This is a genomic window from Microbacterium sp. CCNWLW134 (assembly GCF_037083565.1).
Classification (GTDB): Bacteria; Actinomycetota; Actinomycetes; order Actinomycetales; family Microbacteriaceae; genus Microbacterium.
In genome coordinates this window covers 281,374-339,044 of sequence record NZ_JBAOJU010000001.1, presented here as the reverse complement: position 1 = coordinate 339,044, position 57,671 = coordinate 281,374, and the positions used below count along the sequence as shown (strand labels likewise).

Below are 57,671 nucleotides of genomic sequence, written 5' to 3'. Positions count from 1 at the left end.
CCCTCGTCGTCATCGCGGCCCGCTTCGTGGTGCTGGGAGGCTGACATGCGCATCGTCCACGTGGATCTGGCCACCTCCCCCTCACCGCTCGACGGCATCGGCGCGGTGGTGACGACCCTCGCCCGCGCACAGCGGAAGGCTGGTCATTCGGTCGCGGTGCTCGACGCCGCCTGGCGAGGTGGCGCACCTCTCCCGATCGCGGCGGTCCGCGTCATCCGCATGCTGGCACGCCTGCGGCCCGACATCGTGCACTTCCACTCGGTGTATCGTCCGCTGAACGCCGTCGGGGCGATGACGTGCCGACTGACCCGCACGCCGTTCGTCCTGTCGCCCCACTCGGGGCTCGCACCCGCCGGGCGGGCACGCGACCGGTGGCGCAAGGCGGTGTGGATCCGGCTGTTCGAACGCCCGGCGCTGCGGGCGGCGGCACGGGTGGTGTGCCTGTCGGCGGTGGAGGAGCAGGACGTCCGGGCGATCGCGCCGCGCGCGCGGACGACGATCGTGCGCAACCCGCTGCCGGATGCCCCCGACCATCCGCCCCGGCACACCGGTAGCCGCGCCCTGACGCCGATTGCCGTGACGCTTGCGCGGTTCGACGTGTACCAGAAGGGCCTCGACCGCGTCGCCGCGCTCGCACACGCCCTTCCCGAGATGCGCTTCGAGGTGCACGGCGAGCTCGACCACAACGACCCCGACGAGGCGCGACGGCTGATCGCCGACGCTCCCCGGAACCTCCGCTTCCTCCCGCCGGTGTTCGGCAACGACAAACGACGTCTCCTCGCCCGTGCCGACCTCTACGTGCAGCTCTCCCGGTGGGAGGGGCAGTCCATCGCGCTGCTCGAGGCGATGACGGCCGGCGTCCCCTGCGTCGTGTCGGAGCCGGTCGCCCGGACGCTGGGACCGGTCGGTCACGACCTGGTCGTCGCCGTCCCCGACGATCCCGCCGCCCAGGCGCGCGCGGTGCGCGGGCTCATGGCCGAGCGTGAGCGCCGCATCCGGCTGTCGCGCCAGAGCGCAGCCTGGGCGCGGGAGGCGACCGACCCCATGGCGATCCGCGAACGACTGGACGCCGTCTATGCCGCCGCTCGTCGAGCGCGCGGTGCACGACCCGCGACCGAGGAGGCGACATGACCTCGACCACGCGCGCAGATCTGCGCGCAGATCTGCACCCGAAGCGGCGGCGCGTCCGCCGTGCCGTGACGACCGTGGCGATCACCGCCGTCACCCTCGCCGGTCTCGCCCTGACCGCCACCCTTCCCTCCGCCACCGCCGCGCTCGGAGACCTCCCCCCGGGCTTCGTCGACGAGTCGGTGGTGACGGGGCTGCCGTATCCGTCCGCGATCGCCTTCACACCGCAGGACGACATGTTCATCGCCCTGAAGGGCGGCGTCGTGAGGGTGAAGGGGCCGGACGGCCTCGACCCCGAGCCGTTCGTCGACATCTCCGAGAAGGTGCATGACAACGACGACCGGGGCCTGCTCGGATTGGCGGTCCATCCCGATTTCCCGGCTGAGCCGTACGTCTACCTCCTCTACACCTACGACCCGCCGGGGGTTCTGCTCGATCAGGGGTGGCCGATCCCGGGGCGGGTGAGTCGTCTGGAGCGGTTCACCGCCGACCCGGCGTTCGACTACCGCCGCGCACTCCCCGATTCGGGCGTCGTGCTGCTCGGCACCGCCAGCACCCGGGAGAACATCGGCAATGAGGATGACGGTCGCGACACGTCACGGGTGTCGTGCATGACCGGCGGCACACTCGAGGGCGAGCCGATCCGCGACTGCCTGGGGTCGGATGAGAACTCCCACACGATCGGCACGGTCGCCTTCGCGCCCGACGGGTCGCTGTTCGTCACCAACGGCGACGGAGCGAACTACAACGGCCCCGATCCGCGCGCGATCCTCGCGCAGGACCTCGACTCGCTCTCGGGCAAGGTTCTGCGCATCGATCCCGTCACCGGCGAGGGGCTCCCCGACAATCCCTACTTCCGCGCCGACGATCCCGGGGCGAATCGCTCGAAGGTGTGGTCGTCGGGACTTCGAAACCCCTTCCGCATGGCGATCCACCCTCAGACCGGTGCCGCCTGGGTCGGGGATGTCGGCTGGGGCACCTGGGAGGAGATCAACACCGGAAAGGGGGCGAACTTCGGCTGGCCCTGCTACGAGGGCGGACTGGCCGCCGGGTCGGAGGGCATGTCGACGGTGAGCCGCCGACAGGACACCTATGCCGCCAACACCGGCACCGCGTCGGCCTGCGCGGCCCTCTACGACCGGGGTCTCGAGGCGGTGACCGCGCCGGTGTACACCTACGACCACTCCGCGGGCGGCGCCGCAGCCAACGCCGGAGCGTTCTACGAGGGTGAGGCGTATCCGGAGGCGTATCACGGGGCCCTGTTCATCGCCGATTACAACCGCCGGTGGATCCGTGCGGTGCACTTCGACGCGCAGGGCGCGGCGACCAACGTCTCGCAGTTCGGTGTCGACACCGGGGCCGGCTCCGGTCCGGTGCAGGTCGTCGCAGGGCCTGACACGAACATCTACTGGGTGAAGTACGCCAGTGCGGGCGGCGAGATCCGTCGCATCCGTTATCTCGACGCGGATGCCCCGCCGGTGGCGATCGCGACCGCCTCCGCCACATCGGGGGTCGCACCGCTGGAGGTGGCTTTCTCGTCGCGGTCGTCGTACGACGCCGGCGGCGCGCCGCTGCGGGTCGCGTGGGATTTCGGAGACGGCTCCCCCGTGTCCACCGACGTCGAGCCGACGCACGTCTTCACCGAGCCCGGCGCCTTCGACGTGCGGTTGACCGTCACGCAGGACCGGCCGGGAGGGCTGTCGTCGACCACGACCACGCGCGTGACCGCCGGGAACGATCCGCCGCTGGCGGAGGTGGACCCGCTCCTTCCGTCGCCGTACGCGATCGGCGACGAGCTGGTGTTCCGGGGGCGCGCGTCCACACCTGACGGCCCGATGCCCACCACCGGGCACCGGTGGGAGGTGCGGCAGTGGCACAACCAGCACAGCCACTTCGGAACCCCCTCGTGGACCGTCGACCCCGCCGATTCCACGGCGACCACCGGTGTCGTCACGGTCGACGAGCACGGCGACGACACCTTCTACGAGGTGTGCCTGACCGCCACCTCACCCTCGGGACTCACGGACGTCCGCTGCGAGACGGCCGTCCCCGATCGCCTGGCCTACACCGTCGAGACCGAACCGGCGGGGCTGGGGGTCGTCTACGAAGACGAGGGCCTGCGCATCGAGGGGCCCGCCGTCATCCGCCCGATCCGCGGGTCGACCCAGACGCTCACCGCTCCCCCGGTGCAGGCGCGCCGCACCTTCGCCGGCTGGTCGGACGGCGTCGCAGAGGCCTCCCGGACCTTCGTCGCGGGCGAGGGGGCCTCGACCTTCCGGGCGGTGTACGAGAATCTTCCGCCGGCCGTGGCCATCGAGCTTCCCGGCGTCGCCTCGGGTCCGGCACCGGTGACCGTCGAAGCGGTGGCGCGCGGGAGCGACCCCGAGGGCGACACCCTCACCTACGAGTGGTTCTTCGACGGCGTCCCGATCGGCACCGATGCGACGCTCGTGACCACCGTCACCCAGCCGGGCTCTCACACCCTCCGCGTGGTTGCCACCGACTCGCTCGGCGCGACGGGCGACGCCGAGACGACGCTCGTCATCGACGAACCTGCCGGCGGCGGTGACGAGATGTGGCTGTCGCAGCTGCCCCTGCGCGACGTCTCCAACGGCTGGGGACCGGTGGAGATCGACATGACGAACGGAGAGGATGCCGCCGGAGACGGCGCACCCATCGTGCTCGCTGGCATCGGGTACTCCTCCGGTCTCGGTGTGCACGCGGCCTCGTCGGTCACCGTCGATGTCCCGGAGGGATGCACGAGGTTCGTCAGCGCGATCGGCGTCGACGACACCGTCGGGACGAACGGGTCGGTGACCTTCGAGGTGCGCGGCGCGCAGGGCGCGCTCGTCACCTCCGACGTCCTCACCGGCGGCGGTGCGGGAACGGTGGACGTGGATGTCTCCGCCGAGGCCTTCCTCACCCTCGTCGTCACCGACGCCGGCGACAACCCCTGGTGGGACCACGCCGTCTGGGCGGGGGCGCGGTTCGTCTGCGGCGACACCGCACCGACTCCGACCCCGACCCCGACCCCGACGGCCTCCGAGACCGGGACTCCGACACCCAACCCGACTCCTCCGCCGGATCCGGCAGAGGTGTGGGTGTCGGAGCTCCCGCTCACCGACGCCGCCAACGGATGGGGGCCGATCGAGCTCGACACCACCAATGGCGAGGACGCTGCGGGAGACGGGGTGCCGATCGTGCTCGACGGCATCGAGCACGAGCGCGGCCTCGGTGTCCACGCCGCCTCGACCGTGACGCTCGCGGTGCCCGAGGGCTGTGCCCGCTTCCGGTCCGCCATCGGCGTCGACGACACCGTCGGGCTGAACGGCTCGGTCGTGTTCGAGGTGCTCGCCGACGGAGAGGCCCTGTACTCCTCCTCGGTGCTGACCGGTCGCGGCGGAGCCGCACAGGTCGATCTCGACGTCGCCGACGCGGCATCCCTCACTCTGCGCGCGGGCGACGCCGGTGACAACACGTGGTGGGACCACGCGGTCTGGGCGAGCGCCCGGTTCGCCTGCGGGGGGTCGGGCGGCGGCCCCACACCGACCCCGACGCCCACGGCCACCCCGACACCCACGCCCACGCCGACACCCACGCCCACGCCGACACCCACGCCCACGCCGACACCCACGCCCACCCCGACCGGGGGCGACGTCTGGGTCTCCGAGCTGCCGCTGCGCGACGAGAGCAACGGGTGGGGTCCGATCGAACGTGACACCACCAACGGCGAGGACGGCGCCGGCGACGGCGCCCCGATCGCCCTCGGCGGAACGGCGTACGAGCGGGGGCTCGGAGTGCACGCCGCCTCGGCGGTGACGGTCGACGTGCCGGCCGGATGCACTCGGCTGGTCAGCGCGATCGGCGTCGACGACACCGTCGGCGCGAACGGTTCGGTCGTCTTCACCGTCCGAGACGGCGGAGGCACGGTGCTGTTCACCTCCGACACGCTCGTCGGCGGCGGAGCGCCGGGGGCCGTGGACGTGGATGTCTCCGGTGCCGGCTCCCTCGTGCTGGAGGTCTCGGACGCCGGCGACAACCCGTGGTGGGACCACGCCGTCTGGGCCGGAGCGCAGCTGCGCTGCGGCGGCGGGTCGGGAACGCCGACGCCGACGCCGACGCCCACCCCGACGCCCACCCCGACGCCCACACCGACCGAGACGCCGACGCCGACTCCGACACCCACACCGACGCCGACGGAAACGCCCACTCCGACACCCACGCCCACCCCGACGCCCACCCCCACACCGACGCCGACCGGGCCGTTCACCACAGCGGCATCCGTCCCGACCGGACCCTTCACCCACTCGGTGAGCGCGGCTGATCTGAACGGCGACGGCATCCTCGATCTCGCCGCCGCGGTGGCCGGAGCGAACGCGGTCGCGGTCGCCTTCGGCAACGGAGACGGATCCTTCGGCGGGATGACCTCCTACCCGACGGGAGCGGGGACCTTCCCGAAGTACGTGGCCGTGTCCGATCTCGACGGCGACGGCATCGACGACCTCGTCACAGCGAATCAGGATTCGCCCGCGGGTGAGGATGTCACGGTCTTCCGCGGCACCGGAGGCGGCGGCTTCTCGGTGGTCGGCGCCTTCGAGGCGTGCGATCGCACCCATGAGGTCGAGATCGCGGATGCGACGGGCGACGGGATCCGCGACGTGGTCGCCGCCTGCTGGGGCGGCGATGTGATGGCGGTGCTTCCGGGCGATGGAACGGGCGCCCTCGGCGCTCCGGCATTCTTCCCGGCCGGCAACGCCGGGCACTCGCTCTCGGCGGCCGACTTCGACGGCGACGGTGACACGGATGTGGCGGTCGCCGCCTACGGCTCCAACCGTGTGATGGTGCTCCTCGGCGACGGGGCCGGCGGCTTCGCGCCGCCGGTGGAGTACTGGTCGGGCCTCGGGCCGCACAACCTGCAGCGGGGCGACGTCACCGGCGACGGTGTCGACGATCTCGTCGTGACCGCCGAACTCTCCGACGCGATCGGGGTGCTCCGCGGCCGCGGCGACGGCACCTTCGCCGAGACCGAGTTCCATGCCGTCGGGCCACGCCCGAAGGCCTCTGTCCTCGCCGACATGAACGGCGACGGCATCGTCGACATCGTCTCGGCCAACACCCACGACAACTACCCGAACGGCTCGACTCCCACGAGTGTGACGCTGTTGCGCGGCACCGGCGGCGGCGCCTTCGCCGCCGGGGAATCCATCCCCGTCTCGCTCACGCCGTTTGCGGTGGCCGCCGGCGACCTCAACGGCGACGGCCGTCGCGACCTGCTGACCGCGAACTGGCACTCCGGAGACGTGGCGGTGCTCCTCGGCGTTCCCTGAGTCGCCGCCCGGGTACGCGGGCGGGGCTATAGTTGCGGCACGGTCGTGCGGCGGGTTCGGCGTCGCGGGCCGTGTCGAGGGGTCGGATGAGGGAACTGAAGATCGCCATCAGACAGCTCGAGCGCGCACACCACCGCTCGCTCCGCTTCGCGCGCCGCGTCGAGGCGCGCGATCCCGAACTCGCCGCGCGCGCCCGCCGGGAAGCGGAAGACCTCGCGCGCGTGCTGTCGGAGTATCGCCTCCTCGTCACGCTCGAAGGCGCGCCGTCAGCCGAGAGGGCGTCGACCTGGTCGTCCCCCGCTTCCGCCGACCCCGCGGACGCCGTGCCGGGAGCCGCCGAGCCCGACCGCGACTCCTCGCGGTGACCGCAGATCAGAGCTTGCGCAGCAGCACGCTCTCCACGGCGTGCGACGCCGCCTTTCGCAGCACGAGTGTCGCGCGGTGCCGGGTGGGCAGCACATTCGCCTCGAGGTTCGGCAGGTTGATGTCGTTCCAGTAGCCGAGCGCGGTGGTCACGGCTTCCTCGTCGCTCAGCTCGGCGAAGACGCGGAAGAACGAGTTCGGATCGCTGAACGCCGCGTGGCGGAGGGCGAGGAAGCGCTGCACGAACCATGACTCGATGTCTTCGGTCTCGGCGTCGACGTAGATCGAGAAGTCGAACAGGTCGCTGACGGCGACGTCATTCGGCGCCGGCGGGGGCTGCAGCACGTTCAGCCCTTCGACGATCACGACGTCGGGGCGGCGTACGGTCACGTGCGCGTCGGGGACGATGTCGTACTTCACGTGCGAGTAGAACGGCGCGCGCGCCTCGACCGCCCCGCTCTTGACGTCGGTGAGGAACTCCACGAGTGCGCGTCGGTCGTAGGACTCCGGGAAGCCTTTGCGCGCCATCAGCCCGCGGCGCTCCAGCTCGGCGTTGGGGTGGAGGAAGCCGTCGGTGGTGACGAGCTCCACGCGTGGCGTGCCGGGCCACCGGCTCACCAGTTCCCGCAGCAGGCGTGCGATCGTCGACTTGCCCACCGCGACCGATCCGGCGACGCCGATGACGAACGGGGTCGTGGTGTCGGCCTCGCCGAGGAACGCGCTCGTCTCGGCGCCGAGGCGCTTGGTGGCCTGGGCGTAGAGCGACAGCAGCCGTGATAGCGGCAGGTACACCTCGGCGACCTCGGCGATGTCGAGCCGGTCGCCGAGCCCGCGCAGCTGCACGACCTCGGTCTCGGTGAGGGGCTGCGGGATCCCCGCAGCCATCCGCGCCCAGTCGTCGCGGGCGATCTCCCGGTACAGCGAGAGTGCCAGGTCGGTGGTCGCTTCGTCGACAGACATGGCGCTCATCGTAACCACCGGCCGCCCCGATCCCCGGGCGCCGCGGGGTCGGCGGCGTCACAACTTGCGCCGCGCCGCCCGTCCCGAACTCCTGCAGAACCGGCCCAGCACCGCCGAAAACGGCCCGCCCGGACGCCCCGCGCCCCGGATTGCAGGAGTTCGGCACCGCGACCGCACCACACCCGCCCGGCACCCGCCGCCCGCTAGCCTGAACCCGTGCGCCTCGGAGTCCTCGACATCGGCTCGAACACCGTCCACCTGCTGGTCGCCGACGTCCAGCCTGGGGGCCGGCCGCTCGGCACGACCAGCCGGCGCACGGTGCTGCGCCTCATGCGCTACCTCGCCCCCGACGGCTCCATCACCGAGGAGGGCGTCACGGCGCTCGTCGACGCCGTGGCCGAGGCACGTCGGGTCGCCGCCGACGAGAACGTCGAAGAGCTCCTGGCCACCGCCACCTCCGCCGTCCGCGAGGCGGCGAACGGTCCCGAGGTCATCGCGCGCCTGGAGTCCGCGCTCGGCGCGCCGCTGCAGGTGCTCGGCGGCGAGGCCGAGGCCCGGTACACCTTCCTCGCCGTCCGGCGTTGGTTCGGCTGGTCGGCCGGTCAGATCCTGCTGTTCGACATCGGCGGCGGTTCGCTCGAGATCGCGGCCGGGTCCGACGAACTGCCCGAAGCCGCGGCATCCGTCCCGCTGGGTGCCGGACGGATGACGGTGCAGTTCATGCCCGACGACCCGCCCGGCGAGGACGCCGTCGAGCGTCTGCGCGCCCACGCGAAGGCCACCCTCGAGCCGGTGATCGGTCGCTTCCGCTCCCTCGACAAGCCCGATCACGTGGTGGGGTCGTCGAAGGCGATCCGCTCGCTGGCGAAGCTCGCCGGCTACCCCGCCCCCGGCTGGACAGGAAGCGAACGGATGCTGCTCCCCCGCGCCTCGCTGGCGTCGTGGATCCCGCGGCTCGCCCGCATCCCCGCAGCCGCGCGGCAGGAGCTTCCCGGCATCACCGCCGACCGCACGTTCCAGATCGTCGCGGCCGCGGTCGTGCTCGACACCGCGATGGCGATGCTGAAGATCGATGAGCTCGAGATCTCGCCCTGGGCCCTGCGCGAGGGCGTGCTGCTGCGCTACATCGAGTCGCTGTCGTGGAGCACGGCCCCTGCCGGCGGCCCCCACTAGACCGCACCGCGAGCGTGCACCAGACTTCTCGCATGCCGGCGCCCGCGCCCATCCGTACGCCCGATCAGCGACTCCGCGTCTTCGTCAGTTCGACCTTGAAGGAACTCGAAGCGGAACGTCGTGCGGCGCGCGCTGCGATCGAGCGTCTGCACCTCGCACCAGTGATGTTCGAGCTGGGCGCGCGCCCGCATCCGCCACGTTCGCTGTACCGCTCGTACCTGCAGCAGTCTGACATCTTCATCGGCATCTACGGTGAGCGCTATGGCTGGGTGGCGCCCGACGAGGAGATCTCGGGGCTCGAAGACGAATACCGGCTCTCGGGACACCTGCCCCTGTTGATCTACATCCGCGAGCCGAGCCCCGAGCGCGAACCGCGGCTGGCGACGCTGCTGAGAGACATCCGAAACGACGACCGGACGTCGTACAAGAGCTTCTCGTCCGCCGCTGAGCTGGAAGAACTCGTCGTCGCCGACCTCGCCACGCTCCTCGCCGACCGTTTCGTGGCGACCGGCACCGGCACCGGCGACTCGAACGACGACCGAGCCGGCCTCGCGGCCTCCCGCATCCCGGCCCCCTACACCGCTCTCGTCGGACGGGTCGACGAGGTGAGCGCCATCCACCGCCTGCTCGACGACCCGTCGATCCGGCTGGTCACCCTGGTCGGCCCGGGCGGTATCGGAAAGTCCCGGCTCGCCATCGAGGTGGCCGGTCGACGCGCGGCCGAGGGGCGGGATGTGGGATTCGCGTCCCTGGAGTCGCTGACCAACACCTCCGCCGTTCTCTCCGCCGTCGCACGCGGGATCGGTGTCCGCGATACCGGGGAGGTCGCGCTCGAGGAAGCGGTTCTCGCGGCCGTCGTCGATCGCGACTACCTGCTCGTCGTGGACAACATGGAGCATCTCCTCGGGGCCACCGATGTCCTGCTGCGCCTCCTCACCCGCGCGCCGCGGCTGACGATTCTGGTGACCAGTCGTACACCGCTCCGGCTGCGCGCCGAGCGGACGTTCGAGGTACGCCCGCTGTCGATCCCCGACGCGTCGACGTCGATGCCGGACCGCGCCGGCGGCGCGGGCGACGACGACGCCGTGCGCCTCTTCGTCGAGCGCGCCGCGGCTGTCCGGCCCGGGTTCCGCCTCACACCGGAGAACTACGCAGACATCCTCGCGATCTGTCGCGCCGTGGACGGTGTGCCCCTGGCCATCGAGCTGGCCGCGGCGCGTGTCCGCGCCTACACCCCGCGAGAGCTCCTCAGCCGTCTCGACTCGGCACTGTCGGTGCTGGTGGGCGGCGCGCGAGATCTGCCGGCCCGGCAGCGCGCCATCCGCAGCACCATCGAGTGGAGCGTTCGTCTGCTCGAGCAGCCGGCGCAGGATGCACTCACGCTCCTCTCGGTCTTCTCGGGGGCGTTCTCGAGAGCAGCCGCGGAGGCGGTGCTCGGAGCACCGGACGCCGAGGAATCGCTGGACGCCCTGCTGGATGCGAGCCTGGTGCAGGTCCGCGAGAATCACGGCGTTCGCGTATTCACCCTTCTCGTCCTCGTGCGGGCGTACGCCGTCGACACCGGTGATCCCGCAGCTCTCTCGGCGGCCCGCGAGAGGTGGCTCGACCACTACCGCACCTTTGCGACAGCGTCGGAGACGGGAGCGCGAGGCGCGAATGAGCTCGATTGGCTGCGAGCTCTCGACGCCGAGAGCGAGAACATCGCCGCGGTGATGCGGTGGCTCCTCGATCATCGGCGCCTCGACGACGCGGCGGCCATGGCCTGGTCGCTCTACCTGCCGCTGTGGCTCAACGGGCTCCTGGGAGTGGTCCAGGGATGGATGTCGGAGTTACTGGCGACCGCTGCGAGCGAGAGCCGCCCTCTCACACCCCGGACGGAGGCCATCGCCCTGTACTACGCCAACGCGATCTCGTTCTGGCGGAACCCCGATACCGACGTGGCGCCGGGGCTGGAGCGCAGCGCTCGGCTGTTCGACGAGATCGGCGAGACCTCGGGCGCGTCCCTTGCCCGCGTCTCTCTCGGGCTCGCCCTCCTCGCTCGTCCGTCGGGCCCGGATGTCGACGGCGCCGGCGCCGCACTGGCCGCAGCCATCGACGGGTACAGGCGGGCCGATGATGCGTGGGGCCTCGCCATGGCGCTGGTCACGAGAGGTCGACTCGATCTGGCGATGGGGAACATCCCGGCCGCGCGCGTGAACTTCGACGAGGCACCGGCGATAGCGGCGCGCCAGCGCGAGAGCCTGGCCCTGGTGATCTCGCGGCATCACCGCGGATGGGGACGGCTCCTGGAGGGAGAGGTCGACGCGGCGGAGTCGGACTTCCTCGAGGGGCTGAAAGTCTCCACGGAGATGAACCACGACGAAGGCGTCGCCTATGGACTGGAGGGACTTCTCGGGGTCGCGGCCGCGCGAGGACAGGCTCGGCGCGCGGGACGTCTCATGGGTGCGGCGCAGACGCTTCGCCGCCGCACCGGCATCGTCAACCTCGCGGGGTTCGCGCTCTTCGACCCCGCCGTCGCGGCGCTGCGGGCCGGGGGCGGCGGTGACGAGTTCGACACGGGAGTGGTCGAGGGCGAGCGTATGCGCGTGTCCGAGGTGCTCGATGCCGGGTGATGATCGGGTGCTGCCCGTCACCCGGATCGTCGCCGTCGTCATCCTCCCCTTCCTCGTCGTCGCCGCCGTCCTCCTCTACGCCCTCCCGGCCCGCACCGGCGAGCTCTTCGCCTGGCAGATCGATCCGCCGATGTCGGCGTATCTCCTTGCGAGCGCATACGTCGGCGGCATCTGGTTCTTCGCGGGCGTCGCGGTGGAGCGCCGCTGGCATCGGGTGCGCCACGGATTCCCCGCGGTGGCGGTGTTCGCCGGCACCCTCCTCGCCGCCACGCTGCTGCATCTGGACCGGTTCTCCGACAACGTCTCGTTCTTCGCCTGGCTCGTGCTGTATGCCACGACACCCTTCGTCATCGCCGCCCTGGCGATACTGCAGTGGCGACGGGACTCCGGCCGGCCCGACCACCCGGATGTGCTCATCCCCCGCCCCGCGAGGTTCGCCCTGGCCGCCGTCGGTGCCGCCGCCTTCATTTTCGGGGCGGCGCTGTTCATCGCGCCCGACGTCGCGGTGGCCGGGTGGGCGTGGGACCTCACGCCGCTGACCGCGCGGGTCACCGGGGCGGTGATGAGTCTCACCGGCGTGGTGAATGCCGCGCTCCTCTGGGACTCGCGGTGGAGTGCCTTTCGCATCCTCTTCCACGCCCAGCTGGTGAGCCTTACCGCCATCGCCGTGTCGCTCGCCGTCCGGTCAGGCGACTTGGCGTTCGAGCGCCCCGTCACCGTGGTCTTCCTTGCGCTCGTCGCTGGCGCGCTCATCGGTTACGGCGCCCTCACCGCGTGGTGCGAAGCGCGGCTGCGGCGTAACCGGGGGCAGACAGCCGCTCCCTGACGTCGTGGAACCGACGTGTCAGGAGCCGCAGTTGGCCAGGTCGGTCTCGGCCAGCGGATCCCCCTCGGGGATCACGTACGTCACCCACAGCACGACGGGGATGTCGCCCTCGTTGACGCCCTGGTGCACGTACTCGGCGCCCTCGATGATCGCCTCGCCGGCCTCGTAGACGCGCACGCCGTCGGGGTGTGTGGGGGCGTAGTGGGTGAGCGCGCCCTCCTTCACCACCGCGATCAGCTGGCCGGCGTGACAGTGCTCGCCCGTGCCGGCGCCCGGCTGCAGCGTGATTTCGCGGAACGTCACCTCCACACCTTCCGTGCCGGGTGCGACGGCGACCTCCACCGGTTCGTCGATCTCCCCGGCGGCGACGTCGACCGCCGAAACGGCGGGGACGACGGATGCCTCGGGGGTCGCCTCCACCGACAGGGTCGGCGCGTCGACCGTGACCGAGGTGGTGGTCGCTTCGGCGGCGCAACCTCCCAGCAGGAGGGTCAGGGCGGCGACGGTCGTCGCGAGAACGGCGTGGCGGAGGGAGGCGTGTCGGGTCACGTTTCGAACGTAGCGCCCCGCGCGCTCGCATCGTAGGGTGGGCCGGACGAAGGCGGACGGCGTGGGCGTGGGGCCCGGCGGCAACGGAAAGGATCGGGTCATGACTGACGCTGCGATGGTCAACGTGCGGCGCGGCCGCTTCGGGCGGAAAACGGGTCTCCTGGCGACGCTCGTCGGCGTGACGGGCCTGATCTTCGCCTCCGTGCTGCCCGCAGGCTCTGCCACGGCCGCCACCGCGACCGACACCGTCGACTGCGACTTCAGTTCGGGCACGTGCCTGGTCACCGGCGCGCCCGGCGAGGAACAGGTCGTCGCCGTCCCGAAGGGAACGAGCCGCATGACCGTCGTCCTCGTGGGCGGACGAGGTGCGGCAAGCTCCGACGGCATCCCCGGCGGACAGGGCGGCATGACGGTCGTGACCTTTCCCGTCAGCGAGGGCGACCTGCTGGGGATCGAGCTCGGCGGCGGCGGTAGCGGAGCGACTCCCGGCGTCGGCTTCAGCGACGGCGGACGCGGCGGCGGCGGGGACGCGGTGGTCGACGGCACGCCGACGGGCGGCGCGGGCGGGGGATCATCGGCGCTGTACGACGCCGGGTCATCCGTCCTCATCGCCGTCGCGGGCGGCGGAGGCGGTGGCGGCGGCTCGAGCGTCGGCTTGGCCGACGCGGGCGGCGCCGGCGGCGCAGGGGGTAGCCCAGCGAAGGACGGGTACACCGCCGCCGCCAGCGATGGCCCCGACGGCGCCCCCGGTGGCGGCGCGGGAGAGTCCGACACCAACGACGGCAAGGAGCGCAGCGCCCTCGGGCCGCTCCCGACGTCGGGCGGCGGAGGCGGCGGCTACTCCGCCGACGAACGCGGCGGAGGCGGCTCGGGAAGCGTCGGAGTCCCCGACGGCGACGAAGAGTATCCCGCGGCCGGTGGGGGCGCGGGTGGCACCTCGTACGCGAGCTCGGTGGCGACGACAGCCGCCTTCACCTCGTCAGGGCCGTGGAACGACAGCGGGAACGGCGTGGCGATCGTCATCCCGAACGGCGAAGCGACGGTCTTCGGATGCCACGGCTCGACCCAGGACCTCGACATCCCCGAGGGCGCGACGGGCGCCTTCGCGATCGCCGGCGGCGCAAGCGGCGAATCGACGGAGGACGAGGGTCAGGGCGGGAGCGGGGGCGTGGTGACCGGGCGATTCGACGCCTCCGCCGGCACCCAGCTGCAGATCGTGACCGGATGCGGCGGCGAGAACGGCGGGTACGGCTGGGCCTCAGGCGGTCGGGGCGGCGAGCGCGGTGCACTGTCCGACGATGGCGGAACCGGTGGCGGGTCGACAGCTGTTCTCATCACGGGCGAGGGCGAGCCCCGCGTCGGCGCCGGCGGTGGCGGCGGCGCGGGAGGCCCGATCTTCGACGCCATCTGCACGTGCCCGGGGGGCGCGGGCGGCAACGCCATCGACACCCTCGTGCCGGGCGGTATCGGGGACGCCGGCGCCGGCGGCGACGGTGGCGGCGATCTCGGTGGCAAGGGCGGGCCCGGCGGCTTCGCCGACGGGGCCGGCGGTGACAGCGGCGAGAACCACAGGGACGGCGCGGCGGGCGGTGGCGGCGGTGGTGGCATCCTGAACGGCGGAAGCTTCGGCCGCGCCGGCGGGTTCTCCTCGGCCGGAGGTGGCGGCGGCGCGGGCTCGTCGAACGTCGACAGCGCGACGACCCTCGTGTCGGCGGGGAACCTCGATCCCCGGTACGACACCGACGGGCTCGCGATCGTCATCCCCGTCTTCGGGATCGCCGATGACCTCGAGGAGTCCCCGACTCCGGTCCAGCCGGGCAGTCCGGGAGACGGCTCTGCGTCATCCGGGGACTCGGACGGCACAGCCCGGCTCGCCGACAGTGGCGGCGGAGGTGCCGCGCTCCTCGGCATCGGCGCTGCCGCGACGCTGGTCGCTGCGGGCATCGGCCTTCGGGTGCGACGGCGCGCCGCCGTGTCATCCTGATCTGATTCGGAGTCGCGCTCGTCCTGGCTGACCGCAGCGCGCCCCGACCGCCCGCGCGAGCCACCGCGATCGCATCGAGCCACCGCGACGGGCACGGCGGCTCGACGCAGATGCGGTGGTTCGGCGAGGTCAGGAGGTGCACGCCGAGAAACCATCCCCACGCCCAAACCCACCGATGCGCGTGGGGTTTCGGCGGAATCGTGGTGTCTCGGCGAGGCGCGCGGTGGCGCCCCCGCTCGCGCGGGCACGTGGCGCGGGCGGTGCGCGCTAGAGCGCCAGGCGCTCCCGCACGACCGCGGCGAGCTGTTCGGCGTGCCGTCGCGCGGTCACCTCGTCGGCGGCCTCGACCATCACGCGCACGAGCTGTTCCGTGCCGCTCGGGCGCAGGAGCACGCGGCCCGAGTCGCCGAGTTCGGCGGCCACCGCGGCCACGGCCGCCTGCACGCCCTCGTCGTCCGCGGCGCGCGATCGGTCGACATCCTTCACGTTCACGAGGATCTGCGGGTAGACCGTCATGATCGACGCGAGCTCGGCGAGGGACTTCCCGGTCCGGGCCATCTCCGACACCAGCTGCAGGCCGGTGAGGAGACCGTCGCCGGTCGTGGCGAAACGGCTCATGATGACGTGGCCCGACTGCTCTCCGCCGAGCGAGTAGCCACCCTCGTTCATCGCCTCGAGCACGTACCGGTCGCCGACGGCGGTCTGCAGCACACGGATGCCGTGGTCGGCCATCGCGCGATGCAGGCCGAGGTTGCTCATCACGGTCGCGACGAGCGTGTCACGCGCGAGCGCGCCGCGCTGCTTCATCGCCACCGCGAGGATCGCCATGATCTGATCGCCGTCGATGACGTTGCCCTCGGCGTCGACGGCGAGGCAGCGGTCGGCGTCGCCGTCGTGCGCGATGCCGAGGTCGGCCCCGGCGTCGCGGACAGCCGCAGCGAGCTGTGACAGGTGCGTCGAGCCCACGCCGTCGTTGATGTTGAGTCCGTCGGGGTCGGCGCCGATGACGGTGACGCGGGCACCGGCGTCGCGGAACGTCTCGGGCGAGACCCCCGAAGCCGCGCCGTGCGCGCAGTCGAGCACGACGTGGATGCCGTTTAGGCGGTGCTCGAGCGAGCCCAGCAGGTGCACCACGTAGCGGTCCTCGGCGTCGGCGAACCGGCGGATGCGGCCGACGCCGGCGCCGGTGGGCTGGAGCTTGTCCCACTCCATCGCCGACTCGATGCGCTGCTCGACGATGTCGGGCAGCTTCACACCGCCGCGGGCGAAGATCTTGATGCCGTTGTCGGGCGCGGGGTTGTGCGACGCCGAGACCATCACACCGAAGTCGGCGTCGATGTCGGCGATGAGGAACGCCGCGGCGGGCGTGGGCAGCACACCGGCATCGAAGACGTCGACTCCGGATGACGCGAGCCCGGCCTGAACGGCCGCGGAGAGGAACTCTCCCGAGACGCGCGGGTCGCGGGCGACCACGGCGGAAAGGCGCTTGCCGGCGGCGCGACGCGCCTCGGCAGTGCGGCCCTGGCCCAGGACGACCGCGGTCGCCTGGGCCAGGGTGAGTGCGAGATCGGCGGTGAGGGGGCCGTTGGCCAGCCCCCGCACCCCGTCCGTGCCAAAGAGCGGCATACGGCGGGAGGTTTCCGCGATCAGCGCTTGGAGTACTGCGGAGCCTTGCGGGCCTTCTTCAGACCCGCCTTCTTGCGCTCGATGACGCGGGCGTCGCGCGAGAGGAAGCCGGCCTTCTTCAGGGTGGGGCGGTTGTTCTCGGCGTCGATCTCGTTGAGCGCACGAGCGATGCCGAGGCGCAGCGCGCCGGCCTGACCCGAGGGGCCACCACCCGAGATGCGGACGATGACGTCGTACGCACCGGTGAGGTTCAGCACCGTGAAGGGGTCGGTGATCAGCTGCTGGTGGAGCTTGTTCGGGAAGTAGTCCTCGAACGTGCGGCCGTTGACCGTGATGGTGCCCGAGCCCGGGATGAGGCGCACGCGGGCGATGGCCTGCTTGCGGCGGCCCACGGCCGAGCCGGGGACCGAGAGCACGGGGCGCTCGACGGCTGCGGCGTCGGTGTCGACCGGGGTCTCGGTCGAGAAGTTGGAGTCGGTGTCGATGGAGTCGGAGATCTTCGCCACGAGTCTGTCCTTAATGTGTGCGGCGCTTACTGGGCGACCTGGTCGAAGGTGTACGTCTTGGGCTGCTGCGCGGCGTGCGGGTGCTCGGCACCGGTGTACACCTTGAGCTTGGACAGCTGGGCACGTCCGAGGCTGTTCTTGGGGAGCATGCCGCGAACGGCCTTCTCCACCGCGCGGACCGGGTTCTTCTCGAGAAGCTCGGTGTAGGTGACGGCCTTCAGACCGCCCGGGTAACCCGAGTGACGGTAGGCCATCTTCTGCTCGCGCTTGTTGCCCGTGAGGGCGACCTTGTCGGCGTTGACGATGATGACGAAGTCACCGGAGTCGAGGTGGTTGGCGAAGCTCGCCTTGTGCTTGCCACGCAGGAGCGCGGCGGCGTGCGAGGCGAGGCGGCCGAGAACGACGTCGGTGGCGTCGATGACCAGCCAGTCGCGCTGGATCTCGCCAGCCTTGGGAGTGAAAGTACGCGTCACAGTAGTGCTGCTTTCTTGATCGAACGGAGTGGTTCGTGAATCCCGCTCCGGTGGTCGTTATCCCGGCGGATGCCGGGGGAAACAGGCCGGTGGAGGGCTCACGTTCGCGGTGCGCTGCCAGCAGACTTCGCACCAAAGGGTTAGCTTACGTCATCCGGATGCCACCGCCAAACCCGCCTTCCCCGCCCCACCCGCGAGGGTGCACTCCCCACCCGCGAGGGTGCACCCCAACACCCGCGAGGGTGCACTCGTCAGTTCTCGCTGCGCGCGAGGTGAACATCGTCGTCATCGGCCGGCTCCGCGGCATCCGATTTCTGTACCCCGTTCTCGGAGACCTCGCCGGCCGCGACGGGACGGCCGGTGAGACGCGACGAGACGCGCCGGAGCCACGACGGCTCGCGGACGACGCCTCCCGAAGAGGATTCTTCGACCTCGAGGCCGTAGTACTCGCCGATCTGATCGACGAAGTGCGCGCGCGCTGCGCGCTCGTAGGCTCGCCGCTCGCGACTGAAGGCGACGACGGTCGACCAGCACATCATGAGCATTACGACGCTGAAGGGCAGCGCGATGATGATCGCCGCGGTCTGGAGGGCCTGCAGGCCTCCCGTCACGAGCAGCGCGCCCGCGAGGACGGCGGTGGTGAGGGTGAAGAACACCCGCACCCAGCGCTTCGGGTTGATGTCGCCGCCGGTGGCGATCATGCCCATGACGAGGGCTCCGGAGTCGGCCGAGGTGACGAAGAAGATCGTGATCAGCAGCAGCACACCCGCGGTGAGCACCGGGGTGCCGGGGAGGAACTGCAGCAGCTGGAACAGCGCGGTGTTGACATCGACCGAGCCGTCGGCCGCGGTGAGCGACCCGGGCTGGGTGAGTTCGAGGTAGATCGCCGATCCGCCGAGGACGGCGAACCACAGCAGCGTCACGAGCGTCGGCACGATGATGACGCCCATCACGAACTGACGCACGGTGCGGCCCCGCGAGATGCGGGCGATGAAGATGCCGACGAACGGCGCCCAGGCGATCCACCACCCCCAGTAGAAGGAGGTCCAGCTGGCCTGCCACGACTCGCCCGCCTCGCCCTGGAAGGCGGTGACGTTAAACGACAGCCCCACGAAGTTCTGGATGTAGTTGCCGATCGACTGCACCCACTCGCGCAGCAGGAACTCGGTCTGCCCGAAGACGAGCAGATAGAGAACGAGGATGCCGGCGAGGATGAGGTTGAACGACGACAGCCATTTCATGCCCCGGGTGACGCCCGAGAGCACCGAGATGAGCACGAGTACCGAGATGACGCCGATGATGGCGAGCTGGATCGGCTCACTCGGCTCGACCAGGCCGGCGAAGTCGAGGCCGGCGGAGATCTGCAGCACACCGAGTCCGAGCGAGGTGGCGACCCCGAAGAGGGTGCCGACGAGGGCGATGGCGTCGATCGCGTTCCCCCAGCCGCCGCGCACCCGGTCGCCGAGAAGCGGCTCGAGGGCCCATCGGATGGAGATCGGGCGCTTGCGGCGGTGGATCGCGTAGGCGAGGCTCAGCCCGACGATCACATAGATCGACCAGGCCTGCACGCCCCAGTGGAGGTAGGTCTGGCTGAGGGCGGCCTGCGCGAGCTGCTCAGGGGTGCCGGTGACGCCTGGTCGGGGCGAGACGAAGTGGCTCAGGGGTTCGCTCACCCCGTAGAACACCAGCCCGATTCCCATCCCGGCGGCGAAGAGAAGCGAGAACCAGGCGCCGAGGGAGAACTCCGGCTCGTCGTCGTCGCGACCGAGGCGGATGTCGCCGAACCGGCTGAATCCGAGAAAGAGCGCGAACGCGACGAAGAAGGCCGCGATCAGCACGTAGTACCAGTTGAAGGCGTTGACGATGCTCGTCTGGATGGCGCCGAACGAGGCCTCCGCAAGATCGGGGGCGAGAAGCGCGAAGGCACTGAAGGCCAGGGCGATCGTCGCAGCGGGCCAGAAGACCCATCGTTCGATGGTCGAGCGCCGGGCGGGGTCGGCCGTCATGGCCTTTCGGGTGTCAGCCATCCGTCCAGGCTAGCCAGGGCGACACGCCAGCCGCCAGTTGAGCGGGTGCACGGAGGGTGGGCCGACCCGCCTTACCCGGCGACCACCAGGTGCTCGCCGTCGGCGGGCAGCTCTGCCGATCCGTCGACGACGAACGCCATGGGCACACCCTGCCCCGTCCACGCCGACGCACGGTCCATGAGCTGAGCGTGCACGTGCGGCTCGCTGGTGTTTCCGGAATTGCCGCACCGGGCGATCACGTCACCCGCGCGCACCCGGTCGCCCACCTTCAGGGCGACCGATCCGCGCTGCAGATGCGCGACGACCGCGCACACGCCACCTTCGCCGCGGATGACGACGTGGTTGCCGAGGATGAAGCGCGCACCGCCGAGTTCTCGCAGCATCCCCTCGACCATCATGTAGACGAAGGCGAGCAGGCTCGATCGAGACCGGTGGTCGCGCATGCCGTCGACGCGCCGCACCACGGTGCCGTCGATCATCGCGAACACCGGCGCACCGAAAGCGGGGTAGTCCGCAGGCGGGCGCATGCCAGGTCCCTCTCCGAAGGCGGGGCGTGCACCGTCGGTCGGCTCGCTCACCAGGTCGATCGCGTACGCCTGCCCCCACGCGCGAACGCCATGGCTCGGCACTTTGGTGGCGGGGCTGTTGACCGCCAGCCAACGTCCGCGGACGGGCGGGGCCACCGTCATCCGCTCCCGTTCGGGAAGCAGACGCGGCGCCAGCACCGAGAGGAGGACGCACAGCACCGCGACGACCACCGCCGGGAGCGCGAGCACCGCCAGCGCCGCGACGACGGCACGCACCGCCGGCGCCTCGACGTCACGGAAGAGCGCGGCCGAGAGAGCGAGGAGAACGAGCACTGCGGCGGCCGGATAGTAGAGGACGCCCCGAACGCGATACAGGGCGAGGATGACGCGGGTCATCGCTCCGCCCCCGCGATGACGGCGAGGAGAGGCACGACACGCGTGGCCGGCACCTCGTAGCTCCCGCGGCCGCTCTGACGCACCCAGCCGGTCGCGACGAGCTGGCGGAGGTGGTGGTGGAGCTGGCCGGTGGTCCCGAGATCGTCGAGGGTGGCGAGGTCGGCCGTGGTGTGACGGCCGGCGAGGATCTGCCGCAGCAGTTCGAGGCGGACCGGATGCCCCAGCGCGGCGAGCGTGGCGGCGTGGGCGGACCACTCCGCAGCGAGGAGCCCCTCGGCGCCGAAACCCTGCTGCCAGACCACGTCGCCGCCGCCGTCGGGCAGGCGGACCGAACCGACGAGCATCACCGCACCGTCGGTGGTGCTCGGGTGGTCGGCGAGGCGGGCCTGAAGTCCATGGAGGGCCCAGAAGGTCTCGGGGTCGAGGCCGGGGGCGTGGGCCTGGGCGTCGGCGGGCGCGGCGGCCGGAGCGGCGTGGGCGCCGGGCGCCGCGGGGGCGGCTTCGGCTGCGGCTTCTAGGGCGGTGAGGCGAGCGGCGAGCGCAGCGACCTCCTGGCGCAGATCATCGAGCGCGGTCGCATCCATTCTTCAATACTACGTACTTACGTACGTATTCATCATCGTCCGTCGGAGACGAACGGCAGTGACGCGTCGATGATCCGCTGGAGGAGGGAGACCGCCGTCGACCGACGGGCGACGCCGGCGGGTCCGGTCGCGGCGGTGAGCGCGTCGGCGTAGGCCCCGACGGCGAGGTCGGCATCGGCCGACCGCGCCGAGGAGGAACTGTCGCCGATGGGGGTCGCGACGAGGTCGGCGCACCGGCGGATCGCGTCGGCGAGCGCGCCACGCGCCTCGAGTCCGACCGCGGCGTCCTGCTCGCGGTCGAGCGCGGAGAGGACGTCGGCGAGGTCACGGCTGTAGAACGCGATGCGCTCGAGCGCGCGCATCCGCTGCAGATTCTCGCGCTGCTCGGCGCGGTGCCGGCGCCCCCGCGGGTTGCCGCGCAGGCTCTCGTCGGCCTCGCGCACCTCCTCATGGACGTCGGCGATGACGGCGTCGAGGCCGGCGTCGGGCTCGGACACCTCGGCCGCGTCGATGTTCCCCTCGGCCACACGGTCTGCGAGCACGCGCAGGAGCTGGGCGATCTCGTCGCGCAGCTCCGACAGTCGTCCGCTCGCGGTGTCGAGGTAGACCGGCGGCACGATCAAGACGTTGATGACCACCCCGACGAGCACCCCGAAACCCACCGTCAGCAGATACGACACCGAGAAGTCGTCGGCCTGCGAACCGCTCAGCAGCAGCACGAACAGCGCCGCGATCGCCACCCACTCCCGGCCGACACCCAGCGCACGGATGCCGCCGATGATCACCCCGATCGCGATGACGAGGGCGAGCGTCAGCACGGCGGGAAGCCCTGCGAACAGGGCCACGATGCCGAGGAGACCGAGGCCGATGCCGACGGCGAGTCCGAGCAGTGCCTGCGCACCTGACCGCGCAGACGCTGCGACCGTCGGATACATGCTCACCAGTACGCCCAGCGGCGCGTAGTAGGAGTACTGGTCCTCGGTCGGCAGCAGGGGCGCGAGCACCCACGCCAGCGCACAGCCGATCGCCGTCTTGGCGGCCATGAGGAGCCGCGGGGGTGCGGTCATCTCCCGCCACCAGTGCGTGGAGACCTCCGAGACGCGTTGTGCCATGGGGTGCCTCATTCCGGGGGGCGAGGGGGCATCACTGCTCGCGACTGTAGGCGAGCGCCGGGCCTCACTCAACGGCCTCCCCGACCCGGCGGGGGCGGGTACTCTGCCCCGCCCCCACCGAGCTCAGCCCGGGGCAGCGCGGCTATGCGTCTCGCTCGACGGCGAGCCAGAGCTCGGCGCGGCCGGAGTCGCCGTCTTCCGACCGCTCATGCACCGCGAGGATCTCGGGTGCTGCGACCGTCCGATACGGATGCGAGGGGAACCAGTCGCCGTAGGCGTCGGCCCACACCTCCTGGAGCGCATCGAAGAAGCCGGTCTCGGCCGCCACCTCGAACACCACCCACGTATGTGCGGGCACCTCGAGCGTGTCGAACGACTCCGGGATGTCGCCTGCCGGCCGCCGGGTCGCGACCCCGTAGACGTAGTGGAACTCGCTGCCGTCCGCGCGATCCGGCGCGAAGTCGGTGGACACCGAGAAGGGTCCCGCCGGGTCATCCATGTCGCTGATCGCGGCCAGCTGATCGGCGATCGTCGGCGGCAACGAGCGGTGGAACGCGATCATGTCGGGGTTCGGCCCGCGGTACACCAGCGGAATCCTGGCGCTGGGCCCGGCGATGCGGAACGGTTCGAGGTCGATGATGCGGTGGCGCATGGGGAAGCTCCCTTCGATGGTGAGACGCAGCCGCAGACGAGGCTGAGCCGTGAGGATGGCGCCGGGACGGCGGGCCTGCTCAGGCGTGAGCCCGTGCACGGCGACGAACGCGCGGCGGAACGCATCGGCCGAGCCGTACCCGAAACGTACGGCGACGTCGATGAGGGGCTTGCCCTCGAGCACGTCGGCGGCGGCGACGCTCATCCGTCGCCGCCGGACGTATTCCGACAGCGGCATCCCGGCGAGCACCGAGAACACGCGGCGGAAGTGGTACTCCGACGTGACGGCCGCCCTGGCGAGCGCGGCGACGTCGATCTGCGCATCGAGGTTCTCCTCGATGAGGTCGATCGCGTCGTTCCACCGTTCGAGCATCGCGTTCCTTCCGTCCTGACCGATTCATCGTAGGAACGCGGCGCCGGCACGTGAGCGATGATCCGTGCCCGGAACGGTCGGCTGGTCGACGGAGGATCAGCGGATGCGGCCGGTCGGCCCGTACACGATGATCGCCGTGATCGGGATGAGGAGGAAGAACAGCCACGACCACGCCCATCCTCCGGCGACGCCGGCGAGGATGAACAGGATGAGCGCCAGGAACGGCGAGAGCGCCACGACCGTGACACCCGCGCGTCCGCCCAGCGGCGTGCTCCACCGAGAGCGCTCGGCCGGCTCGTCTCCCGTCATGGGGCAACCCTGCTCCGCCGATGGGCGCGTGGGCGGGACTTCGGTCCCGCAGCGCGCTGCGAGTGCACCCTCGCGGGGAGGGAGTGCACCCTCGCGTGCGGGGTGGGCGCGCGGGGCGGGGCGCTAGGCGCGCGGGCCGGCGACCAGCCGGTCGCCGGACCACGCCACCGGCAGCGGGTCGATCACTCCCCCGACGAACCGCCCCTCGGCGTCGGCGTTGCGGAACGCGAACAGCAGCCATTGCCCGTCCGAGCGCCGCCGCAGGAGCCGTCCCACGTACAGCCGCTCGTCGGTCACCGGGTAGGCCGCGTCGACGTCGAACGGCCCGAGCACGCTGTCGGCGTTGATCGCCCACGTTCCTCCGCCTCCGGGCTCCCCCGCCCGCGACGGCATCGCGTGCTCACTTCCGCACGAGAAGATCAGCACCGGGCGGCCGTCGATGACCTCGACCTGCGTGACCTCGAGCTGCCCGAACCCGTGCTCGCTCGGCGCGCTCAGCGCCGGGCGCAGCTCCCACGAGCGCAGGTCGCGCGACCAGGCGTGCCCGATCACCCCGCGCCCGAACGCAGGCCCCTCGGGCGCACGCGCCGTGACGTACATGTGCCACCCGTTCCCGTCGGGATCGGGGAACACCCACGGGTCGCGGAACGCTTCGTCGTGCCAGTCGCCCGAGTCGAGCGTCTCGTACCAGGGCGCCTCGGCCGACGCCACCGGCCCGGGCGCCCTGGTCCAGGTCAGGAGGTCGGGCGAGGTCGCGTATCCGATCCGCTGCACGTTCTTGCCGCCGGCATCCAGCGACGCCCCCGTATAGAAGAGGTACCAGGTGCCGTCCGGGTGCCGCACCACCGAGCCGGTCCACGTCGCCAGGTCGTCGAACGCCGGCGCGTCGGAGTGCACGAGCGCGTCGGCCACCTGGGTCCACGACTGCAGGTCGGTCGAGACCGCGTGCCCGATCGCCGCCCGGTAGTGCCGCGCGTCGGGGTCGCCGAGCGCACGTGAGGCGTAGAGGAAGAACAGGTGGTACTGCTCTCCGTCGTCGGCGAACCAGAAATCCCACACCCAGGAACCGGGCAGATCGAACACAGCAGACCTTTCAGAGACATCGAGAGAGACGTCGAGAGAGACGTCGGGCGAACCGGTGACAGCGCCCCGCATCATCCCTTCACCCCGCTCGCGGCGATCGACGAGACGAACGCCCGCTGGAACACCAGGAAGACGATCAGCACGGGCAGGGTGATGAGCGAGGTGTAGGCCATGACCTCACCCCAGGCGGTGTTGAGCTGGAAGAAGTACTGCATGCCGACCATCACCGGCCGCAGCTCCTCGCGCTGCACGACCATGAGGGGCCAGAGGTACTGGTTCCACGCCGGCAGGAAGGTGAGGATCGCCACCGTGGCGAATGCCGGGCCCGAGAGGGGCACGATGATCCGCCGGTAGATGGTGAACCAGCCGGCTCCGTCGATGCGCGCCGCCTCGTCGAGCGACTTGGGGATCGTGGAGAAGTACTGCGTGAACAGGAAGATCGAGAAGGCGTTGGCGATGAAGGGCACGATCTGCACCTCGTAGGTGTTGAGCCATCCGAAGTCGTACTTCAGCACCCCGCCTTCGATCACGAGCGTCGGCAGCTGCGCGACCCAGTAGACCATCGGCACCGCGATCGTCTCGAAGGGCACGATGAGGGTGGCGATGATGATCGCGAGCACGACGAACCGGCCTCGCCACGCCAGGCGCGACAGCGCGAAACCGGCCATCGAGTTGACGATCAGCCCGAGACCCACCGTCAAGACGGTGACAAGCACCGAGTTGAACAGGAACTGCGCGACGGGCACCCGGTCGAACACCCCGAAGTAGTTGTCGAGGCTGATGTCGCCGACCGGCAGGAAGGCCATGGGCGAGTCGATGTCCTGCAGGATCTGGGCGTCGGGCTTCAGGCTCGAGACGAACATGAACACCAGCGGGAAGAGGAAGATCACCGCGAACACCGACATGGCGGCATAGAGGAAGATCTTCCCGGTGCGCCGGCGCCGCTTCTCGCTGGCGTCGGTGGCGATCCGAGCGGATGCCGCGGCGCGGCCCTCGGGCCCGGTGCGCGGGCGGCTGCGGGTGTCGGTCATGTCAATCCTTCTCCCTCGTCAGGCGCCGCTGGATGAGGGCGATGATGAGAACCGCGACGAAGAAGATCAGCGAGATGGCGGCGGCGTAGCCGATCTCCTGCTGCTCGTATCCCTTGCGCACGGCGTAGTAGACGATCGTGGACGTGCTGTTCACCGGCCCGCCCTGGGTCATCACGTCGATCTGCACGAAGAGTCCGAGCGCGGCGATGGTGATGGTGACGAGGACGAACACCATCGTGGGGCGAAGGCCCGGCCAGGTGACGCTGACGAACTGGCGCCAGGGGCCGGCGCCGTCCATCTTGGCCGCCTCGTAGAGCTCTTCGGGGATGGTCTGCAGCCCCGCGAGCCAGATGATCATGTGGAACCCGACGGCCTGCCAGATCGACAGCACGATGATCGCGCCGAGCGCGGTCTGCGGATTGTTCAGCCAGTCCATGCCCGACCACGCCCCGAAGGTGATCGTGTCGATCATCGAGTTGATGAGGCCGTTCGGCTGGTAGAGGAAGCGCCACAGGATCGAGACCACGACGATCGAGGTCACGACCGGGATGAAGAAGATCACTCGGAAGGCGGTGACCCCTCGCATCCGTCTGTTGACCAGGACCGCCAGCAGGAGGCCGAGGCCTGCCTGCACCGGCACCACGACGAGGGCGAAGAGGAAGGTGTTCCAGACCGACTGCACGAAGACGCCGTCGGCGGTGAAGGCGCGGACGAAGTTGTCGAGCCCGACGAAGCGCGGCGGGTTCGGTGAGATGAGACGGGCGTTGGTGAACGAGAGGGTGAAGGCGAGGATGACGGGGATGATGAGGAACAGCACCAGCAGGATGCCGGCGGGTGCCATCATCGCCAGGCCCGCCCAGGTCTCTCGACCCTTCGTGGTGCGGAAGCGGCGGGTCGCGCGCTGAGGTGTCTCGGCCGCGACCGTCGGAGGCGTGACAGTCATGAGAAGTCTTTCCCGAATCGTGCGGGCGGGAAGCGGCGGCTCCCCGCCCGCACGGTCAGTGATCAGAAGCCGTAGCCGTCGTTGGATTCGATGTTGGCGTCGATCTCCTGCACGGCCCGGTCGAGGGTCTCCTGCACGTCGGCGCCGTTCATGATGTCTTTCGCCGCGGTCTCGAACGTGGTGGAGATCACCGCGTAGGCCGGGGTCTCGGGGCGGAGCACCGCGAACCGCTGCGACAGCTCGACGAAGGGACGCAGCACGCCGTCGGGGCCGAAGTACTCGGACGCCTCGGCGGCGCCCTCGGTCGCGGGGATCACGATCTGCTTGTCGGCGAACTCGGTGATGTACTCGTCCTGGAAGCTGAACTCCAGGTACTCGCGGGCACCCTCGACCTCCTCGCAGGTGGACGAGATCGCCCACTGCCACGAGCCGCCGCCGATGACCGGGCCGTTGCCGAGGTCGGGCGGGGGCAGGATGACGAGGTCATCGCCGATCGCTTCGACCGAGGCCAGGGCGTTCCAGACGCCGGTGTAGCTGAGCGCGACCTCGTCGTCGACGAACTCCTGGTTGCCGATCGTGCCGCTGTTGCTGGCGAGACCATCCGCGAAGAGGCCCTGGAACCACTCGCCCCAGGCGACGGCTTCCGGTCCGTTGAGCGCTCCGTCGGCGCTCAGCATCGTGTCGCGGTCGATGAGGTCGCCGCCGAAGCTCTGCAGCAGCGGCGAGTACGCGTACGGCCACCACTCGCCGGTGTCTTCTGCGCCGATGTCGATGGGCGTCTCGTAGCCGGCATCCTTCAGAGTCTGGAGGGCGGCGTTGAACTCGTCCGCCGTCCAGGGCTCGTCGACCGTCGGGATGCGGATGCCGTTCTCGGTCAGCACCGACTCGCGGGCGAAGATCGACAGCGCGGCATCCCAGTACCCGGCGGAGTAGATCTCGTCGTTCCACACGCCCACCGCGGTCGGCAGGAGCGAGTCGGTGATCTCGGTGGAGATCCCGAGCGGCTGGATGTACTCCGCCCAGGCCCAGTTGGGCATGATAGGGCCGTCGAGATCGAGGAGGCAGGGAAGATCTCCGGATGCCGCGGCGGCGACGATCGCGTCGTTGTAGGCGCCCTGCGGGAAGGACTCTTCGACGACCTCGTACTGGTCCTGCGACGCGTTGAAGTCGGAGATGATCCGTTCGTAGACCTCGAGCTCGGCGGGGTTGCCGGCGGAGTGGGTCCACATCGTGATCTGGGTGCGACCGTCTTCGGTGGTGGTGCTGCCCTGGCCGGCCTGCCCGCAGCCGGTGAGGGCGAGGGCTCCAATGGCGCCGGCCGCAACAAAAGCCGGGACTGTTCTGCGCATCTGTGATTTCCTGTTCTGGTGGTCGACCGCTACGTCGACCACCGATCGGGGACCGCTTCGGCGGTCGTTCGGTATCTCAAGTGGTCCGCCGTCGGCTCTGTTTGGCGACGTGCGCCGGCGGCGGGCCCACGGACTCCCGTCGGATGACGGGACATTCCATGCGGTGCGTGGCGTCGGTGTTCCCATCCGCGCGGACGCCGAGCGCGACCTCCATCGCCCAGCGACCCATTTCGTAGTGGGGCAGGGCGACGGTGGTGAGGGGTGGGTCTTGTTCCGCGGCGACCAGCAGCTGGTCGTCGTAGCCCACGACCGAGAGGTCGTCGGGGATGCGGAGACCGCGGCGGTGCGCGGCGTTGTAGACGCCGACGGCCATGCGGTCGTTGAAGGAGAAGATGCCGGTCGGCCGTTGGTCGGCAGGCAGGTCGAGGAGACGTTCGGCGGCGAGCCGAGCCCCGTGCGCCGTCGACTCGCCACCGCGGATGTGCAGGGCCGGGTCGATGGGGATGCCTGCGTCGGTCAGCGCCTGGTGGTACCCCTCGAGGCGGAGGAACGAGGCGATCGGGCCGTCGGAGGTGTCGAGGAACGCGATCCGGCGATGACCGGCCTCGATGAGCACGCGGGTCGCGGCGTAGCCGCCCTCCCGGTCGGCGGGGACGACGCTCGGGAAGCCGCCGTTCACGGGACGGCAGTCCAGGAACACCGATCCGGCCGGCAGCGACTCGGGCACCTCGACCACGCGGTGCCACATGCAGGCGTAGATCATCGCGTCGACCTGCTGGGCGCGCAGCGCCGAGATCGCGTCGCGCTCGACCCCCTCGTCGCCGCCGGTGTCGACGAAGATCACGAGGTGGCCGTTCTCGCGGGCGGCGTCCTGCGCACCCGCGAGCATGCGGCCGGCGAAGGGCGTCGTGGCGATCTGGTCGGAGATGAGGCCGACCGTGCGGGTCTGGCGCGTGCGGAGGCTGCGCGCCACCGAGCTCGGCGCGTAGCCGACGGCGACCGCGGCCTCTCGCACGCGCTGGCGGGTGGTCTCGGAGATGCGGGACTCGACGTCGTTCATCACCAGCGACACCGTCGTCACCGACACGCCCGCGGCTGCGGCGACATCGGAGATGCGGGGCCGGCTCATGTCACTCCATCGTGTGAGGCTTCGGTCGAGGTGATAAATCGATTTATCAGATTATGCACCGCGCTCGCGCGCGTCGTCAACCCTTTTCCGCGAGGGTGCACTCCCTGCCCGCGAGGGTGCGCTCCCTGCCGGCGAGGGTGCACTCCTGCGCGGGGAATGAGTGCACCCTCGGGAGGAACGAGTGCACCCTCGCGGGGAAGGAGTGCACCCTCGCGTTCTCTGTGGGCGGGCGGGTGGTATATCGGAATCCCGGATGCCGCGGGCCGCCGAACCCCTATGCCCGAAACGTCGCGCCCCGAAACCCGAAGGTTCCCTCTCTTGCGCGACCGGCAGGCATACAGTCACCTCAAGAGGTCCCCGCCTCTTGCGTGCGACGCGCCCCCAGGCCTTCGTGTCGCCGCAGCCCGTCCGCCCCGTCGGGCACCCGCCGATGAATCCGAGAGGGATCCATGTCGACGCTCGCCACGCACACCGTCAGGTGGATCGATGGCGCCGCGACGCCCTCCGGCAGGCCCGGTCGTCGCAGCCTTCCCCCGCTGCCGACCGTTTAGGCGCAGGCGCCGGGACTGCGACGCCCCCCGCCCTCGGTCCCGGCGCCTGCTCTTCTCGTCACTGTCGCGCCGCGCCCCGCCCCGCCGCGCCGCGCGCGTCACGACGGTCGCAGAACCGCACGAGCGTCGCAGAATGCGGGCGATTCGCTGCGACACTCGTGACATCCTGCAACGCCGGCGACCTCACCTCGCGATGGCGATCGCTCATGCCGTGCCGTTGCGCGCCCGCGACCCGTCACAAAACGTCGCCGACCGGCCGCGCAGGCAGCATCCTGTGACGGGTCGTGGTGCCGGTGGGAACCTCGACCGGTACCACGGGAGGACCCGGCGCGGCACGGTTCATGCTGAGGGCGGATGTGGCGGGGCAACCCCATCCGTAGCGTGAAGCGCATGATCAGTGCAGAAGGCCTCACGAAAAGGTACGGCGCCAAGACCGCCGTCGACACCATAGATTTCACCGTGAACTCCGGCCAGGTGACGGGGTTCCTCGGCCCGAACGGCGCGGGCAAGTCCACCACGATGCGCATGATCGTCGGGCTCGATCGCCCGACCGCGGGATCCGTGTCGGTCAACGGCCGTGCGTACGCGGCCCACCGTGCCCCGCTCCGCGAAGTCGGCGCGCTCCTCGACGCCAAAGCCGTGCACACCGGCCGTACGGCCGAGAACCACCTCCTCGCCATGGCCGCCACCCACCGGATCGGCAAGAAGCGCGTCCGCGAGGTGATCGAGCTGACGGGCCTGGAGTCGGTCGCACGCCGACGCGTCGGAGGCTTCTCCCTCGGCATGGGTCAGCGTCTCGGCATCGCGGCGGCCCTTCTCGGAGACCCCGCGACGATCATCCTCGACGAACCGGTCAACGGCCTCGACCCCGAGGGCGTCCTGTGGGTGCGGCAGCTCGTGAAGCACCTCGCCGCCGAAGGACGCACGGTGTTCCTCTCGTCTCACCTGATGAGCGAGATGGCGCTGACCGCCGACCACCTCATCGTGCTCGGCAAGGGCCGGATCATCGCCGACGCCCCGGTCGCCGACATCATCGCCGGCGGCACAGGCCCGCGGCTGCGGGTCCGCTCGCCGCAGGCGAGCATGCTCGCCGAGCTCGTCGCCGCTCCCGACGTCACGATCACCCGTTCGGAGTCGGATCTGCTCGAGATCACCGGGGTGGATGCGCCGGCCGTCGGCGATCTCGCCGCCAAGCACGGCGTCGCCATCCACGAACTGACCCCACTCAACGCCTCATTGGAAGAGGCGTACATGGACCTCACCGCGGACGCGGTGGAATACCGAACGGAGGCGGTCCGATGACCACCGCGACCATGTCGCCCACACCCGCCGACACCCTCGCCGACGCGCGCCTGACCTTCCCCGGCACGGTCCGCTCGGAGTGGATCAAACTTCGCACCGTGCGGTCGACCATCTGGTCGTACGCACTCCTCGTCGCGATCTCGGTCGGACTCGCCGCCCTCGTCGCATTCGCAATCACGAACATCCCGGAGGGTGTCGCCGGCGAAGCGCCCGGCGCGCAGCCGATCCAGACCGTCGTGCAGGCCTCCGTCGCCGGCGTCACCTTCGGCCAGCTCATCGCGGGCATCCTCGGCGTCCTGGTGATCAGCGGCGAGTACACCACCGGCATGGTCCGCTCGACGTTCCTGGCGGTGCCGGGGCGCATCTCGGCTCTCGCGGCGAAGGGAATCGTGCTCTTCTCGGCGACGTTCATCGTCGGCCTGATCGCGAACGTCGCCGCGTACCTCGTCGCGTCGCTGATGCTGTCGCAGGAAGACATCGTCGCGCCGATCACCGACCCGGGCGTTTTCTGGCCGCTCCTGGGCGCCGCCCTCTACCTCGCGATGGTCTCGCTGTTCGCCCTCGCGGTCGGTGCGCTCGTCCGCAGCAGCGCAGGCGGGATCGCCGTTGTGGTCGGCGTCCTGCTGATCCTCCCCACCATCCTCGGCCTCGTCCCCGCGGAGTGGGCGCGTGACGCCGTTCCGTACCTTCTCTCCAGCGCCGGCGCCGGCATCTACAGCTCCGCCACCCTGACACCCGAGGGTGACGCGCTGGGAATGTGGGTGAACCTGCTGGTCACAGCCCTGTGGGTGGCGGTCCCCGCCGCCGCAGCGGCCGTCATGCTGCGCACCCGCGACGCGTAACGTCGACGGTATGACCGCTGCTCGGCTCTCCCCCGATCGCCCGGTGACGGCGGTCGGGGGAGAGCTGCGCCTGCCGCGGCCGCCGGGAGTGATCCGGCGGTTCTGGGCGAGGCATCCGTTGCTCGTCGACATCCTGGTCGCCGCCGCGTACTTCCTCCCGGTCCTCTCGGCACTCACGCTGGCCGCCCCCATCGACCCGATGCCGCTGTGGGTGAGCATCACGGGCATCCTCCTGGTCTCGGTGACGGCGGTCATCATGGTGGTGTTCCGCCGACGCAGGCCCTGGGTGCTGGTCGGTGCCGGCTGGGTGACGACCCTCGTGGTCTACCCCCTCGAGGCTGTCAACGTGCTCGCGATCGCGATCGGCCTGTATGCGCTCGCCGTGTATCGATCGACCCGGTCCGCATGGATCGGGTTCGCCGGCTCGGCGGCGGTCGGTACGGCGGCGGCGGCGGTCGTCTCCTTCGTCGAACCGAGCCCGTTCATCGCACCGTCCACGCTCTTCCTCCTCGCGCTGGCCCAGGCGGTGGCCACCCCGCTCATCGGAACCCTGATCGGCATCAACGTCGGCAACCGTCGCCGCTACGTCGGGGCCCTCATCGCCCGCGTGGAAGATCTGGCCCGTGAACGTGACCGGCAGGCGCAGCTCGCGACCGCGCTCGAGCGGTCGCGGATCGCCCGCGAGATGCACGACATCGTCTCGCACAGCCTGACTGTGATGGTCACCCTCGCCGACGGCAGCGCCGCGACGTCCGCCCGCGACCCCGGGCGCGCGGCCGAGGGGATGCGACTGGTGGCAGACACCGGACGCGATGCGCTCGTGGAGATGCGGCGGATGCTGGGGGTGCTCGCCGACCCCGACACGACAGCCGCCGACGCGAGGGCGCCGCAGCCGGGAACCGCGGCCCTCCCTGAGCTGCTCGAGAGCTTCCGCGCCGCGGGGCTGCCGGTCACACTGACGACGGCGGGGGCGGGTGTCACGGATCCGAACCTGCAACTGACCGTCTACCGGATCGTGCAGGAGGCCCTGACCAATGCGTTGCGCCACGCCCCGTCCGCCCGACGGGTGGATGTGACGATCGAGCGGGTCGATGGGGACCTGAGGGTCGAGGTGGTCGATGACGGGGTGGGGTCTCAGCGCTCGTCCGCCGACGCACGCCAGAGCGGCGCTGACGGTCACGGCCTGATCGGTATGCGGGAACGGGTGGCGCTGTACGGCGGCACCTTCGACGCGGGGCCCCGCGGGATCAACGGGTGGCGGGTCCGCGCCGTGTTGCCGGCGCCGGAGCGGCCCGACGGAGAGCGAGAGTGAGCGAAACGAGGAGCAGCACGATGTCCGACATCGCGGGCAGTCGAATCCGGATGGCGATCGCCGACGATCAGGCGCTCGTGCGCGCGGGCCTGCGCATGGTGCTCGAGGCGGAGCCCGACATCGACGTCGTCGGCGAGGCCTCCGATGGGCATGAGGCGATCGAGCTGACCCGCGCGCGTCAGGTGGACGTCGTTCTGATGGATGTGCGGATGCCGCGGGTCGACGGCATCGCCGCGACCGCGTCGATCGTGGCCGGCCCGCACCCTCCGCGGGTGCTGATCCTCACCACCTTCGACCTCGACGAGCACGCTTTCGCCGCGATCCGCGCCGGGGCGAGCGGGTTCATGCTGAAAGACGCCCGCCCGGCAGACCTCCTCGCCGCGATCCGCGCGGTGCACGCCGGGGATGCCGCGCTCGCGCCTCGCATCACTCGCCGCATGCTCGAGCTGTTCGGCCGGGACGTGCCGGCGCAGCCGACGGAGGTGTCGGGCGAAGCGGCATCGTTGACGCCTCGCGAGCTCGAGGTGCTGACCGCCATCGGCGAAGGCCTCAGCAACGCCGAGATCGCGGAGCGGCAGTTCGTCGCCGAGTCGACGGTCAAGACCCACGTCGGTCGGCTGCTGACGAAGCTGAACGCCCGCGATCGCGTGCACCTCGTCATCTACGCGTACGAGCACGGACTGCTGCGTCCGCAGGGTCGCCCGCGCGCCGACTGAGACGCGTCGCGCGACCCACGTGCCCGCGACCCGTCACAAAACGTCGCTCGCGCGCCGCACAGGCAGCATCCTTTGACGGGTCGCGGGCGCTGACCGCACATCAGGACAGGTCAGCTTCGCGGCCCGGCCTCGACCCGTCAACAAAAGTTGCTCACGCCGCGCGCGGATCGCATCTCTTGACCGGTCGCGGGCGCTGGCCGCGACCGGACCGCTGGGTCGACGGGTCGCGGGGGCGAAGCGCCCGCGTCAAGCCTTGACGAGCCGCGCGATGGCGTCGGACGCCTCTTTGAGCTTCAGCGCCGCCTCGTCGCCCCCGCGCGCCGCCGCGTCGACGACGCAGTGCTTGAGGTGATCGTCGAGCAGCCCCAGCGCGACGTTCTCGAGCGCCGAGCTCAACGCCGAGATCTGGGTCAGGATGTCGATGCAGTACTGCTCCTCCTCGACCATCCGCTGGATTCCCCGCACCTGCCCCTCCACCCGCCGCAGGCGGTTGAGGTAGCGCTGCTTGTCGCTGATGTATCCGTGGGGGCCGGCGTGCGTGTCATCCGTCCCGTGATCGTGCGCGACCGTCGTGTCCGTCATGATGTGATCCTCTCGGAACGATTCTCTTCAGAAGCAGGGATGCCGCCACGCAGCGCAGCCGCGCTGGCCTCGGGCCGCAGGTCGAGTCGGCGCAGCAGCTGGGCGTTGAGCGCGACGACGATCGTCGACAACGACATCAGGATCGCACCGACAGACATCGGAAGCACGAACCCGATCGGCGCGAGCACGCCCGCGGCGAGCGGCACCGAGATGAGGTTGTAGCCGGCGGCCCACCACAGGTTCTGCTTCATCTTGCGGTAGCTGGCGCGCGAGAGCTGGATGACCGAGAGCACCGAGCGCGGGTCGTCACTGGCGAGGATGACGCCGGCCGACGCGATCGCGACATCCGTGCCCGCACCGATGGCGATTCCGACATCGGCCTGCGCGAGCGCGGGCGCGTCGTTCACGCCGTCGCCGACCATCGCGACCTTCCGGCCCTCGCGCTGCAGCTCCTGCACCTTGGCGCTCTTGTCTTCGGGTCGGACGCCCGCGAACACCCGATCGATACCGAGCTCGTCGGCGACCGAGCGGGCGACGGCCTCGGCGTCGCCGGTGATCATGACGACCTGCACGTCCAGCCGGTGCAGCGCATCGACGGTCTCGCGCGACTCGTTGCGCACGGCGTCGGCGAGGCGGAGCGCGCCGATCACGGTCCCGTCGGCGACGACGTGCAGGATGATCGCGCCGTCGGCGCGCCACCGGTCGGCGACGTCGAGCTCGGCGGCCTTCTCCTCGGCGAGGAGGTTCGGCCCGCCGACCCGCACGCGGGTGCCCTCGACGGTGGCGGTGACGCCGACCGCGGGCGAGGAGTCGAAGTCGGATGCCGCGGGCACCGCGATCCCGCGATCGGAGGCGGCCTGCACGATGGCCTTCGCGAGCGGGTGCTCCGAGTCGGCCTCGGCCGCCGCGGCGAGCGCAAGCACACGGGTCTCGTCGTGACCGGCCGCGGGTTCGATCGCGGTGACGGCCGGGCGGCCCTCGGTGAGGGTGCCGGTCTTGTCGAACAGGACCGTGTCGACGGTGCGCATCTGCTCGAGGGCGAGGCGGTCCTTCACCAGCACGCCGCCGCGCGCGGCCCGCTCGGTCGCGATCGAGACGACGAGCGGAATCGCGAGGCCCAGCGCGTGGGGGCAGGCGATCACGAGCACGGTGATCGTGAGGATGACGCCCTCGTCGACGTTGCCGACGAGCGTCCAGACCAGCATCGTCAACGCGGCCGCGCCGAGCGCGAACCAGAACAGCAGGGCGGCGGCCCGGTCGGCGATGCGCTGCGCGCGTGACGAGGAGTTCTGCGCGTCGGTCACGAGCCGCTGAATGCCCGCGAGAGCGGTGTCGTCGCCGACGGCGGTGATCTCGACGCGGATGCCGGAGTCGGTCGCGACCGTGCCCGCGACGACCGCGGCGCCGGCCTCGCGGCGCACGGGCTTCGACTCGCCGGTGATCATCGACTCGTCGATGCTCGCCGAGCCCGCGACGACGCGACCGTCGGCGGGGACGCGTCCGCCGGGGCGCACGACGACGACATCGCCGACACGCAGATCGCTCGGCGCGACGGTGACGGTCTGGTCGCCCTCGACGCGCTCCGCCTCATCGGGGAGCAGCGCGGCGAGCGAGTCGAGCGCGGAGGTCGTCTGCGCGAGCGAGCGCATCTCGATCCAGTGGCCGAGCAGCATGATCACGATGAGGAGCGCGAGCTCCCACCAGAAGTCGAGGTCGTGATCGAGGATGCCGAGACTCGACCCCCAGGATGCGACGAACGCGACCGTGATCGCCAGGGCGATGAGGAGCATCATCCCGGGCGTGCGCGAGCGCAGCTCGCTGACCGCGCCGGTGAGGAAGGGGCGGCCGCCCCACACGTACATGACCGTGCCGAGGACGGGCGAGACCCAGGGGACCCAGGGCTGATCGGGCAGGGAGTAGCCCAGGAGCATGGCGAACATGCCCGAGAAGGCGATGACGGGCGCGGCCAGGATCAGGTTCCACCAGAACAGGCGCCGGAACTGCCCGACGTGGTCGCCGTGCCCCGCGTGCCCGCCGTGCCCCGCGTGCCCCTCCTCAGCGCGAGGGTGCACTCCCTCCCCGCGAGGGTGCACTCCCTCCGCGTGAGGGTGCACTCCCTCCGCGTGAGGGTGCACTCCCTCCGCGTGAGGGTGCACTCGTTCCGCGCCGGGGCGCACTCCGTCGCCCACAGCGTGTGCACCCTCGCGCGCAGCGTGTGCACCCTCGCGAGGAACATGCGCACCGTCGCGCGCAGTGTGTGCACTCTCGCGCGCAGCGCGTGCACCCTCGCGGGTCGGAGGGGTGATGGCGTGGTGCGCGTGGTGGTCGTGGTCGGCCATGATGGACTCCTTCCTGGTACCCCCTGGGGGTATCAGAGAGAACTCCGCGACACCGCGGCGTATTCCGCCGATCCGCGGAAGGCCGACCGAAATCCCCGCAGCCGAAGGCTGTTGCTCACCACGAACACGCTCGAGAACGCCATCGCCGCCCCCGCGAGCATCGGGTTGAGAAGCCCGAGCGCCGCGAGCGGGATCGCCGCGACGTTGTACGCGAACGCCCAGAAGAGATTGCCCTTGATCACCCCGAGGGTCCGCCGCGACAGGCGGATCGCATCCGCCGCCGCCCGCAGATCGCCCGAGACGAGGGTGAGGTCGGAGGCCTCGATCGCGACATCCGTTCCCGTCCCCATCGCCAGGCCCAGGTCGGCCTGCGCGAGCGCGGCGGCGTCGTTCACGCCGTCACCGACCATCGCGACGACCCGCCCCTCCCCCTGCAGGCGCTTCACGACCTCGACCTTCTCGGCGGGCAGCACCTCGGCGATGACCTCGTCGATGCCGACCTCGGCCGCCACGCGCCGTGCCACCGTGTCGTTGTCGCCCGTGAGCAGCACCGGCGTGAGCCCGAGCCTCCGGAAGGCCGCGACCGCCTCGGCGCTCGTCGGCTTCACCTGATCCGAAACGGTGAGGATGCCGCGGGCGGCACCGTCCCACCCGACGATCACCGCGGTCGCACCCTCGCCCTCCGCCAGGCGCTTGGCCTCAGTCAGGTCGGCGGGCAGCTCCACGGCCCACTCGGCGAGGAGCGCATCTCGTCCGACGAAGACGAGGCGCCCCTCGACGACCCCCTGCACGCCGCGTCCCTCGAGGTTCTGGAACGACTCGACCGCGGGAAGCTCACCGCCGCGCTCGCGCGCTCCGACTCCGATCGCCCGGGCGATCGGATGCTCCGACGCCTCCTCGACAGCCCCCGCGAGGCGCAGCAGCTCGTCCTCCGAGACGCCCGCCGTGGCGACGACGCCGGTCAGCGTCATCCGTCCGCTCGTCACCGTGCCGGTCTTGTCGAGCACGATGGTGTCGACGCGGCGGGTCTGCTCGAGCACCTCGGGGCCCTTGATCAGGATGCCCAGCTGCGCGCCGCGACCGGTTCCGACGAGCAGCGCCGTGGGGGTGGCGAGCCCGAGCGCGCAGGGGCAGGCGATGATCAGCACGGCGACGGCCGCGGTGAACGCCGCCTCGGCGCCGAAGCCGGCGCCGAGCCACGCGCCCAGCACGCCGACCGCGATCGCGATGACGACGGGCACGAAGACGCCCGAGATCCGGTCGGCCAGGCGCTGCACCTCGGCTTTGCCCGACTGGGCCTCTTCGACGAGCCGCGCCATCTGGGCCAGCTGCGTGTCGGCGCCGATGCGGGTGGCGCGCACGACGAGCCGCCCGCCGGCGTTGACGGTCGCACCGACGACCGTGTCGCCGAGCGTCACCTCGACGGGCACCGACTCGCCGGTGAGCATCGAGGCATCCACGGCGCTCCGCCCCTCGACGATCACGCCGTCGGTGGCGATCTTCTCCCCCGGGCGCACGACGAACTCGTCGCCGACGCGCAGGTCGCCGATCGGCACCCGCACCTCCCCCGCCGGGCGCCCGTCAGCAGAGCGGCGCACCGCGACATCCTTCGCCCCCATGTCGAGCAGGGCACGCATCGCGTCGCCCGCCCGGCGCTTCGCGCGCTTTTCGAAGTAGCGACCGGCGAGCACGAACATCGTCACGCCCGCGGCGACCTCGAGGTAGATGTTGGCCGACCCGTCGCTCGGCGCGATGGCGAGGGTGAAGGGGTGGATCATGCCCGGCTCGCCGGCCGTGCCGAAGAACAGGGCCCAGAGCGACCAGAGGAACGCCGCAGAGACGCCGACCGAGATGAGGGTGTCCATCGTCGCCGCGCCGTGGCGGAGGTTCAGCCCCGCCGCACGATGGAACGGCCACGCCGCCCACACCACCACGGGCGCGGCGAGCGCGAGCGCCGCCCACTGCCAGTAGGTGAACTGCAGCGCGGGGATCATCGAGAGCAGGATGACGGGAACCCCGAGGATGACGCTGCCGATCACTCTCTGTCGCAGCGACCGGAGCTCGGGGTCGTCACGTCCCTCGGTCGACGCGGCCGAAGGGTCGGGCTCGGGCGGAGCGGGAAGCGCCGCGGTGTAGCCGGTCTTCTCGACCTCGGCGATGAGCGTGGCGGGGTCGGTGCCCGCGGGCACCTCGACGTGCGCCTTCTCGGTGGCGTAGTTCACGCTCGCCGTCACTCCGTCGAGCTTGTTCAGCTTGCGCTCGATGCGGTTGGCGCACGACGCGCACGTCATGCCGCCGATCTCGAGCTCGACGCGGTCGGTCGGGCCAGGCTGCACGGTGGTCACGATGCCTCCACTCGGAAGGTGGCGGTGTGCACCTCTCCGTCGATCTTGACGTCGAGGTACAGCAGGTACGCGCCGGCGCTCGGCACGTCGGCGGCGAACGACACGGTGCCCGGCTCGTGGCCGTCGGCGTGCTCGGGGTGCACGTGCAGGTAGGCGAAATCGCCTTCGCGGAGCGCCACGAGGTGGCCGTCGGCGCCGAGATAGGGCTCGAGCTCGACGGGCCGGCCGTCGCGAGACACCGTGAACCCGAGGGGGGATTCGCCGCCCGCGTCGAGATCGCCGGTCATCGTCACCTCGAAGGGCCCCGCCGACGCCGTCGTTCCCGAGACCGGAGCGGATGCCTCGACGGCACCCTCCACCAGCACGGAACGGGTCAGGGTGAGGCCTTCGCCGAGCTCGCTCGGCACGATGTCGGCGTAGACGCGGTAGCCGCCCGCGGCATCCCAGGTCCAGGGGATCGTCCACCGGCCGTCCGCGCCCAGCGTCGGGTGCTCGTGCCGGAACGCGGCGCCGTCGGTGCGGACGACGATGAGATGGAGGTCCTTTTCGTGGGCGACGTCGTACTCGGTGACGGGGTCACCGCCCGGCCCGGTGATCTCGAACGACAGGATGCCGGCTTCGCCGACCTCGCTCGGAGCATCGACTTCAGACAGGGTGTATCCCCGGTCGCTCGCGGTGACGCCGGTGACCGCACCCGCGCTCTCCGTGAGGTCAGCGCTCCCCGACTCTTCGTGCGCCGACCCACCGTCATCGTGACCACCCGCCGCGCCTGACGGGGAGGGTGGTGACGAATGCGGTGTCTCGGCGTGCGCGCCGGCGGGGTCCGTCGGTCCCGACGCCGCCGACGACGGCGCGTCGGGCGCGACGAGCGAGGCCACGCCGAAGGACGCGCCGAACACCAGCGCGAGCCCTCCGGCGTAGAGGCCGAGTCGGACCGGGGCGTTCATGTCAGGCGCGAGCCGCCTGGTAGCCGGCCTCTTCCACGGCGGCGATGACCGCGGCGTCGTCGACGGGCGTCTCCGCCGAGACGACGAGCTTTCCGGTCTGGGCCGACACGTCGACGACGGTCAGACCCGCGATCTCGCTGACCTCTTCGCGGACCGACATCTCGCAGTGACCGCAGGTCATCCCGGTGACGGTGTACTCGGTGGTGGTGCTCATCGACTTCTCCTCAATACGTCCAGGGGGTATCCCTCGAGGATCGACTATACCCCCTTGCCGTATCGATGGGTCAGGTGAGCATGTAAGGGGACTCGAGCTGATCGCGGATGAAACCGACCGCGTCGTCGAAGATGCGCCGCGCGACAACACTGCCCGCCACCCCGAGCACACCGTGGAACGTGCCCGGATAGTGGCGAAGCTCGGTGGGCACCCCCTCGCCGATCAAACGGCGGGCGAAGGCGATCCCCTCATCCCGCAGGGGGTCGAGATCGCGGGTGGAGATCAGCGTCGGCGGAAACCACGAGACATCGGGAAGGTGCGCGGGTGCCGCTTCCGCCGGCCGCGAGTATCGGATGTCGCCGAGGTAGATGTCCCAGCTCCACTCCGCAAGCCCTCGGTTCCAGATCGGTGTGGCGGTGAACCTCCGGGCGGACGCCGTGCTGAGGTGATCGTCGAGCACTGGTTCGAGGAGCGCCAGGAAGTCCGGGGGATGTTCCTCACCGACGCGCGCCACGACACCGGCGGCGAGCGCGGCTCCCGCGCTCTCGCCGTAGATTCCGAGCGGCCCCGGGCCGAGCCCGAACCGGCGAGGGTCCTCGACCAGTGCCCGGTACGCCGCGGCGCAGTCATCCAGCCCCGCAGGATAGGGATGCTCCGGGGCCAACCGGTAGTCGACGGAGCAGACGACGGCGCCCGTCCGCTCGCTCAGCTGCGCGCACACCGCGTCGTACAGCGTCGCGCTCCCCATGAAGAAGCCTCCGCCGTGGATGTGCAGAATCGTGCCCGCCGACGCGCCGGTCGGCGGGCGGTGCACGCGGAGCTCGCGCTCGGCTCCTCCATCCCCCGAGATCAGGTGCACCTCCGGCTCCCGCGCCGGGCGTTCCGTCATCGACGACGCCATTAGTTCTCGCATTGCTGCGACATCGCCCGGGCGGTAGTCGGGCACCTCATCCAGCCGGTCGGCGAGTTCCCGTAGCATCCGATCGCGACCGTCGACGACCTCGTGGTCGGTCATCTCGCTCCTCAGCGCTCCTGGTCGATCTCTCGCGCCTCGAGCGGGAGACCCGCCATGAGGTGAATGAGATCCCGTGTGCCGACCGTGTCAGCGTCGTCGTCGAAGGAGACCCGACCGAGGTTCAGCACCACGACGCGATCGGCTATGAGCTTCACCGACTCGACGTCGTGCGTGATGATCAGCACGGCCGCCCCCGCATCGGCGAGCGACCGGGCCAGCTTCAACACCAGCGAACGCTGGCGCACACCCAGCGCGGCGGTCGGTTCGTCGAGGATGACGACCTTGACGCCGTCGACATCGGTGCGGGCGATCGCGACGCACTGCCGCTGCCCTCCCGAGAGTGCCGACACCGGCGCGAGATAGTCCTCCAGCGAGATGCCGAGCGACCCGAGCCGGGTCCGGGCCTCGGCGATCGCCGCCGACCGGTCGAAGATCCCCAGGCTCCCCCAGCCCCACTTCACGGGCTCGCGCCCGAGGGTGAGATTGTAGGCGGCGCCCAGGTTCGGCGCGACAGCGAGGTCTTGGTAGACCGTCTCCATGCCGAGGTCGCGACGTTCGAGGGCGCCACGGTCGACGATCGATCCCACGTCCTTCAGCTCGATGTCGCCGGCGTCGGGACGCACGAGCCCCGAGATCATCTTGATGACGGTGCTCTTTCCGGCGCCGTTGTCGCCCAGCAGACAGGTCACCTGGCCGGCCCGCAGCGCGAACCCCACCTCAGAGACCGCCGTCACCGCGCCGTACGCCTTGCGGAGCCCGGTGGCGGACAACGCCACGTCACCGGCGGGCACGTGCGCCACCAGCTCGGCGGGGTCGACGAGACCTTCGCGATCTCCCGCCTGCCGGTCTTCGGCCGCCTTGCGCGATCGACGCCGTCGGTACTCGTTGAACTGATCCGCGCCGAGGGCGAGAAGCAGGACGGCCCCGCCGATGACGGTCTGCCAGTAGTCCGAGATGCCGACGAAGATCAGTCCGGCGTTGAGGATGCCGATGGTCACCACGCCGAAGAACACCCCGAGCGGGCGACCGGTGCCGCCCGAGAAGCCGACGCCACCCAGGATGACGGCGGTGATCACCGCGATCTCGAAACCACTGCCGAGGTTGGGGCTCGCGCTGCCGAGCCGCCCGTAGGTGAGCAGAGCCACCAGACCGATCGAGCCGCCCATGTAGACGTAGAGCAGCACGAGGTGTCGCGGCACGTCGACGCCGAGCGCTCCGGCCGCGCGCGCATCGCCGCCGATGGCGTAGCTGCGAACCCCGCCGACCGTCTTGGTCAGCGCGAGTGCGCCGAGGATGAAGACGATGAGTGCGACGATCACGATGATCGGGACGCCCAGAACCCGCAATCGTCCGAGGAGCGCGATGTCTGCAGGAAGCTCGAAGATCGGCCGTGACTGCGTGATGACGAATGCCAGCCCGGTATAGACACCGAGCAGGGCGAGGGTGACGATGATGGGCGAGATCTTCAGGATGCGGACGAGCAACCCGTTCGCGAGTCCGAGGAGCAGCCCGATGGCGATCGTCGCGACGACGCCGAGCCAGAAGCTCTCCGTCTCGCGCATGACCCACGCGCCACCGACGGCGACGAGGGCCATCATCCCCCCGATCGACAGGTCGATCTGCCCGGCGATGATGAGCCTCGCCATCGCGATGGCGGCGATGAGGGTGCCCGAGATGTTGACCAGGATGGTGGTGATGTTGGCCGCGCTGATGAATGTCGGATTCACGGTGGCGAAGAGCACCACGAGTGCGGCGGCGAGCACGATGAGACCGGCGCGCCCGGTGGCGCCGCCGACGTGAGTCGTGCGGCGCCACCGGACCCGGGGGCTCTTCGCGGCGGAGAGCGCGGAGGTCATTGCGGGTTCGTCTCGTTCCAGTAGTTCTGCCGGGTCTCGTAGCTGATACCGCCGAGGGGCTGCAGGTACGTGTCGAGTCGCTCGTCGAAGGCCGCCGCGGGGTCGGCGACATCGGCGTTGTACTGCTCGATCGCCTCGGGGCTGTCGAGCTGCACGGCGTTGATGATCGTCAGCGACGGGATCGTCTTCCCCTCGAGCCAGTCGGCGCCCCACACACCGGCGGCGTACCCGACGACCGAGAAGTTGAACGCGTAGGTGGCCTTGTACGGGCCCCCGGCCGCGATCATCTCCAGCGCCTGCGGCTCCCCGTCCGAGCCGAAGAACGCCATGGCGTTGACGTCGAAGCCTCCCGCCTCGACGGCCGACATCGCACTGAGCACGACCGGGTCGGGACCGATCACCACGTCGATGTCGGGGTTGGCCTGGAGCACGGTGCTCATCGATGTGAAGCCGGAGTCGGGGTCGCCGGTGTCCCACAGCACATCGGCGACGACCTCGACGCCGTCCTGTTCGGCGAGCACATCGCGGATCGCGTCGAAGCGCGGCTTGATGTTCGGGAGCGAGTCGAGGTTGAAGATCACGACGTTGGCCTCGCCGCCGAGGTCGGTGTCGACGTACTCGGTGACCGCGGCCGCGATCTGCTCACCGATCTGCTCCTGGTTGGCGACCATCGGCATGGTGGACGGGCCGCTCGAGAGGGTGAACACGGCTGCACCGGTGTCCATGATGTCCCGCACGACCGGTCGCTGCGCCGCGACATCGACATCCCACACGAACATCGCACCGACGCCCTGGTTCTGCAGGGAGCGGAGCTGATCGACGTTGCGGGCGGGGTCGTTGTCGGCCACGGTCTCGGTGAAGTCCAGCCTTGCCTCGTCGGCTGCCTCTCCCATGGCGCGCGATGTGGCGGCGAACACCTCGACGTTCACCACGTTCATCGCCGCGGCGAGCCCTCCGTCGAGCGGCGGCGCCTCACCGGTCTCGTCGCTGGGGACGAACGGCTCGGACGGCCGCTCCGAGACGCCCTCGCCCACGCCGCTGTCGGCGGCGCCGTTACCGTCGCCGGCGCCGGGGGCGGCATCGACGGAGCATCCCGCGGCGAAGAACATCGCGCCGATCAGGAGCGCCGGAACGAGGGTGCGCCGGGCCACACGGCCGTCGGCGTTTCTGCTGCGCATCATCGCGCACCTCCATCGGTGAAAGGGATCGTCCGGCGCGGGTGTCGCCGGGCAGTGGTGCCAGCATGACAACCAGCGTGCGCCGGCCGCATCCGCCGCCCGTCGGGCATCTCTCGCAATTCTCCCGACGCCCTGCACGGCTCCTGCGACCGACGACGCGGCATGCTTGACCATATGACCTCCGACGATGACGTCGCCCCGCCGCACGAATCCACCGGGCCCGCGCCGACGCCGGCCTGGAGTCGCTACGCCATGGATGAGGAGATCGGGGCCGGTGCGGTCCTGCTCGCCGACGCGACCCTCAACGACATCGACGCCTTCCGCGAGACGTGGCATCGCATCTCCGTCCAGTCATCCCCGGCGCTGCCCACAGATGTGACGGAATCCGCCGTCGAGCTCCCCGGCCCGGGCGGCACGATCTCGGCGTCGGTGTTCGCGCCGGCGGAAGCGAGCGAAGCGCTGCCCGGCATCCTGCTCATCCACAGCGGGGCGTTCGTCGGCGGGTCCACCGCCTCCGTCCGCGGGCAGGCGATCGACCTCTGCCGCGAGGTGGGGGCGGTGGTGGTCGCGGTCGAGTACCGCCTTGCTCCCGAACATCCCTATCCGGCTGCGGTCGAGGATTGCGACGCCGCCTGGCAATGGTTGTCGACCCCCGCAGGTGGGGTGAACGTCGACCCTTCGCGCCTGGCGATCCACGGGACGAGCGCGGGCGGCGCTCTGGCGATCGCGGTCGCGCTGAGAACCCGCGACCGCGGCGGAATCGCCCCGCGCATGCTGTTCCTGAACTCGCCCGAATTGGATGACCGCCGTTCCAGCGCCAGCATGGCGAAGTTCGTCGACACGCCGGGGTTCACCGCGCGCGACGCAGAGATCAGCTGGCGCCTCTATCTCGGCGACATCACCCCGGGGTCGGACGCCGTTCCTGCAGACGCCGCGCCGGCGCGAGCGGAGAACCTGCGAGGCCTCCCGCCCACCTACCTGGCGCTGATGGAATTCGACCCGCTCCGCGATGAGGGCCTGGCATTCGCCGGCAAACTGCTCGCCGGCGACGTCCCGCTGGAGCTTCACCTCTTCCCCGGCACGTTCCACGGGTCATCCGCTCTCGCGCACGCGGAGGTGTCGCGTCGGGAGCTGGACGAAGAGGTGGCCGTGCTCCGCCGCGCACTGAGTGGAGGCTCGCGGTCGTGACCGGACCACGACCGTGAGCCTGCGGCGGGAGGACAATGGACACGGAGGCGGACGATGAAGGCCCTCTTGATGAAGTTGTCCGCGATGGATTCCGACGCCGAGGCGGCGCTGCGGGTCATCGCCTACTTCGACGCGCTCACTCTCCGCAGCGCGACACCCGAGATGATCGTGCGCGGTACGGCGGCCCTGGCCGAGACGGCGGCGGGCCTGTGCACCGAAGACGGGGTCGAGCACCGCTTCGCGCCTGACGGCCGCCGACTGTCGACGTCATCCGACGGACGCCCCCGTCGTGAGCAGCGTGCGGGTTCGACGACGGTGTGGCTCGAGCGCGAGGCGGAGCCCGCGGCGATGGACGACCTCATCCTCGAGCGCTTCGCGCTGGCGGTTCGCGCCGTCGGCTCCGACCGGGGCGAGCGGAACGACACCGTCGATTCCGCCCTGGTCGAGACCGCGCTCTCGCACCGCGAGCCCCTCGAAGAGCGCAGCCTCGCCCTGCGGCGGCTGGGCTTGTCCTCCTCCGCCCACGCGTGCGTCGTGGCGATCGCGGCGGCCGGTTCCTTCGAGAACGCCGGCGAGGTGGGCTCGGGAATCCTGGGGATGCTGCGGCGCAGCCATAGCGCTCGGGGCGCGATGCTCGGGGGCATGTCCGCGGCGATCGTGCCGCTTGCCGCGACCGACCCGCAGACCGCCAGGGAGGACTTCATCACCTCACTGCGTTCGGCGCTGTCGGCCGCGCCCGCGCCTGTGCGCGTGGGAGTCGGCGGAGCAGTCGGCGCATTCGACGCGCACCGCAGCTGGGCACAGGCCCGCCTCGCCCTGCGCTTCAGCTCGCCGAATCGGCTGGATGCCGCGGTGATCGACGCCGAGCAGCTCGGAGCGCTCTCGGCCCTTTCGACGGTGGATGCGGCAGCCTGGCAGCGCGACCCGCGCGTCTGCGCGCTGCAGGATTTCTCCACCACCGAGAACGGGCGGATCGACCTGGCCGTGCTCGAGATGTACCTCGCTCACGGGTCGCTCCGCCTCGCGGGCTCGGCCCTCCACATGCACCACAGCAGCGTGGCCTCGCGTCTCGCCCGCGTCGAGGAGCGGCTCGGGCTGGATCTCACCAATCCTCAGGACGTGTTCGACGCGCGCCTCGGCCTGGTCGCGCTCACCCTGCTCGAGACGGCCGGCGACCAGGCCGAGACGGGTGCGACGGTCACGACCGACCTCGCCTGACGCCCCGCCGGGGCACCCGCGACCGCCTCCCGGCCATCCCCTCCGTCGTTCTCGCGCTGCGCGAGAGCGCCACCGCGCAGGCCTCAGATCTCCTGCAGCAGCGCCTGCATCTCGGCGATCTCGGCGGTCTGGCTCTCGACGATCGACTCGGCGAGCGCCCGCATCTCGGCATCTTCGCCGTCCTCGAGCAGGTCTTCCGACATCTCGATGGCACCCTCGTGGTGCACGATCATCTGCTCGAGGAAGAGACGCGCGGCGTCCTCGCCCTCCGCTGCTTCGAGAGCCTGCATGTCACCCTCGGACATCATCCCCGAGCGCCCCATGCCGTCCCTGCCCATGTCATCCATGCCGCCCATGCCGATGCCCTCGGCGTCGAGCCACTCCTCCATCTGCTCGATCTCAGGGCCCTGCGCCGCCTTGATGCGCTGGGCCAGCGACGTGACGCGCTCGTCGATGTCGTCCTTCGCCAGGAGCATGTCGCTCATCTCCACCGCCTGCTCGTGGTGGGGGATCATCATCATCGCGAACCGCGCATCGGCGCTCATGGGCGCGACCTCTTCGCTGGACGAGGCACCGCCGTAGCTTCCCCCGTCACCGCCGGTCGATACCGTGACACACCCGGTCAGTGCGAAAGTCAACGCGACCGCGGCGGCCACACCCGCGGCGGATCGCCTGTTCGACGGCTCCATGTCATCCTCCTCGAACCGCTAGGGCACCACGATGCTGAAATCCGGGTCCCCGCGCTCGAGCACCCCGAGCAGCTGCACGAGCAGCGCCACATCACCGGTGACGCCCAGCCCTGCCCGTCGCGCACCCGCGACATCCCCCGCCGCCAACGGCGCGAGCGCCGCGCGCGGCACCGAGACCGTCACCGCGCACTCCCCCCGGCCGTCGCGCACCGCGGTGAAGACGCCGTTGCAGAGCGTTGCGCGGTACACCTCGCCGTGGTCGGGGAAGACCCACCCGATCGCAAGATCCATCTCCCACGCAGAGGGCCCGTCGACCTGCACGGCGAGCGCGTCGAGGAACTGCCGCGGCGCGAGCGCCGTAAGCACATCGGCCGAGAGCGACACCGGTGTCCCCCGGCTCCCCACCCGCAGCTCGTCCGCACCCATGAGGTAGGCGTTGCGCCACGTGCCGTTCTCGCTGCCGAATCCGAGCTGCTCGAGAACCTCGGCGAGAAGGGCACGGGCATCGGGATGACCCGGGTCGGCGAACACGGCATGATCGAGCAGCTGCGCGGCCCACCTCAGGTCGCCCTCCGCGGCGGCGCTGCGCGCCCGGTCCACGACCGCGTCGACCCCGCCCATCGCGTCGACGTAGCGCCCGGCCTCGGCCCCGGGCGGATGCCGCCAGAGCCGCGCCGGATTGCCGTCGTACCAGCCCATGTAGCGCTGGTAGATCGCTTTGACGTTGTGGCTCACCGAGCCGTAGTACCCGCGCGCATGCCAGGCGCGCTCGAGCACCGGCGGGAGGCGGAACTGCTCGGCGATCTCGATCCCTGTGAGCCCGCGGTTCAGCAGGCGGAGGGTCTGGTCGTGCAGGTAGGCGTACAGGTCGCGCTGCTCGCCGAGATACTGCAGCGCGCGCTCGCGCCCCCACGTCGGCCAGTGGTGCGAGGCGAACACCACCTCGAGGTCGTCGCCGAAGAGCGCGATCGCCTCGGTGAGGTACCCGGCCCACGCGCGCGCGTCGCGCACGAGCGCCCCGCGGATGGTCAGCACGTTGTGCAGGGTGTGCGTGGCGTTCTCGGCGATGCAGAGCGCCCGGGCGTCGGGGAAGAAGATGTGCATCTCGGCGGGCGCTTCCGAACCCGGCGCGAGCTGGAACACCATCCGCACCCCGTCGATCGTGCGTTCCTCTCCGGTCCGCGAGAGAAGGTCGGTGGGCGGGATGAGCGTCACCGTACCGGTCGAGGTCGTCTGCCCGAGCCCCGCGCCCACGCTCCCCCGCGGTCCCTTCTCGAGCACCGCACCGTACATGTACGCCGCGCGGCGCGTCATCGCCGTGCCGGCGGAGAGGTTCTCCGAGATCGCGTGCTCGAGGAACCCGTCGGGTGCGAGCACCGGCACCTCGCCCGCATCGACGTCTGCCTGCGTGGTGACGCCCTTCACCCCGCCGAAGTGGTCGACGTGACTGTGCGTGTAGATCACCGCGACGACCGGCCGGTCGCCGCGCACCGAGCGGTACAGCCCGAGAGCGGCCGCGGCGGTCTCGGTCGAGATGAGCGGGTCGATGACGATCACCCCGCGCTCGCCCTCGACGAAGGTGATGTTCGACAGGTCGAGCCCGCGCACCTGGAAGATCCCGTCGACGACCTCGAAGAGCCCCTGACGGGCGACGAGCTGCGATTGCCGCCAGAGACTCGGATGCACCGTGGCCGGCGCTTCGCCATCGAGAAACGCGTACGCGTCGGCATCCCACACCACGGCGCCCGCGGCGCCCCGCACCTCGCCGGGAACGAGCGCCGCAAGGAACCCGCGATCGGCGTCGGCGGCGTCCTGCCCGTCGGCGGGGGTCGCGTCTGGCTCGATCACGGCCCGGCCGTCGGATCCGGTGGGCGCGGGGGCGTCGACGTCGACGGCATGGCCGGCGCGGCGGCAGGTGGCGCCGTCGTCGCGCCCGGCACCGCCACCCCGACGTCATCCGGCGCTTCCGCGGCATCCCGTGCCCGCCGCTCCACGTGCCACGGTCGCTGCCGGTGCACCTCGAGCAGCTGGGCCCCGAGCCCGAACAGCACCATGGCCAGCCACACCAGGATGTTCAGCCACGGGATGTGCAGGCCGATGATCAGGAGCACCCCGCCGGCGAGCGCCGACACGACCGGCGGCACCCGGTCACGGAAGATCAGGCGCCCGAGGTAGTGCGCGCTGTAGATGAAGGTCGCCAGCACCATCAGCGTCCACACCAGCAGCCCGGCGAGCGCGAGGGGGAAGCCCACCACCGTCACGGCGAGCACGAGCAGTGCCGGCGGTACGGCGATGGCGCCGATGAATCCGACCAGCAGCGCCTTCCACGGTGAGGGGATGAGGTGATCGGTCACACGGTCGAGCCACCGCGGAATGAGCAGCCCGGCCGCAAGGGTGATGAGGCTCAGCGACACCAGCGCGAAGAGGGCGCCGAGCAGCCAGCCGACGAACACCGCCCAGGGCGAGACCTCCATGCGGGGCGTCTCGGGCGGTTCGATCCGCTCGACCGATCCCGCGACCGCGCCGTCGGCGATCTGCGCCTCGTCCCCGCTGACGTAGGTGAGATCGCCGCCGATCGATCCGTCGACCCGCAGCCGCTCGGTGCTGAGGTACACGTCTCGACCGATGTCGCCGGAGACGATCGTTGCCCCCGTGGCTCCGACGACGTCGGCGTCGATCAGCGCGCCCTCGTCGACGCGCAGCGATTGGGCGAACACCGTGGCGCTTCGCGCCACCTCGCCGCTGATCGTGACCGCCTGCCCGGCGAGCCGGACGTTGCCGTCGACCGTGCCGTTGATCGTGATGGTCTGCGCGGCAGCGATGATGTCACCGGTGACGTCGCCGCTGACGGTGACGCTCTGGCCGGCGGCGTAGACGTCACCGTCGACGGTGCCCGAGACATCCACGGCGACGCCGGAGTAGAACTGGGGCCCCTCCCCGTCGCTCGAGGGCGCGACGACGGCGGCACCGCCGGTGCCGAGGAGCAGGATGACGGTCGTCACCGTCACCGCGAGGAACGGCCGCGCGACGCGTCGCCACGTCGTTCGCGCGCGGGGAACAGTCTGCGTATCGGTCATACGCCCACGGTCGTCGCGCTCGCACGCCGGAGGCGGGTCGAACGTCCCGCCGCGCCGCCCGCGGCCGGACCGCTGCGCCCCACGGGGCCGGCGCATCGCTGACATATTCTGCGCGCCCGCGCAACCTCCTCCCCCGTGTCCGACGCCCCACGCAGAATGAAGCAATGGCTTCATCTCTGGCCCCCGATCCCACGACCGATGAAGGTCGTTCCACACCCTCTTCCTACGGCGTCCTGTGGTCGCGCGTCGAAGACGGCTTCTACGTCGCCAACCGCGACGGCGTCTTCCTCGGCTACCTCGACCGCGAGGCCGATGGCACCTATCGCGTCTTCAACGGCCGCTCCCGCCAGGTCGGTGAGGCACCCGACCGTCGCGCGGCGATGGCCGTGCTCCTCACCCATCACGACGAGGAGGCGATGGCATGAGCCTCACCACCGGCGACGAGCTCGTGTCGGTCGTCTACGTCAGCAAGGCCCGGGCGGATGTCGGCGACGACACGCTCCGCGACATCCTCACCGAGAGCCGTGAGAACAACGCCCAGTCGGGCGTGACCGGCGTGCTGCTGTACCGCGACGGCCAGTTCGTGCAGGTGCTCGAGGGCCCGCGCGACTCCGTGCAGAGCCTGGTGGCGACGATCACGGCCGATCCGCGTCACGGCGACATCCGCATCGTGCTCGACGAGCCGATCGACGAGCGCCAGTTCGGCGACTGGACGATGGAGTTCCGCCCCGTCGCGACACCGCAGACCGCGTTGCCCGAGGGGTTCCACGACACGTTCGATGATCTGGATGCCGCGGAGAGCCCCGACCGCGCTGCCCGCGCCGTTCACGACATCGGCCTGTGGGTCAAGGCGCGCACCCTCCGGGGTTAACCCGGAGTTTCACCCCACAATCACCCTCATTTGACCCGGAACTGATCCATTCAGGCGCACATAAAGTAGCGTCAGCAGCGAGAGTTCGGACGCAAACGCCGACTCTCACTCCGAACCGCAGGTCACCCGAACACCTGCGGTCGAAAACCTCGCTCGGTCCGGTGGCCGGCACCCGTCGCACCCCAGAATGCGACGTCGATCACCGACCCCTCGAATCGCAGGTGCCGTGACCCGTCCCACAGCGGGTCACGGCACCTGTTCTGTCGATCATCACCGGCGCCGTTGCGCATCCGCCCGCGCCACGCCGCGTTCCGTGCACGGATGCGCACCCTCTTCCGCGCGTCGCGTGGTGCGTTCTCCGCACACTTGTGCACATACGTGCAATTGACGCGGAATGGACTTTCTGGCTTTCGACGGGTGGATAGGGTTCTCGACGGCTCTGGAAACGGTTCCAGGGATCCGACAAGGGAGTTCAGGATTCAATGAGGCAACGACTTCTGCGGCGCAACAGCTTCTGGCTGGTGTTCTCGCTCGTTCTCATGCTCGTCTCTGCTGTGGGGGCGTCGCTGGTGCAGACCGCCGGCGGCAGCGTCGAGGTCAAAGACATGCAGTGGGAGGCGGCCTCGGGCCGCGAGATGAACGCGCTGCTGTTCAAACCGGTGGCGGCGTCGGCCGACGACCCGCGCCCCGCGATCGTCGTCAGCCACGGCTGGTGGAACAACCGCGAGATGCAGACGGCGAACTACGTCGAGCTCGCACGTCGCGGGTACGTCGTCGTCTCGATCGACATGTACGGCCACGGCGACTCCGACCCGCTGCCGGCGGGTGAAGAAGCGGTCGGCGGCACCGGCATGTACGACACGGTGAAGCTCCTCGCCGACCTGCCCTACGTCGACACCGAGCGCATCGGTGTCTCGGGGCACTCCAACGGCGCCCGTGCCGCGAACTTCTCCGTCGCCCTCGACAACGAGGCCGACACCCCGCTCATCGCCTCGGTGCTGCTGGTCGACAACGACGCGGTCTACACCGATGAGGAGGGCGCGTACACGAACGTCTACGGCTCCCGCGACACCGGCATCGTGCAGGCGCAGTACGACGAGTTCTTCTTCCGCAGCTACGACGCCGAGGGCAACGCGCTGACCCCGCCGCGGGAGTTCCTCTCCACCCCGAACGCCCAGTCGTTCCTGTCGTTCGGCGCCGACCCGGCCGACGCCGAGCAGCGCGAGGGCTTCGAGGTGTACACCGAGAACGTCGACGGCGACGAGGCGATGCGCGTCATCTACTCGCTGCCGCAGACGCACCCGTGGTCGACGATCTCGAGCGCCGCGGTCGGCCACCTGGTCGACTTCTTCGAGGAGTCGCTGGGGGCTCCGAACCCGATCCCGGCGAGCAACCAGATCTGGCAGATCAAGGAGATCTTCACCACGATCGGGCTGATCGGCTTCGGTGTCTTCCTCGTCGCCTTCACGCGCGCCATGCTCGCCGTGCCCGCGTTCGCGCGGCTCCGCGTGACCGAGCCCGTGCCCGCTGCCGCGCCGACCCGCAAGGGCCTCGCGTGGTTCTGGGGCGGACTCGCTCTCTCGGTCGGTGTCTCGGCGATCAGCTACGTGCTGCTGAGTCAGGCGCCCTGGGCGGGCGGCATCGCGTTCGGCGTCACCAACCTCATCGCCCCCGGTGTGCCGTGGTTCATCGGGATCTGGGCGGCGATCAACGGCCTCGCGGCCATCGTCATCATGGTGGTGTCGTACCTGGTGTTCGGGCGCGAGAGCGGCCAAGACCTGCGCGCATCGGGCGTGCTCCCCGGATGGGGCCGGTTCTTCCAGGGCATCGGCCTGGCGCTCGTCACGGTCGTGGCCGCGTTCCTCATCGTCTTCGTCTTGGACTACTTCTTCACCACCGACTTCCGCCTGTGGGTGGTCGCGGTGAAGGTGTTCACGCCCGAGAAGATCTGGTTCGCGCTGCTCGTGCTGCCGCTGTTCCTGGTGTACTTCTTCGCCAACTCCGTCGCGATCAACGGCTTCAACCGCTTCACGCTGGCGGGCAAGGAGTGGCTGAACACCCTCGTGCTGGCGGTGTTCAACGCCCTGGGGCCGATCATCCTCGTCGTCCTGCAGTACACGACGTTCTTCATCACCGGCGAGACGATCCCCGGCTTCGGGGGCATCTTCAGCATCTGGCTGTTCCCCGTCATCCTGATCCTCGCGGTGGCGGCGGTGATCAGCCGGAAGATCTACCGAGCGACGAACAACCCGTACATCGGCGGCTTCGTGAACGCAGCGGTCGTGACCCTCATCTCGGTCTCGAACTCGCTCGTCTTCGTCTGACGCGCACCCCGTCGACGCGCAACGGCCCGGGCTCCACGTGCAGACGTGGGGCCCGGGCCGTTCGCTCTGTCAACGCCCGAAGACCGGAGCCATCGCCTCCCACGCCTCCGCGCGCACGTACACCGGCACCTCGTCGATCTCGACCGTCCGCCGCAGCACGACCCCGCCCGATACCCGCTCCCCGCGGAAGGCGTCGACCCACTCCCCCGGCGGCAGCGCCACCTCGTGCTCGGCCTCGCCCTCCGCCACCACGGGCGACACGAACAGGTCCGCCCCCAGGAACCACTGGAACGGATGCGACCACGCGCCCTCGAACGACGGGTGATCGAAGTACACCGGGCGCATCAGCGGCACGGAGGTGCGCACCGTCTCGCGCGCTGACGCGGCGAGGTAGGGCACCAGCCGTTCGCGCAGCTGCGCGAACCCGCGGAAGACCGCCAGCACCCGCTCGTCGCCGGTCTCGGCGGCGACGTTCCACGGGGTGCGGTCGCGGAGCGGCGTGCGGTGGTGGTTGAACTCGGAGTGGTACTGCATGATCGGCACGAACGTCGACGCGGCCGTCGCCCGGAGGTACAGCTCCGCCGTCGGCAGCGGCCCCGAGAACCCCGCGATGTCCCAGCCCCAATAGAGGATGCCGCTGGCGGCGGCCGACAGCCCCGCGAACATCGACCAGCGGAACGCCTCCCACGTGGAGTTTTCGTCGCCCGCCCACACCGCACCGTGCGCGCCCGTCCCGGTGAACCCGGCGCGGCTGAACGTCACCGGCGCCTTCCCGGCCGAGCGGAGCAGGTCGCCGTACGCCTTGGCGTAAGCGACGGCGAAGGTGTTGTTCGCCTCGTCGCCGCGCCGGCCGTCGAGGTAGACCAGCTCACTCCCCCACGCATGCTCGCCGCCGTCGGTCTTGAAACCGTCGATGCCGACCTCCTCGACGAGGTAACGCCGCTTCTCGGTCCACCACCGCGCCGCCCGCTCGTCGGTGAGGTCGGGCATGGTCGAGAGCGGAAACCACCAGCCGCGGTTGCGATAGGGCCGGAGGCCCCCGCGCGCATCCGGCTCGCGGATCAGCACGTTCTCACGCACCGCCGCCTCGCGGTCGGCCTTCGCCTGCCCGGTCGGGTGCGGACGCGCCTTCAGCAGCGGAATCTGCCAGAGGAGCACCCGGATGTCGCGCTCGTGCAGGTCATCCACCATCCCCTTCGGGTCGGGCCACGCCCCGTCGGCGGGGAAGGTGAAGTCGGCGAGCCGGTGCGGTGCGCCATCCTCCGTCACCGCGTACTGCGCATCACGGAAGGCCGTGAACGTGCTCTCATCGCTCCACGCCTCGATGACGACCGAGCCGACCGGCACGTCGTGCTCGCGGTGCAGGTCCATCTGGCGCAGCACTTCAGCCTGAGTGTTCCACTCGTTGCCGCTCGCCCACAGGCGGAACACCCAGTCGGGCAGTTCCTCGGGGCGCCCGGTCTCGCCGACGAAGGCGTCGAGTACCTCGCGCGGCGACCCGTCGTAGAAGACCACCTCGACGCCCGGCGCCTCCGGCCCGACCTCGGCTTCCACCACGATCTGGTCGGCCACCGAGTGACCGATGTCGAACCAGGTGCGCCGGGTCGTCCGCACGTGGAAGCCCCAGCCGTCACCGCCCACGACGTGCGCGAAGGGCATCGGCAGGTACGTCTTCCGCGCCGCGCCCTGGCTCTTGTACTGCTCGAACACGACGCAGTCGAGCACGCTGCCGCGCTGGTCGAGGGTGTCGAAGCGCTCCCCGAACCCGGTGACGTGCTCACCCTCCGCGAGCGGCAGCGCGAACCTCACGCGCGTGGTCACCTGTCCGTCGGTGAGCACCGAGACACTGCCCGGGATGACGCGGCGCGTCCCCACCGCGGTGACGACGTCGTCTGGCGCGGGCTGCCAGGCGGCGACGCCCGTCGAGAACGCGCGGGTGCGCTGCATCCGTCCCGCGTCGGTCGTCCCGATAAAGAGGTACGCCAGTGTGGTCCCCGCTTCCGGCGCGGTCGTCTCGAGCACCCACCCGCCGCCGCTTCCCGCCAGGCGCTCCTGCGCCGCGGCGAGGTGCCCGTCGGGTTCGGCCGCGCCCTCGGTGCGGGTCGGCTCGATGCGCGTGAGCGGCTCGCTCCGCGTCGTCACCGCCCCGCCCGGAGCCGTGACCGTGATCTCGGCGACCACCTCGCCCACGTCGGCCGACGCCCGCACGCCCAGTCGCAGCGGCTCGCCGGCGACGGGGTGGACGGGCCAGCGCTGATCGGTCGTCACGAGGTAGGGGTGACCCGATCCGGCCGGTCGGTGCGTGATCATGCGTAGTGCTCCTCAGAGGCGCTCGGGCGGCCGAGGTCGACCGCAAGACGGATGTACATGGCGTGGCTCCACAGCAGCGGACGCGCCGAGGGCCCCCAGCGCGTCACCCACTCGTCGAGCCGGTCGGGGGCGAGCAGATGGTCTTCGACCTGCTCGGGCATCGCACCGTCGGCGTCGACGGTCGCTCCGGCCCAGTCGAGCAGCTGCGCCGCGCGCTCACGGTCCCCCGCGCGCAGCTGCGCGAGCCCGAGGAAGCACGACAGCAGCGGCCATTGCCCACCGCCGAAGTAGGTGTCGTCGACGAAGCGGTGCACGCCGCCGCCGACGGCGAGGTCGGCGTCGATCGCCGAGATGGTCGCGAGCCCCAGAGCGGATGCCGCGGGCACGACGTCCATCACCCCGACAAGGGCGGCGAGGCTGGCGTCGACCGCGGTCGACCCCACCCATTTCACGAGGTGCGGGGCCCGTCCATCGCGCGCGGCGCTGACGCCCCGCTCGGTGATCGCCGCATCGATCTCGTCGGCGAGGGTCTCGGCAACCCGGCGGTGCTCGGCGCCGAGCGCCGGCAGCGCCGCGGCCGCGCGGGCGCCGGCCACGAGGCATCCGAGAGTCGAGATGTGCACGTGCTCGGAGTGCTCTTCCCACCAGTCGAAGCAGGGGCGCTGCCACGAGGCGGCGAGGTAGTCGAGGGTGAGGCCGATCGCCTCGGCCCAGCGGCCGGGGTCGGCGTCGTGACGGGCGACGTGCGCGCCGACGGCCCAGATCCAGGTGCCGTAGCCGTCGAGCTGGAAGTCCCACCAGTCGTCCTCGCCGTCGCGCCCGTCGAAGGTGAAGCGGGTGGGGAGCATTTCGCTGTCGGCGAGCGGGCGCCCCGCCTGGGCCGCCGCGACGATCCGCCCGATCTGTGCCGACCGCGAGACGATGACGCCCGCGCACCAGTCGAAGAACCGCTCGGCCGACGCCACCCGGCCGGCGCTCGACATCGCGTCGGCGATGAACGCCCCGTCGCGGAACCAGCTGTAGCCGGCGTACGCCGAGAACGTCGGGCTCGCAGGGTAGGCGCCGGTCGGGTCTTGGAGGCGCTCGATCAGGTCGATGCTGCCGGCGACGAGGGCCTGCCGGTCGATCTGCGCGGTGTGGGAGAAGGCTCCGGAAGGAGGAACGGTCATGGTGTGTCCTGGAGGGTCGAAGCGAGGAAGGGCAGGCGAGAACGCCCAGGCGCAGCGGGTGACCCGGCGGCGGGGAGTGAAGACCCCGCCGCCGGGTCATCCCGATGTCAGCCGCCGATGACCGCGTTGATGCGCTCCTCAGCCGAGGCGAGCGCGTCTTCGACGCTCTTCCGCCCGGCCTGGGCTTCGACGAGCTCTTCGGTCATGATGTCCTGCATCTCCTGCTGGCCTTCGCCGACCACCGGCTGCAGTGCGACCTCGTCGAGCGAGTCGAACACGGCCTGCCGGTTCTCGGGGTCACCGCGGGTGAGGTAGCTTTCGAGCTCGGCCTCATCCGAGATGGCGGGAAGCTCCCATCCGGCGTCGAGGCGGATCTGCACCATCACGTCGCTCGAGGTGAGGAACTCGGCGAACGCCTGCGCGGCCTCCTGGTTCTCGGAGTCGGCCGAGACCGCGACGCCGTTGGAGAACAGGGCGCTCGCCTGCTGGGTGTTGCCGGGTTCGACCGCGATGTCCCACCCGAAGGGCACGTCGGCGAAGGCGCCGAACATCCAGATGCCGGTGTGCAGCATCGCGAGGTTGCCG

General features: G+C 70.7%; 47 protein-coding genes (2 of these 47 only partly in view). 17 read left to right on the top strand and 30 right to left on the bottom strand.

Going from position 1 to position 57,671, the window contains the following annotated elements; translation table 11 throughout:
• The 4 genes from V6S02_RS01620 to V6S02_RS01605 all read left to right on the top strand — a co-directional run.
• Window positions 1-44 carry the end of a hypothetical protein gene (locus V6S02_RS01620; protein WP_124294210.1) on the top strand. It extends 154 nt beyond the left edge of the window, so 44 of the gene's 198 nt are visible here — the last part of the coding sequence; the start codon falls outside the window, past its left edge; the stop codon is at window positions 42-44.
• Between the two features lies 1 nt (window position 45).
• Window positions 46-1,131 carry a glycosyltransferase family 4 protein gene (locus V6S02_RS01615; protein WP_336399606.1) on the top strand — a complete coding sequence of 362 codons (1,086 nt, stop codon included), beginning with the start codon at window positions 46-48 and terminating at the stop codon, window positions 1,129-1,131.
• The gene (locus tag V6S02_RS01610; protein ID WP_336399605.1) at window positions 1,128-6,455 is read left to right on the top strand and encodes an NPCBM/NEW2 domain-containing protein; all 5,328 of its coding nucleotides are present in this window, start codon (window positions 1,128-1,130) and stop codon (window positions 6,453-6,455) included. The genes V6S02_RS01615 and V6S02_RS01610 overlap by 4 nt, the downstream gene beginning before the upstream one ends.
• 86 nt (window positions 6,456-6,541) lie before the next feature.
• The gene (locus V6S02_RS01605; protein ID WP_124294214.1) at window positions 6,542-6,820 is read left to right on the top strand and encodes a hypothetical protein; all 279 of its coding nucleotides are present in this window, start codon (window positions 6,542-6,544) and stop codon (window positions 6,818-6,820) included.
• Window positions 6,821-6,827: 7 nt separating this feature from the next.
• Here the strand turns inward: V6S02_RS01605 and coaA are convergent, their stop codons facing one another.
• Window positions 6,828-7,778 carry a type I pantothenate kinase gene (gene coaA / locus V6S02_RS01600; RefSeq protein ID WP_124294215.1) on the bottom strand — a complete coding sequence of 317 codons (951 nt, stop codon included), beginning with the start codon at window positions 7,776-7,778 and terminating at the stop codon, window positions 6,828-6,830.
• Window positions 7,779-7,994: 216 nt separating this feature from the next.
• On the opposite strand from coaA, the gene V6S02_RS01595 reads away from it, so the two are divergent.
• The 3 genes from V6S02_RS01595 to V6S02_RS01585 are packed head-to-tail and all read left to right on the top strand — an operon-like array spanning window position 7,995 to window position 12,389.
• Window positions 7,995-8,951 carry a Ppx/GppA phosphatase family protein gene (locus V6S02_RS01595; RefSeq protein ID WP_336399604.1) on the top strand — a complete coding sequence of 319 codons (957 nt, stop codon included), beginning with the start codon at window positions 7,995-7,997 and terminating at the stop codon, window positions 8,949-8,951.
• A gap of 32 nt (window positions 8,952-8,983) precedes the next feature.
• Window positions 8,984-11,563, top strand: coding sequence for a DUF4062 domain-containing protein (locus V6S02_RS01590; RefSeq protein ID WP_336399603.1), 2,580 nt, complete (start codon window positions 8,984-8,986; stop codon window positions 11,561-11,563).
• Window positions 11,553-12,389 carry a hypothetical protein gene (locus tag V6S02_RS01585; protein ID WP_336399602.1) on the top strand — a complete coding sequence of 279 codons (837 nt, stop codon included), beginning with the start codon at window positions 11,553-11,555 and terminating at the stop codon, window positions 12,387-12,389. Before V6S02_RS01590 ends, V6S02_RS01585 begins: the two co-directional genes overlap by 11 nt.
• Before the next feature lie 18 nt (window positions 12,390-12,407).
• Here the strand turns inward: V6S02_RS01585 and V6S02_RS01580 are convergent, their stop codons facing one another.
• Window positions 12,408-12,938, bottom strand: a complete 531-nt coding sequence (locus V6S02_RS01580; protein WP_336399601.1) for a cupin domain-containing protein — start codon at window positions 12,936-12,938, stop codon at window positions 12,408-12,410.
• A 100-nt stretch (window positions 12,939-13,038) separates the two neighbouring features.
• Here V6S02_RS01580 and V6S02_RS01575 point away from each other — a divergent pair, with 100 nt between their 5' ends.
• Window positions 13,039-14,922: a hypothetical protein gene (locus tag V6S02_RS01575; protein ID WP_336399600.1), complete on the top strand. Its 1,884-nt coding sequence runs from the start codon at window positions 13,039-13,041 to the stop codon at window positions 14,920-14,922.
• Window positions 14,923-15,189: 267 nt separating this feature from the next.
• On the opposite strand, the gene glmM is transcribed toward V6S02_RS01575, so the two are convergent.
• From glmM to V6S02_RS01505, 14 genes are all read right to left on the bottom strand, one after another.
• Entirely contained in the window at window positions 15,190-16,548 is a 1,359-nt protein-coding gene (glmM, locus tag V6S02_RS01570; protein WP_336399599.1) for a phosphoglucosamine mutase, read from the bottom strand.
• A gap of 20 nt (window positions 16,549-16,568) precedes the next feature.
• On the bottom strand, window positions 16,569-17,054 hold the full coding sequence (rpsI, locus tag V6S02_RS01565; protein ID WP_124294220.1) for a 30S ribosomal protein S9: 486 nt from the start codon (window positions 17,052-17,054) through the stop codon (window positions 16,569-16,571).
• A 26-nt stretch (window positions 17,055-17,080) separates the two neighbouring features.
• Window positions 17,081-17,527: a 50S ribosomal protein L13 gene (gene rplM / locus V6S02_RS01560; RefSeq protein WP_124294221.1), complete on the bottom strand. Its 447-nt coding sequence runs from the start codon at window positions 17,525-17,527 to the stop codon at window positions 17,081-17,083.
• Between the two features lie 251 nt (window positions 17,528-17,778).
• Entirely contained in the window at window positions 17,779-19,554 is a 1,776-nt protein-coding gene (locus V6S02_RS01555) for a BCCT family transporter (protein WP_336399598.1), read from the bottom strand.
• A 71-nt stretch (window positions 19,555-19,625) separates the two neighbouring features.
• Window positions 19,626-20,477 (bottom strand): M23 family metallopeptidase, encoded by an 852-nt coding sequence (locus tag V6S02_RS01550; protein ID WP_336399597.1) that lies wholly within the window; start codon window positions 20,475-20,477, stop codon window positions 19,626-19,628.
• The gene (locus V6S02_RS01545) at window positions 20,474-21,061 is read right to left on the bottom strand and encodes an ArsR/SmtB family transcription factor (protein WP_336399596.1); all 588 of its coding nucleotides are present in this window, start codon (window positions 21,059-21,061) and stop codon (window positions 20,474-20,476) included. The genes V6S02_RS01550 and V6S02_RS01545 overlap by 4 nt, the downstream gene beginning before the upstream one ends.
• A 32-nt stretch (window positions 21,062-21,093) precedes the next feature.
• Window positions 21,094-22,173: an FUSC family protein gene (locus tag V6S02_RS01540; RefSeq protein WP_336399595.1), complete on the bottom strand. Its 1,080-nt coding sequence runs from the start codon at window positions 22,171-22,173 to the stop codon at window positions 21,094-21,096.
• 142 nt (window positions 22,174-22,315) lie between these two features.
• Window positions 22,316-23,197: an AraC family transcriptional regulator gene (locus V6S02_RS01535; protein ID WP_336399594.1), complete on the bottom strand. Its 882-nt coding sequence runs from the start codon at window positions 23,195-23,197 to the stop codon at window positions 22,316-22,318.
• A gap of 96 nt (window positions 23,198-23,293) precedes the next feature.
• Window positions 23,294-23,506, bottom strand: coding sequence for a hypothetical protein (locus V6S02_RS01530; protein WP_336399593.1), 213 nt, complete (start codon window positions 23,504-23,506; stop codon window positions 23,294-23,296).
• 123 nt (window positions 23,507-23,629) lie between these two features.
• A complete protein-coding gene (locus tag V6S02_RS01525; RefSeq protein WP_124294569.1) occupies window positions 23,630-24,589 on the bottom strand; it encodes a family 43 glycosylhydrolase in 960 nt (319 codons plus the stop codon).
• A 71-nt stretch (window positions 24,590-24,660) separates the two neighbouring features.
• Window positions 24,661-25,620, bottom strand: coding sequence for a carbohydrate ABC transporter permease (locus tag V6S02_RS01520; RefSeq protein ID WP_124294228.1), 960 nt, complete (start codon window positions 25,618-25,620; stop codon window positions 24,661-24,663).
• A gap of 1 nt (window position 25,621) precedes the next feature.
• Window positions 25,622-26,563, bottom strand: a complete 942-nt coding sequence (locus V6S02_RS01515; RefSeq protein WP_289262399.1) for a carbohydrate ABC transporter permease — start codon at window positions 26,561-26,563, stop codon at window positions 25,622-25,624.
• A gap of 62 nt (window positions 26,564-26,625) precedes the next feature.
• Window positions 26,626-27,912 carry a sugar ABC transporter substrate-binding protein gene (locus V6S02_RS01510; protein ID WP_336399592.1) on the bottom strand — a complete coding sequence of 429 codons (1,287 nt, stop codon included), beginning with the start codon at window positions 27,910-27,912 and terminating at the stop codon, window positions 26,626-26,628.
• 76 nt (window positions 27,913-27,988) lie between these two features.
• Window positions 27,989-29,041, bottom strand: a complete 1,053-nt coding sequence (locus V6S02_RS01505; RefSeq protein ID WP_124294231.1) for a LacI family DNA-binding transcriptional regulator — start codon at window positions 29,039-29,041, stop codon at window positions 27,989-27,991.
• Between the two features lie 941 nt (window positions 29,042-29,982).
• Between V6S02_RS01505 and V6S02_RS01500 the strand changes: the two genes are divergently transcribed.
• Genes V6S02_RS01500 through V6S02_RS01485 form a run of 4 tightly spaced genes read left to right on the top strand, consistent with a single transcriptional unit; the run spans window position 29,983 to window position 33,764 of the window.
• A complete protein-coding gene (locus V6S02_RS01500; protein WP_336399591.1) occupies window positions 29,983-30,894 on the top strand; it encodes an ABC transporter ATP-binding protein in 912 nt (303 codons plus the stop codon).
• A complete protein-coding gene (locus V6S02_RS01495; RefSeq protein WP_336399590.1) occupies window positions 30,891-31,736 on the top strand; it encodes an ABC transporter permease in 846 nt (281 codons plus the stop codon). Before V6S02_RS01500 ends, V6S02_RS01495 begins: the two co-directional genes overlap by 4 nt.
• A gap of 10 nt (window positions 31,737-31,746) precedes the next feature.
• Window positions 31,747-33,048 carry a sensor histidine kinase gene (locus tag V6S02_RS01490; protein WP_336399589.1) on the top strand — a complete coding sequence of 434 codons (1,302 nt, stop codon included), beginning with the start codon at window positions 31,747-31,749 and terminating at the stop codon, window positions 33,046-33,048.
• Window positions 33,049-33,068: 20 nt separating this feature from the next.
• On the top strand, window positions 33,069-33,764 hold the full coding sequence (locus V6S02_RS01485; protein WP_336399588.1) for a response regulator transcription factor: 696 nt from the start codon (window positions 33,069-33,071) through the stop codon (window positions 33,762-33,764).
• Between the two features lie 246 nt (window positions 33,765-34,010).
• On the opposite strand, the gene V6S02_RS01480 is transcribed toward V6S02_RS01485, so the two are convergent.
• The 8 genes from V6S02_RS01480 to V6S02_RS01445 form a co-directional block, all read right to left on the bottom strand.
• On the bottom strand, window positions 34,011-34,346 hold the full coding sequence (locus tag V6S02_RS01480; RefSeq protein WP_124294236.1) for a metal-sensitive transcriptional regulator: 336 nt from the start codon (window positions 34,344-34,346) through the stop codon (window positions 34,011-34,013).
• Window positions 34,343-36,685, bottom strand: a complete 2,343-nt coding sequence (locus tag V6S02_RS01475) for a heavy metal translocating P-type ATPase (protein ID WP_336399587.1) — start codon at window positions 36,683-36,685, stop codon at window positions 34,343-34,345. The genes V6S02_RS01480 and V6S02_RS01475 overlap by 4 nt, the downstream gene beginning before the upstream one ends.
• Before the next feature lie 32 nt (window positions 36,686-36,717).
• Complete coding sequence (locus V6S02_RS01470) at window positions 36,718-39,030, bottom strand: heavy metal translocating P-type ATPase (RefSeq protein WP_336399586.1); 2,313 nt, start codon at window positions 39,028-39,030, stop codon at window positions 36,718-36,720.
• Window positions 39,027-39,977: a heavy-metal-associated domain-containing protein gene (locus V6S02_RS01465; protein ID WP_336399585.1), complete on the bottom strand. Its 951-nt coding sequence runs from the start codon at window positions 39,975-39,977 to the stop codon at window positions 39,027-39,029. The genes V6S02_RS01470 and V6S02_RS01465 overlap by 4 nt, the downstream gene beginning before the upstream one ends.
• A gap of 1 nt (window position 39,978) precedes the next feature.
• The gene (locus V6S02_RS01460; protein WP_336399584.1) at window positions 39,979-40,191 is read right to left on the bottom strand and encodes a heavy-metal-associated domain-containing protein; all 213 of its coding nucleotides are present in this window, start codon (window positions 40,189-40,191) and stop codon (window positions 39,979-39,981) included.
• 70 nt (window positions 40,192-40,261) lie between these two features.
• A complete protein-coding gene (locus V6S02_RS01455) occupies window positions 40,262-41,206 on the bottom strand; it encodes an alpha/beta hydrolase (protein WP_336399583.1) in 945 nt (314 codons plus the stop codon).
• A gap of 8 nt (window positions 41,207-41,214) precedes the next feature.
• Window positions 41,215-43,062, bottom strand: a complete 1,848-nt coding sequence (locus V6S02_RS01450) for an ABC transporter permease subunit (RefSeq protein ID WP_336399582.1) — start codon at window positions 43,060-43,062, stop codon at window positions 41,215-41,217.
• Entirely contained in the window at window positions 43,059-44,243 is a 1,185-nt protein-coding gene (locus V6S02_RS01445) for a sugar ABC transporter substrate-binding protein (protein WP_336399581.1), read from the bottom strand. Before V6S02_RS01445 ends, V6S02_RS01450 begins: the two co-directional genes overlap by 4 nt.
• 171 nt (window positions 44,244-44,414) lie before the next feature.
• Between V6S02_RS01445 and V6S02_RS01440 the strand changes: the two genes are divergently transcribed.
• Both V6S02_RS01440 and V6S02_RS01435 read left to right on the top strand, forming a co-directional pair.
• Window positions 44,415-45,428, top strand: coding sequence for an alpha/beta hydrolase (locus tag V6S02_RS01440; RefSeq protein ID WP_336399580.1), 1,014 nt, complete (start codon window positions 44,415-44,417; stop codon window positions 45,426-45,428).
• A 54-nt stretch (window positions 45,429-45,482) separates the two neighbouring features.
• A complete protein-coding gene (locus V6S02_RS01435; RefSeq protein ID WP_336399579.1) occupies window positions 45,483-46,646 on the top strand; it encodes a helix-turn-helix domain-containing protein in 1,164 nt (387 codons plus the stop codon).
• Window positions 46,647-46,729: 83 nt separating this feature from the next.
• Here V6S02_RS01435 and V6S02_RS01430 read toward each other — a convergent pair whose 3' ends face one another.
• The 3 genes from V6S02_RS01430 to V6S02_RS01420 form a co-directional block, all read right to left on the bottom strand.
• Window positions 46,730-47,191 (bottom strand): DUF305 domain-containing protein, encoded by a 462-nt coding sequence (locus tag V6S02_RS01430; RefSeq protein ID WP_336399578.1) that lies wholly within the window; start codon window positions 47,189-47,191, stop codon window positions 46,730-46,732.
• 162 nt (window positions 47,192-47,353) lie between these two features.
• On the bottom strand, window positions 47,354-49,183 hold the full coding sequence (locus V6S02_RS01425) for an alkyl/aryl-sulfatase (protein ID WP_336399577.1): 1,830 nt from the start codon (window positions 49,181-49,183) through the stop codon (window positions 47,354-47,356).
• A complete protein-coding gene (locus tag V6S02_RS01420; RefSeq protein ID WP_336399576.1) occupies window positions 49,180-50,412 on the bottom strand; it encodes a bactofilin family protein in 1,233 nt (410 codons plus the stop codon). The genes V6S02_RS01425 and V6S02_RS01420 overlap by 4 nt, the downstream gene beginning before the upstream one ends.
• 164 nt (window positions 50,413-50,576) lie before the next feature.
• Between V6S02_RS01420 and V6S02_RS01415 the strand changes: the two genes are divergently transcribed.
• From V6S02_RS01415 to V6S02_RS01405, 3 genes are all read left to right on the top strand, one after another.
• Window positions 50,577-50,837 (top strand): hypothetical protein, encoded by a 261-nt coding sequence (locus tag V6S02_RS01415; protein WP_336399575.1) that lies wholly within the window; start codon window positions 50,577-50,579, stop codon window positions 50,835-50,837.
• Window positions 50,834-51,283 (top strand): BLUF domain-containing protein, encoded by a 450-nt coding sequence (locus tag V6S02_RS01410; RefSeq protein ID WP_336399574.1) that lies wholly within the window; start codon window positions 50,834-50,836, stop codon window positions 51,281-51,283. Before V6S02_RS01415 ends, V6S02_RS01410 begins: the two co-directional genes overlap by 4 nt.
• A 482-nt stretch (window positions 51,284-51,765) precedes the next feature.
• The gene (locus tag V6S02_RS01405) at window positions 51,766-53,607 is read left to right on the top strand and encodes an alpha/beta hydrolase family protein (protein ID WP_336399573.1); all 1,842 of its coding nucleotides are present in this window, start codon (window positions 51,766-51,768) and stop codon (window positions 53,605-53,607) included.
• 69 nt (window positions 53,608-53,676) lie between these two features.
• On the opposite strand, the gene V6S02_RS01400 is transcribed toward V6S02_RS01405, so the two are convergent.
• From V6S02_RS01400 to V6S02_RS01390, 3 genes are all read right to left on the bottom strand, one after another.
• The gene (locus tag V6S02_RS01400) at window positions 53,677-55,917 is read right to left on the bottom strand and encodes a glycoside hydrolase family 31 protein (protein WP_336399572.1); all 2,241 of its coding nucleotides are present in this window, start codon (window positions 55,915-55,917) and stop codon (window positions 53,677-53,679) included.
• Window positions 55,914-57,086, bottom strand: coding sequence for a glycoside hydrolase family 15 protein (locus V6S02_RS01395; RefSeq protein ID WP_336399571.1), 1,173 nt, complete (start codon window positions 57,084-57,086; stop codon window positions 55,914-55,916). The genes V6S02_RS01400 and V6S02_RS01395 overlap by 4 nt, the downstream gene beginning before the upstream one ends.
• Before the next feature lie 107 nt (window positions 57,087-57,193).
• Window positions 57,194-57,671 carry the end of an ABC transporter substrate-binding protein gene (locus V6S02_RS01390; protein ID WP_124291552.1) on the bottom strand. It continues 776 nt past the right edge of the window, so the window shows 478 of its 1,254 coding nt (coding positions 777-1,254); its start codon lies off the right edge, out of view; it ends in the stop codon at window positions 57,194-57,196.

Bases quoted from the DNA above. Each gene is read 5' to 3' on its own strand.
- V6S02_RS01615 (WP_336399606.1), top strand. From the start codon at position 46: ATGCGCATCGTCCACGTGGATCTGGCCACCTCCCCCTCACCGCTCGAC.
- V6S02_RS01610 (WP_336399605.1), top strand. From the start codon at position 1,128: ATGACCTCGACCACGCGCGCAGATCTGCGCGCAGATCTGCACCCGAAG.
- V6S02_RS01605 (WP_124294214.1), top strand. From the start codon at position 6,542: ATGAGGGAACTGAAGATCGCCATCAGACAGCTCGAGCGCGCACACCAC.
- coaA (WP_124294215.1), bottom strand. From the start codon at position 7,778: ATGTCTGTCGACGAAGCGACCACCGACCTGGCACTCTCGCTGTACCGG.
- V6S02_RS01590 (WP_336399603.1), top strand. From the start codon at position 8,984: ATGCCGGCGCCCGCGCCCATCCGTACGCCCGATCAGCGACTCCGCGTC.
- V6S02_RS01585 (WP_336399602.1), top strand. From the start codon at position 11,553: ATGCCGGGTGATGATCGGGTGCTGCCCGTCACCCGGATCGTCGCCGTC.
- V6S02_RS01575 (WP_336399600.1), top strand. From the start codon at position 13,039: ATGACTGACGCTGCGATGGTCAACGTGCGGCGCGGCCGCTTCGGGCGG.
- glmM (WP_336399599.1), bottom strand. From the start codon at position 16,548: ATGCCGCTCTTTGGCACGGACGGGGTGCGGGGGCTGGCCAACGGCCCC.
- V6S02_RS01555 (WP_336399598.1), bottom strand. From the start codon at position 19,554: ATGGCTGACACCCGAAAGGCCATGACGGCCGACCCCGCCCGGCGCTCG.
- V6S02_RS01550 (WP_336399597.1), bottom strand. From the start codon at position 20,477: ATGACCCGCGTCATCCTCGCCCTGTATCGCGTTCGGGGCGTCCTCTAC.
- V6S02_RS01545 (WP_336399596.1), bottom strand. From the start codon at position 21,061: ATGGATGCGACCGCGCTCGATGATCTGCGCCAGGAGGTCGCTGCGCTC.
- V6S02_RS01540 (WP_336399595.1), bottom strand. From the start codon at position 22,173: ATGGCACAACGCGTCTCGGAGGTCTCCACGCACTGGTGGCGGGAGATG.
- V6S02_RS01535 (WP_336399594.1), bottom strand. From the start codon at position 23,197: ATGCTCGAACGGTGGAACGACGCGATCGACCTCATCGAGGAGAACCTC.
- V6S02_RS01530 (WP_336399593.1), bottom strand. From the start codon at position 23,506: ATGACGGGAGACGAGCCGGCCGAGCGCTCTCGGTGGAGCACGCCGCTG.
- V6S02_RS01520 (WP_124294228.1), bottom strand. From the start codon at position 25,620: ATGACCGACACCCGCAGCCGCCCGCGCACCGGGCCCGAGGGCCGCGCC.
- V6S02_RS01515 (WP_289262399.1), bottom strand. From the start codon at position 26,563: ATGACTGTCACGCCTCCGACGGTCGCGGCCGAGACACCTCAGCGCGCG.
- V6S02_RS01510 (WP_336399592.1), bottom strand. From the start codon at position 27,912: ATGCGCAGAACAGTCCCGGCTTTTGTTGCGGCCGGCGCCATTGGAGCC.
- V6S02_RS01505 (WP_124294231.1), bottom strand. From the start codon at position 29,041: ATGAGCCGGCCCCGCATCTCCGATGTCGCCGCAGCCGCGGGCGTGTCG.
- V6S02_RS01500 (WP_336399591.1), top strand. From the start codon at position 29,983: ATGATCAGTGCAGAAGGCCTCACGAAAAGGTACGGCGCCAAGACCGCC.
- V6S02_RS01495 (WP_336399590.1), top strand. From the start codon at position 30,891: ATGACCACCGCGACCATGTCGCCCACACCCGCCGACACCCTCGCCGAC.
- V6S02_RS01490 (WP_336399589.1), top strand. From the start codon at position 31,747: ATGACCGCTGCTCGGCTCTCCCCCGATCGCCCGGTGACGGCGGTCGGG.
- V6S02_RS01485 (WP_336399588.1), top strand. From the start codon at position 33,069: ATGTCCGACATCGCGGGCAGTCGAATCCGGATGGCGATCGCCGACGAT.
- V6S02_RS01480 (WP_124294236.1), bottom strand. From the start codon at position 34,346: ATGACGGACACGACGGTCGCGCACGATCACGGGACGGATGACACGCAC.
- V6S02_RS01475 (WP_336399587.1), bottom strand. From the start codon at position 36,685: ATGGCCGACCACGACCACCACGCGCACCACGCCATCACCCCTCCGACC.
- V6S02_RS01465 (WP_336399585.1), bottom strand. From the start codon at position 39,977: ATGAACGCCCCGGTCCGACTCGGCCTCTACGCCGGAGGGCTCGCGCTG.
- V6S02_RS01460 (WP_336399584.1), bottom strand. From the start codon at position 40,191: ATGAGCACCACCACCGAGTACACCGTCACCGGGATGACCTGCGGTCAC.
- V6S02_RS01455 (WP_336399583.1), bottom strand. From the start codon at position 41,206: ATGACCGACCACGAGGTCGTCGACGGTCGCGATCGGATGCTACGGGAA.
- V6S02_RS01450 (WP_336399582.1), bottom strand. From the start codon at position 43,062: ATGACCTCCGCGCTCTCCGCCGCGAAGAGCCCCCGGGTCCGGTGGCGC.
- V6S02_RS01445 (WP_336399581.1), bottom strand. From the start codon at position 44,243: ATGATGCGCAGCAGAAACGCCGACGGCCGTGTGGCCCGGCGCACCCTC.
- V6S02_RS01440 (WP_336399580.1), top strand. From the start codon at position 44,415: ATGACCTCCGACGATGACGTCGCCCCGCCGCACGAATCCACCGGGCCC.
- V6S02_RS01435 (WP_336399579.1), top strand. From the start codon at position 45,483: ATGAAGGCCCTCTTGATGAAGTTGTCCGCGATGGATTCCGACGCCGAG.
- V6S02_RS01430 (WP_336399578.1), bottom strand. From the start codon at position 47,191: ATGAGCGCCGATGCGCGGTTCGCGATGATGATGATCCCCCACCACGAG.
- V6S02_RS01420 (WP_336399576.1), bottom strand. From the start codon at position 50,412: ATGACCGATACGCAGACTGTTCCCCGCGCGCGAACGACGTGGCGACGC.
- V6S02_RS01415 (WP_336399575.1), top strand. From the start codon at position 50,577: ATGGCTTCATCTCTGGCCCCCGATCCCACGACCGATGAAGGTCGTTCC.
- V6S02_RS01410 (WP_336399574.1), top strand. From the start codon at position 50,834: ATGAGCCTCACCACCGGCGACGAGCTCGTGTCGGTCGTCTACGTCAGC.
- V6S02_RS01405 (WP_336399573.1), top strand. From the start codon at position 51,766: ATGAGGCAACGACTTCTGCGGCGCAACAGCTTCTGGCTGGTGTTCTCG.
- V6S02_RS01400 (WP_336399572.1), bottom strand. From the start codon at position 55,917: ATGATCACGCACCGACCGGCCGGATCGGGTCACCCCTACCTCGTGACG.
- V6S02_RS01395 (WP_336399571.1), bottom strand. From the start codon at position 57,086: ATGACCGTTCCTCCTTCCGGAGCCTTCTCCCACACCGCGCAGATCGAC.